Genomic DNA, 43156 nt, shown 5'->3' on the forward strand with positions numbered 1-43156 from the left:
TCCCAGGTGGCTGTGCTACTGGTGCCACTGGTGGTTAGTTTGAATGCCATCAAGTGGCCGGTAATACCGCTACCGCCTGTGACGGCATCGGAGGTGTCATCGGTCTGATAGGGGATATAGGTCAAGTCGCCGTAATTAGCGGAGCTAGTGACCGCTGGAGCCGCGAGGCTGTAGATGCCGTCGTTTGGTGTCACATCGACAGCGGCAGCCGTGTACAGGTCGGTGAACATTCCTGTGTCCTGATAGGCGTATTCTACTCCTGAGCTGTTGCCGACCTGGATGTTTGCCGCGAGTGCTTCGCCAATAAAGGCGGTTTGGGAATTTGCCTTGATCTCAAGTGTGCCATTGGCAACATAAATACCAGCGGCGATTTGCGCCTGGTCATTTATTGTCAGATCACCGTTGTGCACCCATATTTGCAGGCGTTCCGGATATTGCGTGGTATCACGGGCGCTGGCATTGCCATTCTCGCAACCGGCGATATTGATGCAGGAACCATTACCTTTGAAGGATGTACCATCATACAGGTGCAATTTTACGACCCCGCTGCCATCACCTGCTTTATCACCGTTTGTTTCTGTCATGGCAACCTTGATGGTCACTCGGTCAGTCAGGGTCATTTTATTGATATAGTAGGTGCCGGGTTCAAAGTAGACCACGTCGGTGTTAGATATATTCAGATAGCTGATACGGTAGGGAAGTTCAGGTATTGTGGGGTCAGGATCGACGTAATAGTTAAAGTACATTTCTCCTTTGCTGCCTGTTCCTCCTTCTATTTCCTGCCATTCACTGCCCAAGCGATTATCGAATGTTGCGGTGTAGGTATTGCCACTTTTCTGGATGCTGAGAAGAAAGTTGCCCAGATCGCTATCAGCAGTGTTGTAGCCAATATCGGTGGTACAAGGAGAGCTACCATTAACACAAAATAGCTTTTGACTACTATTGTAGCGATACCAGTTACTGGGATATTGAAAGGTATCGCCATCGTTTTTATATCTGAAAATGGCAGAACTGGATGTTGTTAAAAAAGTGGGCAGGGTCAGAGGATCCAGCGTTGTATCACTGGCTGTTAGCCCACAATCTGTTTTAGTCGGGTCTCCCTGGTAGAGATTACTGCTGCCTACGTTGACCGTTGAACTTCCAGAAAAGGTCACCTGACAGGTTTTTGAATCCCCGCTGCTGCCTATGCTGACGGTTCCGTCTTTCAATACAGCAAAGGCACCGGCCTCCAGCGAGGTCGAGGTGACCGGATCACAGGCACCCGCCAGGGTCTGGTGAGTAAACGCAGCCAGTACAATCAGGTGAGCAAGATATCGAAGCGGTTTCATCAATAAACCTCCTAGTGCAAAACGCTGTATACGGCTTGTAAGCGCACGCGGGTGGTGGGTTGGGAGCCGTAGCCTGCAACGGTGATGGTAAAGCGGTCGGTCTGGCGCGCTGCACCAGTGCTGCCAAGGCTGTTGGAATAGCCCTCGGCATCGGCATTGGTGTAGCACAGGCTGGATGTGTCGGTGTCGTTGTCGTAACCGATCATAAAGCGGGGTGACTTGGCTAGCTTCAGAGCCGCCAGTGCGGTTTTAGTGTCACTGTTGTAGCTGTACAGACTGACGGAGTCGTCATCGTTCCATTTGGCACTTTTTGCCAGCCAGGGAGTGGAGGTGTCGCAGTTATCAGTTCCTTGCCCGCCACCGCTGCCGTCTGAAACCGTCAGGGTTTTGTACATGCCCTTGTTGACGCCGAAGGTGTCGGCAATCTTGTTTTGTTCTACCAGGGCGAGAACGTAGGCTTTGGCTTGATCCAGCGTATATTCTGCCGCCTGGAAGGCCCGGTTACGATCTTCGTTGTTCGACGCCATACGAATTTCGAGAGTGGTTGATTGCACCGCCGAAATACCGGCAACGGTGAGTACCAGCAGGACAATAATGCTGACGATAAGCGCGGATCCGCTTTGGTGGGATGCGAGCGCTGTTGCTGTTGCTTGCTGCCGAAGGGCCACTGCCTTGTGGAATGACATGTTGCTATGCCTCTGTTGCTCTGGTCGGGTGTATTGCTTCATCTGTTACTGCAAGCGACCGCGAATCGCGACGACGAAACTGCTACTGCGGCGAATTTTTCGGTCTGTGGGGGTTATTTCTGTCAGGGTGCCGTCGGTCTCGCGCTGATAAAACTGATAAGGGGTCTTGGAGTCGGTGATGTTGTCTTCGAGGCTTTCGGCCAGCAGGCTGACGCGTACGCTAATGACCTGATCCCACTCGCCTGCCGTGATGGCGGCGGCTGTTTTGTATTCATCGGGGTATCCGTCACTATTGGTGTCTACGGCGTACTCCAGTTGCATATCGGTAATGCCTTCGACTATTTCATGGGTTTCCGCGCTGCCTGCATCGGTGTTGCGTACAAACAGGGCGCTATTGCCGTCGTCGTTGGTTCCGACGTAATAACTGGTAGTGCGTACCTTGATCACGGAGGCACCGGCAGAGTAGGCGTAAGGAAAATTCTTGGTGGCATTGCCTGGGGTGGTGCTGTTACCGGTGTTGTGTACGGTGGTGCCATTGCTCTCGGTATAGTGTGTCACTTGAAAGATAGAGGCTGTCCGGCAATCGGTGATCACAACAATATCGCTGCCCCCGAAGGGTGCTGGATCCATTACCGTGGTGCGCAGTACGGCAGAATTGTTATTCATGGTGCCTTCGAGCTTGGAGCCGGTGCCGTAGGAACCGCGAACCACCAACACATCGGTTCCTGTTTTGACGTCGGTAGAAATTTCCGTTGGCAGGCTGTTGCCATTGTCATAACCCTGCACGATGGTGCCGAACTGCTGGTCAAAACCTGTGGCATCTTTGAGCATGTTATACATTGCATCAATACTGCTGAGGCAGGAATAGCCGGAACCCGCCATGCGGATCTCTCTGGACAGGTAGTCGTAAGAAATGCGGACATTTTCTTGTAATCGGGCCATGGCATCATTGGTACGATAGACGCTCTGATTACTCTGGAATACCGAAAAAACGCCAGCAATAATCACTGCATCCAGCGCCAGAACGATCATGAGTTCGATCAGTGAGAAGCCACGGGATTGAGCGGACATTACCTTTCTATTGCTCATAAGACGGCAACCATGTTGATGCTGAGAGTGCGGTCATCTTCAATATCGCCATCGTCGTCGAGATCCTCGGTAACAGACAGATCGTACCAGCTGATGGTAACGTCGCACATGGTGACTGCGGTAATCGCATTAGTAGAACAGGAGACAACACCTTTGCCACTGGGGAGGGTGCGTGTGATTTCGCTTTGCCAGTCTTTCAGATCAGTCGCTGCTAGCCCGTCGTCCGTTGTTGTGGCTGTTGTGGCTGTTGCGGTGTTGTAGTTATTGGTCGCAGCATATTTGCTGTTAGAGCGCAGGCGTTCGAACATGTCGTAGACCAGAATGCTGGCCTGCGAGCGTAGATACGCTGCGTTATTTTCTTGCAGGGCACGGGTTTGTAAGCCCGCCAGGCCGAGCAAGCCGATCGAAACAATCACAATGGAGACCAGTACTTCAACCAGGCCAAAGCCGGACTGCCCTTGTGGTGCTTTTGCTGTTTGAGCGGAATGAGTTATTGGATACATGAAAGGTCTCCGTCAGCAGTCGCTTTTTTGGGTGGCGGTGATGCTGGTGCGCCCACCAGACGCGATGCCGACTTCGCGGGCGTTGACTGCAGCGGGTGCTTGTTCGGAGCAAATAACGACCTTGCCAGGGTTGTTAGTGATATTGCCGTCGGCCTTGTAGCGGATCGCTGCGGCAAATTCTGAATCCGGGTAGATATTGACGCTGGATGCGGCGTCTGCGTACTTGATGACTTCTTCGCTGCTATCCGCCGCCAGCGTGCCGCTGCCATCGGTGTCCTGAAAGGTGATCCAGCCATCGGCCCAGTTGCTGGAGTTGCAACTTGTCTGGTCTTTGCTGGGGCATAGCACCACATTGGTATTGCGTTTGACCGCTTCGGTGCGGGCGAAAACCAGTGCGCCCATAAAACGGTTGGCTTCCGCAGTCAGTTCGGAGCGGCTCAGAAAGCTGCTGAGGGAAGGGGCTGCGGCAAACATGATGATGCCAAATATAGCGATAGTGACCATCAGCTCGATCAGGGTAAAACCAGACAGGGGGCGGACGGGCGCCAACCGGATGGGCGGACGATATAAAGACAACAACATGGTTCAGGCTCCTTTTTAAACCATTCAGCCTGTGTGCTTGCTACACCATAAGTGAAGTGGCTGATAATGGTCGAATATGACATCTGTTTTTGTCGCTTGCAAACAGACTACTTGGTTCACTTATGAGCCGATAATGGCCTTGTTAAGTGTATTTGATGACGTATCTTGACGTTGATAGTAGACGCTTAATTCCAGCAACTGGCTCTTTTTAAGTTTGACCGATGGATCACGTAAAGATCTGATGCCAAAGTATGGGTTTGTGTGCTCTGCTGCATTGTTCGTCAATATCTGATGGTTATGTAAAAAAATAATTTCTTTGAATGAAGTGATAAGCGGTGCCGAATTTGGGATGAGTGGAGCGAATTGTTGCTGGTATCCGGCTTGTTTTATCGCGAAAGAAAGGCTGTCTGGCAAGAGGGGATACCGTTGGAATACTTGATGTAACTCATTGATTTTGTTCTGCAGAAGTAATAAATCGGCTGATCCTGATGGCGTCTTTGGGATGGTTAAAAAAGAAAGAAAATTGCAAAAAAAAAGCACCGTTACGGTGCTTTTTAAAAGAAGAGAAGTTCGGCTGTTATTATTTCAGTTTCAGCGTGCTCAGCGTGTGCTCACGAACGCGCCCAAGCAGTTCGCTGTTCTCTATCAGTGACTCGCCGTAGGATGGGATCATGGTTTTTAAACCTTGCTGCCATTCCCCCGTCATTTTTTCTGCGAAGCATTTGTCCAATACTTCCAGCATGGCATGGGCTGCGACGGATGCCCCTGGAGAGGCACCGAGCAGGGCGGCTAATGAGCCATCGGCAGCGGCGACCAGTTCGGTGCCAAATTCCAGCTTGCCCTTGCCCTTGGCGTCTTTCTTGATGACTTGAACTCGTTGCCCGGCATGGGCCAGAGTCCAGTCACTGGACTTGCAGTCAGGGAAGTAACCCCGCAGTGTTTCTACCCGGTCATCGTGGGATTGCATGACTTCACTGATCAGATATTTGGTCAGATCCATATTGTTCATGCCCACCGATATCATCGGGAACAGGTTGTCGGTGCTGACCGATTTGAGCAAATCCAACTTGGAGCCAGATTTCAGAAATTTGGTGGTAAAGCCGGCGTAGGGGCCGAACAGCAAGGCTGGTTCACCGTTGATAATACGAGTATCCAGGTGTGGAACCGACATGGGAGGTGCACCAATGGGGGCTTTGCCATATACCTTGGCATGGTGCTGCGAGACGATTTTTTCATCCTTGCATACCAGCCACTGACCGCTGACAGGGAAACCGCCATAACCTTCGGCTTCTTCTATACCGGACGCTTGCAACAGGGGCAGTGAGCCGCCGCCAGCACCGAGGAAAACAAAGCCGGTATTCACTGTTTTGGTTTTGCCAGACAGGCGATCCCGCAGCGTGACCGTCCAGCGTTTCTGCTGTTGGTGGCGCTCGAAATCAATGACTTCATGATTCAACAGCAGATCAAAATTCTCTTGCTGTTCCAAATGCCCAACCAGGTTGCGCGTTAGTGAGCCGAAATCGACATCGGAACCGTAGGAGGTACGGGTAGCAGCCACCTTTTCATTGGGGTCTCGGCCACCCATCACCAATGGCATCCACTGTTTGAGTACTTCCGGGTCTTCGCTGAATTCCATGTCTTTGAAGAGGTGGTGTGCGGACATCTTTTCCGCACGCTGGCGCAGAAAGGCAACGTTTTTCTCACCCCAGACAAAGCTCATATGAGGCGTGGCATTAATAAACTGGTCGGGTTGTGGAAGATCTCCTGTCTCGACCAGATAGCTCCAGAGTTGGAGGGATATTTCGAAATTGGCATTGATGGTTAATGCCCGGTCGATGCTGATGTTACCGCTGTCATCTTCCGCCGTGTAATTGAGTTCACAGTAGCCAGCGTGACCGGTGCCTGCGTTGTTCCATCCATCGGTGCTCTCGTGAGCAACATGATCCAAACGTTCTACCATTGTGAGTTTGAGCGCCGGATCGAGCTTGTTCAGCAGCGTACCCAGGGTCGCACTCATTACTCCTCCGCCAACCAGGAGTACATCGACCTGTTGTGTAGTCATTACGATTTCGCCTTTTGATCAGAAAGTCGTTTTATCAGGAAGCCGGGCCACACCGAATCTTCCTGTCGCGATCAACTTCCAGGCTTGTGGCCTGCCGTCCCAAATCATACAACTATGACAGTTATACAGGTGGTCGGGTAAGTTGATGCAGAGCCGGGGCTTTATACACAGACTGTGGAATCCGTACAACTGTCCTCTGGAAGACTGCTACTAATGTATATTGCTGCTGGTTTAATCCCGGTAGACCGCACGGGTTTGGGAACTCGTCGCTAACCTAGGGGGAGCATGCTGCACGGCTCGCTCTGGAACACTCCAGATGTCAGATAATTGATTTTTACAATCATACCTCTAAACGAGACAAATGTTGCAGTGCTGTGGCAGCACTGCTGCAACCGAGTGTTTCATCTGCTGGTGTTTGCAAACGCTGATTATTTTGGTTTGAACTGGCCGCTTGGCTTGTTAGAAATGGTTGCCGGAGTCGGTTGCTTGGACTGGTCGGCGACGTCTGGCTTGGATGCAGGAAGGCAATTGGAAATCCCTGCAGGTGCTCACGGCTAATCGGGCAGTTATTGCGAGTCTAATGCTTTCTGCATGAGGTATGATGTCTGCTTTTGGATGGAGTGATAGCGGCGTGTTTGGCAGCATGATTAACAAGGGCTTGACTGCCCTGATCGAGAAAAAACTGGCAGGTGCCGGAACCGTAGAACATGTTGAGCTGGACAAGCAGCAACGAAGCATCCAGGTGACGTTGTTGCTGGAAGGGGAATCGGAGCCATTGCTGGTCAGTCTGGAGGGTTATCGGCTGGAGGAGCAACATGGCCGGACGAAGATTGTGTTTGAGCGTACGACAGCGTCGCGTCGTTGGATGGCAGTGTTATTGCAGGAGTATGGGCAGGAGTTCAGCTTTCTGGTGCCGGAAAAGTATGCCAGCCTGGTCGGTTTTATCTTGCCGTGACCTGCGTAACGTAACTGGATGGATTGACGCTGTCATTCTGAATCAACAGGAAGGGCAATACGGATCCTTCGCAGTGAGGCTTCTGGCCCGTAAGTTCAGGTATTTGGGAGATCCCAAGCTTGACTTCTGTTTTCGGGTTTCTGACCACTTTGGGATGGTTTGCGGGTATTTTTGCAGATAAACCCTGCTGTAGCATTCTGGTGTGCTTTAACTTTTTGTTAGTATGCGCGCGCATCGCAGATTGAATTTACAGCGATCCATAATATAAGTGACTTGGCATTCGACTGTTTTGGTGCGTGTTACTTTGCAATTGTCATGTCTCTGTTCTATTTTGTCGTATGAGTGTGTTAAAAACTGTAAATTCAATGGCCAATTTCGAGGCAAAAAATGTTTGATTCTGGCTACTGGTAACAGTGCCTGGAAGGGTCATTCGAGGGATAAAGGGGATCGATTTGTCGGATCGTTTACGAGGATGGTTGCTGGGTGGGGTAGGCTTGCTGGCTGTCCTGCTCAGTCTGTACGTGTCCCAGTTACGTGTGGATGTAACGTCCCAGGCGATTTTGGCTTACGGTCTGGTTGGCGTTGTCATTATTCTGCGGATGTTCGAAAACAGAGTCATGCAAAATAACGGCTCCATTGAAACTCGCCGACTGCTGCGGATTCTTATTCTGATTACCGCATTCTTTGTTTCCATGCGCTATTTCGCCTGGCGTCAGCAAGAAACGATTACCTATTATGATTTGCTCAGTTTTATCTGCATGCTGATTCTTTTTATGGCTGAGATATACGGTATTATTATTTCTTTTTTGGGTAGTTTTGTAAATATCCAGGGGCGTAAGCGAGAACATATTCCGTTGCCGGACGATCCGGACAAGATACCGACCGTTGATATTTTTGTTCCCAGTTATAATGAGCCTCAGGAAATGCTGGAAATTACCTTGCTGGCTGCCTTGCAGGTTAATTACCCCCAGGACAAACTGAATGTCTGCCTGCTGGACGATGGCGGTACGTTGGGGCGTCGGAATTCGGATGACCCGGAACGGGCGCGCAGTTCGCAGGAACGTCACGATACGCTTAAAGCCATGTGTGAACGTATCGGTGCGACGTATCTGACGCGGGAAAAGAACAATCATGCCAAGGCCGGTAACGTAAATGCCGCGCTAGAAAAAACCACCGGTGAGCATGTATTGATTCTTGATGCCGACCACGTACCAACGCAGGATATTCTTGAACGCATGGTCGGTATCATGATTGATGATCCGAAAATGTTTCTGGTACAAAGCCCACACTTTTTTATTAACCCGGATCCTATTGAAAAGAACCTTCAAACCTACGGCAAGATGCCGGGTGAAAACGAAATGTTCTATGGGGTGATCCAGGAAGGGCTGGATTTCTGGGACTCGTCTTTCTTCTGCGGCTCCGCTGCACTGATTCGTCGAAAATACCTGCTGGAAGTGGGCGGTATTTCCGGGGACTCCATTACCGAGGATGCAGAAACCGCGTTTTTGCTGCATGCCAGAGGTTACCGAAGCGCCTATGTCAATCGCCCAATGATTGCCGGCCTGCAACCTGAAACCTACTCCGGCTTTGTCGTGCAGCGAATGCGCTGGGCGCAGGGCATGGTGCAGATTTTTATATTGAAAAATCCGCTTTTCTTCAAAGGCTTGAAACCCTGGCAGCGGCTTTGTTACACCAGCAGCTCGGGATTCTGGTTCTTTCCGTTTGCACGGGCCACCTTCCTTGTTGCACCGTCGGCGTACCTGTTTTTCGGTCTGAAGATCTACGACGCCAATATGACGGAATTTTTTTCCTATGCACTGCCACACTTGATGGGTGCTCTGATTGTGACTGATTTTCTGTTCGGGCGTTATCGTTGGGCGTTGGTATCCGAATTGTATGAATTGATGCAGTCGTTATATTCTTTGCCAGCGATTCTTGAGGTCATTAAAAGTCCCCGATCGCCCGAATTTGCTGTGACTCCGAAAGGGGAGTTTATGGATGAAAACTTTATTACTTCTCTGGCCGGGCCATTTTACTGGTTGCTGGCTTTTAATATTGCCTCTCTGATTGCAGGTCTTATCCGTTTGCATGTTGTGCCTCAAGATAGCGACGTGATTCTGATCACCATGTTTTGGGAGTCTTTTAACCTGTCGCTGATGGTTTGTGCCATTGGTGCATTGTATGAATTAAAACAGCGCCGTCAGGATCCCAGGGTAACGGCTGATATTGCGGCCAGAGTGATCGTGAATGGCAAGTCAGTACCTGCAACGATCGTGGATATGTCATCCGGCGGTGTGGGGGTTCGTATCAAGGGCAGTGTGTACCAAAAGCTGGATGTTGACCTGCGTGGGGTGGACATTGTGGTACGTGCCTACAGTGTGGCAATGAAAGCAGATGTTAATCTGCCTGGGCTGGTAACATCCACCGTGGACAAACCGGATGGCAGTGTGGTGCTCGGGCTCAAGATGGAACTCCACGATCTGGATCAAAAACGTCAGTTGGTGGCGCTTGTGTATGGTGATAGCGAGCTCTGGGTGAAGGAACGGGCATCGCGCATGCCGACCCTCTCGGTAAGAGAAACGCTCTGGTTTTTGTTCAGTTCTGGTGCCATCAGTTCGGCAGCGCATTTCAGGCAACTATGGATTGATTTTGTGGCGGCCATGAGGCGCAAGCTCCGGGGCGCTGAAAGTCAGTAGGCAAAAAAGTAGGTAAACGAACGTAGGTAAACGAACGTACCGATTTATCGCGCGAAACGGTTGGCAATGCTGTGTTTCGTACCATTTAAGTAACGGAAAAATGACAAAATGATGCAGTCTTTATTTCGCGCTTGGTTCATGACGCTTTTTGGCGCTGGTCTGCTGAGCTGGGCAACTCTGGCTCTGGGTGCCAGCAATGCGGCGTTACCTCCGAATACCATGACATTAGCCAAGCTGGTTGGCCAGACAAACCCTATTGACCTCCGTGGCACCCAGACCATTTATCCAGTGTATATACCCTTGTCTCAGCGGATGGTGCCTGACCAGGTGGTCTTGCACCTTGAGTACGTCAATTCCATTGCTCTGGTAGGTGCACGATCTCAATTGGTCGTCAAACTAAATGAAAATGTCGTTGCCCAGATACCTCTCAATCCGGCCCGTCCGGAAGGGGTTGCGGATATTCGTTTGCCCAGTAGTCGTTTCAAACCGGGCTATAACCGCATTTCTTTCAACATTGCCCAACACTACACTTATGATTGCGAGGATCCTGACGCCCCGGAACTCTGGTCCCAGATTGATACGCAGAATTCCTATGTGAAATTTGAAGGTGAGCTGACGCAAGTCAATCCGAAGCTGTCCGGCATTGATTCCCTGTTCGACCAGCGCTGGCTGGGCGATTATCAGTTGACGGTGGCAACACCGGTTTTCCCAACGTCAGAATATGCAACCTGGGGCGCTATGGTTTCTCAGGCCGCTGCTGTTCACCTGGAATACAAAACGCCGCAAATTTTTCATGAAGTACTGCAGTATCAGAACACCACAGATAACAAGAGACTGAAGAATTACCGCTTTCCTTATCTCGACCAGAAACCGTTGCGTGGGCGCGATGCCATCATTGTAGGAACCCAGGCTGATTTACAGCAAATGTTGGGCAGCAGCTGGGCTAATACCGTCTCTGGCCCTTATCTCGGTGTGTTCCCCATGGATGAGGATCCAAGGCACTTTATTCTGGTCGTTTCCGGCATCAAGCCTGAAGACGTCGCTACGGCGGCGCGTATTCTGGGTTACCTGAATTTCCCGTTGCCAGACCAGGCGACCGCCAATTTCTCCGGTTTGAGGATGGATCATCTGCCACGATTTGCAGCTGCGGACATGGTGTCCCAGAACTCGATCTATCGGCTATATGATTTCGGCTATGAGACAACCACCATGCGCGGTGCCGGAGGGGGCAGTGTCGATGTCGAGATTATGTTACCGCCCGACGTCTATGTTTCTGAAACCAGCCATGTTGAACTGAATCTGCACTTTGCTTACGGTGCTGGTATGCGCGGTGATTCTGTTTTTAATATTTTTATTAACGGCCGTTTTGAAAACGTGGTACGTCTCAGTGAGGTTGAGGGTGAGGCCGTGCGCCGTCACACCATCAGCATACCTACCCGGTCACTCAAGCCCGGTATAAATACGATTACCTTTGCCGCGAGCATGATTACGGACAACTCGGCAGAGTGCCAGATACGAAACGATAATAATTTGCTGTTTACCCTGTACGACGACACCACCATCGAGTTTAACGGCCTGGACAACTATGTGCAGATGCCGAACATGCGTTTGATGGCAACGACCGGCTTCCCCTACAGCTTCAATGATGATGGTGAAACGACAGTCGTGGGTCTGGGCAGTAATGACTCTGATGTCCTGGCTGCCTCCTGGACCTTGATGGGCAAGCTGGCAGAGGTGATGCGCCATGTTTCGATGGATCTGCAATATCGGATTGGCGATTTTCGTGGTGTTGATGGTGGCAATCTGATTGTCGTGGGTACGGTACAAACCCTGGATGCCGATCTGTTAAAACTGGCGCCGATCAAGTTAGGAGAAGAAAGCTTGTTGCAATACGCCCGTGCCACCGGGGTTGGCCAGCAACCTCGCTATGAAGGCTCGCGCTTGTGGATCAATGCCGATGAATATGGCACCCATGAATTCAATTATGTTAACCCGACCCTGAAAGGCAATGGTCTGGGTGACTTTGGCTTGCTGATGCAGTTCCAGGGAGGAGACTATGGCAATACCGTGACCTTGTTTACTGCCGGATCGGGTAAAAACTTGCTGGAGACGTCGCGAGAACTTATTACGCCGGAAATCTGGAGTAACGTACAGGGTGATGTCACCGCCTGGAAGGCCGGTGAAGAAGAGGTCTACGCTCGTACTCTGGGTGAACGCTATCATATTGGCAAGCCGCGATTCTCCAACTGGCTGATTTACCACTTCTCTTCCGATCCATGGGTATTTATCGGTATGTTGCTGGTGTTCTTGCTGCTACTTGCCCTGTTTATTCGCTGGTTATTAAAACGTTTCAGGGAAACTCATCACTAATGCATCCTTTGGTACAGGCGTTTTGCTATCTCTGCGTTGTAGTCATCGCTTCCTGTGGTGCCGGTAAGCCGGCGGCCATGATGGACAGTGGCTGGAAACAGTATAAACAGGCGTTTGTACAAGCTGATGGAGCTGTGGTGGATAGCGGTAACAAGGGCATCAGTCATTCGGAAGGCCAAGGTTATGCGATGCTGCTGGCATCGGCCTACGGCGATCGCAAAGGTTTCAGAAAGCTTTGGAGCTGGACCCGTACCCATTTGCAGATACGGGATGATCGGCTGTTTGCCTGGAGCTGGTCACCCGCAGACGGGGTCAAGGATAAAAACAATGCGACCGACGGCGACTTGCTGATTGCTTGGGCATTACTCCGCGCTTCAGAGCGTTGGGATAACCCGGATTATCGTGAAGCCGCCCGTCTGATTGCGCAGGATATCCTCGAAAAACTGGTCTTCAAGGTCGGAGACAACACCGTATTGTTACCGGGTGAATATGGCTTTCACCACGAAGACCGATGGCAGATTAACCTGTCGTACTGGGTTTACCCTGCATTGCAGGCGCTTGATCGTCTGGTGCCGGACAGCCGCTGGCAGGCTCTGGTGGACAGTGGTAAACAGCTCACTCGCATTATGTCCCAGGGCGACTGGAAGCTGCCGCCAGACTGGGTTGAAATAACCGCCACCACGGTACCGATTCCTGCCCCTGACCACCCGTCACGTTTTGGTTATGAGGCAGTACGGCTGCCTCTGTATCTGGTGTGGTCGGGTGAATACACGTCTGATTTGCTTCACAACAGTCGTTTGTTCTGGCAACAAACCAGCAAGCGCAGTTATATGCCAGCCTGGGTTGATGTGGTATCCGGTCAGGAAGCTGAGTATCCGGCACCTGACGGTTTTCGGGCCATCTGGCAGCTGACCGATCGGGCAATCGATAACGCCAAGAGCACCGGTTCGGTTGCCGCCCCTGATACGGCACTCACCAAAGACCTCAAAGGTCAGGATTATTATTCAGCCAGCCTGCTGTTACTCAGCCGGGTGGCTTACAAGGAGCGATTTCTGCAATGACATTGTCCACACTTCGTCCCTGGCTGCTGGGTGGCCTGATGATTTCGTCGACTCATGTGGCGTTTGGCACAGCGAAGGATGTGGCTGATCCATTTACTGCTGTTCGTGGTGATACTTTTTTACTGGCAGTCAGCACCTCAGGTCAAACCAATATTCTGGAGGATGATCTGCCAACGGCAGAAACCACCAAAATCCGGGTACCTCAGACACAGGCAGCCCCTAATCCAGCGGCTGAGGCGCTGGGGCGCGAAGAGTTACGTTTGTGGCAGTGGCTGCAAATGGAACAGTATCAGCGTATGGACAGCAAAATTACCGAACTGAAGCAGAATTACCCGGAGTGGAATCCGCCGCGCAAGATGCTGGAACTGCTGGAAGCAGGGAAAAACAAAAAGGAACTGGATCAGGCGGTAGCGACCGAAAACTGGCGCAGTATTATCTATTTGTCGCAGCGTGATCCTGGATTATTTACCTGTGGACAATACTACAACCTCTGGACGCTGGCAGACGCCTACTATGAGTCGAACGATCTGGAAAGCACGCGCCAGATCTATCTGTCGATGATGAAAGACTGCCAGGCGGATGACACCCGGCTGAATACCTTTCGTCGGGCGCAGCAGCAATTGACGCTGGCAGATATGGATGCCATCTATCAGACGGAAGCGGCGCGCAAGAGCAATCGCATGAGTAAAACCAGTCTGTCACTGATGCAACGGGCATTGTTGCGCAGCCGCGTATTGGTTGCCGCCAAAGATGGGGATGACGGTGTTGTTATTGATGCCATTCCTGATTTTGAGAAGGAAGTGATCAAGCAACGAGACAGCGGCTTTGCGCTGATTTTTGGCTGGGCACTCTATCGGGATGAACAATTGATCCAGGCCGATGAATGGTTCAAGCGTGCTCATGAGTGGGAGCCATCCGAGCAAACAATACAGGCAATGGCAACGATTCAGGGGCGTCTTGGGCGTCTGGATGAAGCCGAAGCGCTGGCTCGCAGCAACCTCAGCGATCCGCTGATGCGTGATATGTTGGGGGGTATTCTGTCGCAGCGGGCCAGTGCTGCTTTTGACGAAGAAAACTACCTCGGGACGATGGCATATCTGGACGAAGCAGCGGAATACACCCCGCGCAGTCTCGATGATGAAGCCATGTATGGCTGGGCGGCCTACCACACCGGCGACAAGCAACGTGCCGCGACAGCCTTTGAAAGGGCTTACCGCGAAGATCCTACTGAAGATCTGGCCCAGGGGTTGTATTACAGCCTGTACGACACCGATCGAGGGCAACTGGAAAAAGCCGCCGAAGCGCAACCAGGGCCGCTACAAGGGTTGCTCAGTGCCAAAAACAGTGAGGAAGCTTTTAATACCGGGCATTATCGGACCGCTTACGACGAGGCTCCAGAGCAGTACCCGGAACTGCAAGGTGTGGGGTCTCCCGCTTTACTGGGAGGAATGCTGTTCTATTTCCGTTCGGGCGACAGTGGCACTAGCCAACTGGATACCCAGCGTTTGCCGCTACTCAACGGCGAATTCAGCTATCGTCGTCATATTTTCGACTTGCAGCTTTCAGGTGTGACGTTGAATAGCGGTACTTTGCAGGATTTTGCCTTGATCGGTAGCTATCCAGGTCAGGAAGAAACGTATCAATACTCGCCAACAACCGAGATTAATAATGCCGTCGACCTGCTGCTGAATTATCGCTACGAAGGGCGTATATCACCTTACTTTGCCATCGGTCTGACGCCTAGCAATGCCCCTATTTCGCCACGTACCCAGGGATATCTGGGGCTGGATTACCAGATGCAGCGCGGCAATATCAATCTTGAGCTGTTTTCCCATCCTATAAAGGAGTCGATTCTGTCGTACGTCGGCTTGTATGACCCTTACGAGGGAGTCTCCTGGGGAGCTGTCGACAGCCAGGGATTTTCAGCGCGGGTTTTCTTGGGTCTGGGTAAGGATTTTGGCGCTTCTGCGGGTTTGAAAAGTGCCTCGTTATCGGGTACGCGAGTGGCGTCCAATGACGAAATGGAATTCAACCTGGCGGCGCAAAAGCAATGGAGCAACGACGATTGGGAACGTATCACGCTCGGGCCAACCTTCAAATTTCAGCGTTTTGACCGTAATCTGAGCAAATTTACGCTGGGGCATGGGGGCTATTTCAGTCCGCAGCAGCTGTTTAAATACGGTGGTGAACTGACAGCACTGACGCGAGAACAGCGCGATTTTGTGGTTCAGGGCAAGGTTAACTTTGGTTACCAGCAGCATCAGGAAGACTGCGCACCTTTATTGCCACTGGAAAGTAACCTGTGTTCGGAGTTTTATACCAACAACAAGGTTGGCGGTATGTATCTCGGCTTAGAATTGCTTGGCATGGTACAAACCGACCCTCATGCCCAGCTGGGCGGGGGAGTCTTCTATGGCTTGTCGCCCGAGTTTAATGAATTCGGATTTATGTTAGCGGTACGTTTGACGCTGGATCCAAGGCGTTCAGTGCTGACGGCTGATTTACCGGACTGGATCAATACCATCCGATGATCTGTCATCGGCCGTCACTGGTCATGGGCAGGTTTGATGGCATAAAACTGGTACCTGCCGATAAACAACGCAGGTGACTGATTTTCCAGAAGCTGCCACTGTTCCGGTGTCAGTTCACCAGCCGGACAGCTGTAAGTCTGTCGGGCCAACTGCTCGGCTTCTGGCTGCGCCTGCATGCCAACCCAGCGCAGTCCGGCGTTGGCCAGCCAGCTGCTGGCATCGCTGATATCAAACAACTGCTCCCGGTTGCGGCACAGCAGCTCGTAGCAACCGCTGAGGCTGTAAAAATCCGGTCGTTGCAGCAACTGCTGACACTGTTGTTCCGAGAGGCCTGCAGTGGTTGCCAGAGCGGTTTCCATCAAGGCGTAGCGTAGCTGCCGCAATCCGGTGGCGGATGTCATGGCTGTTGTGTCCAGTTGCTGGCGCAGGCGAGTGATTTCCTGTCTTGCCACCCTGCTGTGCAAGGTGATTTTGATCACGCCTCCTGGTTTCAGTACTTCGGCCAGTGCCAGCAACCCGCTCAGGGGGTTGGGCAACTGCTGGAGTACACCACCACATTCAATGGCATCGAACTGCTTTCCCAGCCAGCTGATCTGGCGCAAATCACCCTGCATCCAGTCAATCGACACATCTATATCGGTCTGGTGTGCACGGCCATAACTTAATGCCTCACGACTGAGGTCTATGGCGGTGACGTTCAAGGGAGTGAATTTTTGGGCCAGTTTGAAGGCCTCCCGACCGGTTCCGCATCCCGCTACCAAGAGTTCCGCTGTGTGCTCTGTGGGGATCGAGAGAGCAGCCAGAGCCATTGGGAACAGGCACTTTAGGTGACTAAAATAATTCCCTTGCGGATGCTGTTGCAATGGACGCCAGCGAGGATAAAACAGGCAGTTATCAGCCTGCAGGGTCTGGTTCCGAGTGGCGCTTTGGCTGGAGGTCGGCGGGGAAATCAGCGCCTGATCTGGCGTACCAAAGGTCGGAATGACTGGGCGATGCAAACGTTGACGCTGTTCGTTATTGATCTGGGTGATGAGGTAATGCCGTAGTGGCTCGGGCCAGTCATCTGGGATGGCAAACAGTTTGTCGAGCAAGCCGGTTGCTGTCAGCGGTCGGTACATCAGCAGCATGAGCAGCGCTGGCAGTATTGAATCCTGCTGGTCTGCTGCCTGCTCCAACCAATACTCCAATAATCGGGTCAGCTGTTGGAGTTGCCTGGCTTCACCATCAGTTTCGGCCCAACAACCTCCGTTTATCCCGGTTTGGCTAATCAGTGCCAGCACCAGCGGCAGGTATTGAGTGTCCAGCTCCAGAGTATGAATGCAGCCCTGCAGGAGGCTGAATCGCATTTGGGTCAGATGGCGCTCCAACAGTGGATGACTGAGGGCTATGTGGTGCAAGCTGGCGAGCAGCAGCGGTTCTTGTGTCAGTTGGTTAATGCCTAACAGGGCGTGTTGTTGAAGATCCTGAAAGCGGCATTGCAACAGCTGTGTCGCCAGCCTGGCCAGAGAGGAAACATCACCTGGCAATTGCAGATAATCGACCACCTCGGCTGCCAGTTCCGGGCAATAGCCATCAACGCTGGCACCGGCTGCGGCTTCAAGCAAGCGACTCTGCAGCAATACATCATCGCGGTGGATACGCACCAGTTGACGATAATCCTCAAAAGCCGCTGCGTATTTTCCTTGTTGCAGACGCACATGGGCGAGGTAAAAAGGCGCTCGGGTGGCCACTCTGGACAGCTGTGAGGAACGCAAAAAGTAGTCTTCAGCCACGGCTGGTCGTCGGTCTTCCAGTTCGATCAGCCCGGCGCTGTACAGCAGACTCGGGCTGGTGTGTTTGATGGCAAGGCCAACTTCTATCCAATTTCTGGCAGGTATCAACTGGCCCTGACGCATACAAATGCGGCCTAACAGATTAATAACCTGAAGATTTTCCGGCTGCAGCTGATAAGCCTGTTCGGCTTGTATCAAAGCGCGTTGCAGTGTCAAGGTATCCTGATCTTCAACAGCCTGGGCGTAAGCGAAGCTGGCGGCCATATACAACGATCGCGCCCGTATCGAAGCGGAAGCATGGGATGTTGATCCCTGGAAGGTTAATTGTGGCAACAGGTTTGCCATGAAAATGCCCTCGTAAATACCCCGGCGATGTGGATTCCGTGGCTGGTGATTCAGATCTGATGTAACGGCAAGCCGATCATTAGCAGGCTCCCCAGGTTATCAGGCGATTGACAGCAACCATCTGCTGATAGCCTAAGCAGAGCTTGTGCCATCTTTTATCATTATGATTTGTAAAGAGTTTTTTGTTTTTTGGTGGCAGGGAAGGTCACTTTTTACCGGGCTGGCGGAAGTAGTTTGCCGCCAGCGGATGCCCGGCGCATGTGCTTGATCGCTTAATTCGGCAACCTTCTTGTTAAAGAAAACGCCGGTTTGGCCGCTACAGCCAACAGAAGCTGAACAACAATGGAAGGAGCAGACCCTATGTACCCATCGGGCGCCAAGCAATACCAGCGAGTGAACACGACCTCAGAAGTACTGGATGCCGATCCTCATCGCCTGATCCAACTGCTGATGGAAGCCGCATTAACCCGTATGGCCCAAAGCAAAGGGGCCATTAAACGGGGTGATATGGTCACCAAAGCCAATCTGTTAGGGCGTGTCATGGAAATCATCAGCACCTTGCAAAGCAGTCTGGATCACAGCTCCGGCGGAGAGATTTCTGCAAATCTTGAACGGCTGTACGATTACATGAATCGTCGGCTGCTGCAGGCGACCAGAGCCAATGATACGGACATGATTGAAGAAGTCATGAGCTTGATGCTGGAAGTCAAGCGTGGCTGGGATGGTATTCGCGACGATTATTTGACTCATTCGGGGAATCGCGAGCCGCTCTCAGGCTATCAGGGTGCAAATACGCACATCTCGGCCTGACCCGTGCGATCTGACGGGCAATTACGAACGTTTGGGTGATGACGGTGTCATCTTCCAGGCGTCTGTTAGTCATTGATATTACTAATACTTATTTCAGGTATTGTAAGACAATAGGGCGATGGGGTAGTCTGCCGTCGTGCTAATGTTACGTCAGATACGTTTGTGATGAATTGCTGCGTCGATTATTTGACTTCGTCAAAAATACGCACTTAACTGAACGACATGAGTCAATTGGATGACACCAAAAATAAAAAATAACAGTTCGGTGCTCTTGTGAACAGACGGGCAGTATCCCTGGTTATCCAGTTAGCTTCCGGTCAAGCCATCAACAGACAACGAGAATTCGCTGTTTTTTAGTGGAAGTGGAATAAGGCACTGCCTGAAATAAAGGAAGATTGCGTATGTGGAGAGAAATTAAAATCCTGCTGATCGATGACGACCACCAGCGTCGTCACGATATGCAAGTGATTCTTGACTTTCTCGGAGAGGAAGTCATTGTCAGTGACAGTCAGCACTGGCAGGAAGAAGTCACTCGCCGTGCCAATAACAGCCAGGATATTTCTGCTGTGCTGGTCGGTGATGACAGTCGAGGCCTGTTCCATGGTGTTATGACAGCCGTTTACCAGTGGGACAAGTCAGCGCCGATTATCTGTCTTGGCCGAGATCACGGATTGGATCGTCTCCCGGACTCCGTACGTCGCTCGGTGATCGCCACCGTAGAATCTCCTCCCAGTTACAACAAATTGCTAGACAGCCTGCACCGCTGCCAGCTTTATCGCGAACAATATTCCCATAGTGAAGGCCGCAGTGAGCGACGTGACATCCAGCTGTTCCGCAGCCTGGTCGGCACCAGTCGCCATATTCAGCAGGTACGTGAGCTGATCATGCAGGTGGCAGATAAAGACGTCAGTGTATTGATTCTGGGAGAATCAGGCACCGGCAAGGAAGTGGTCGCCCGTAACCTCCATTATCATTCCAGTCGGCGTAACAAACCGTTTGTACCAGTTAATTGTGGTGCCATTCCGGCAGAGTTGCTGGAAAGTGAGTTGTTCGGGCATGAAAAAGGTGCCTTTACCGGTGCGATTGCCAGCCGTCCCGGACGCTTTGAGCTGGCCGAAGGCGGCACCTTGTTCCTGGATGAAATTGGCGATATGCCATTGAGTATGCAGGTCAAGATTTTGCGAGTGTTGCAGGAACATACCTACGAACGGGTTGGCAGTAACAAAACACAGCAAACGAACGTCCGCATTATTGCCGCGACCCACAAAAATCTCGAAAACATGATTGAAGACGGCGGCTTCCGTGAAGATCTTTATTACCGTCTGAATGTCTTCCCTATCGAAATGCCGTCATTACGGGAGCGGGTTGAAGACTTGCCGCTGTTGTTGAATGAACTGATCGCTCGTCTGGAGAACGAAAAACGAGGCTCAATTCGCTTCAACTCCGCTGCGATCATGTCGTTGTGTCGTCACGAATGGCACGGCAACGTTCGTGAGCTGGCTAACCTGGTCGAACGACTGGCGATCCTTTTCCCGTACGGTGTGGTGGGGGTCAACGAATTGCCGAAAAAATTCCGCCACTTTGAAGACGATGAAGAAGAAGCGTTGGCCGCAGCGAGTGAGCCTGGTGATGACCTCGCTCAGGAAATGATGCCGCCAGCCAATCTGGAGAGCGCCGCGTTATTACCCGTGAACGGACTGGATCTGCGTGAATATTTGTCCGACCTGGAATCATCATTGATACAGCAGGCGCTGGATGATGCCAATGGTGTTGTTGCTCGTGCTGCTGAAAAACTCAATATTCGCCGTACTACCCTGGTCGAAAAAATGCGCAAGTACAACTTGCAACGTAAGGAAAAAGACTTTGCCTGACCCTTCGGTGAGTTGGTATTGCAGTGATAGAAAACCGGCGTAGAGCCGGTTTTTTTATGCCTGTATCTTGGCGGATAAAAAATTACCCTGCAAAAAATCAATAAATATCAATGAGTTATATTTATTTTTGAAGTGGGCACAGCCTTTGCTTTATCTGACTGAGCGCTGATTTATTGGCGACAGAAATGCAGAATGGTGAGGTGTTTATGACGATGTCCACAGCCAGTATCGATTCGGTTCAAACCCATGTCGCCCCAACCGTCGAAGACACCGCCGCAGTTATGGCGATGACGGCTGGCGGTCGCAATCAGGAACGCCAAGGGCTGCAGCACACGTTACAAATGTTCAGTCGCATGTCACAGCAGCTGACGGACTCCTGCGAGCAACTTGAAAGCCAGGTTGAACAGCTGAGCGGCGAACTGGCTCAGGTATCTGCCGAGCGAATGCGAGAACTGGCAGAAAAAGAGCGTCTGGCCAATCAACTGGAACAGCTGCTGACCCTGCTACCTGCTGGTGTACTGTTGCTGGATCAGAATGGCTGTGTTGCCAAAGCCAACCCGGTCGCTGAGCAGCTGCTGGCACGGTTGGCCGACGTTGGCAGTCTGGTTGGCCAACGCTGGCGCCGGGTTGTCCAGCGCTGTTTTGCACCGCGTCATGATGATGGCCACGAAGTCTCGCTGGTGAATGGCCGTAGGGTACTGATTCGTACCACCCCCATGACCCAGCAACCCGGTCAGCTGGTGTTGCTTACTGATATGACCGAAACCCGCGCCTTACAAGGCAAGCTGGCCCAGCATCAGCGACTGTCGTCGATGGGACGCATGGTGGCGTCACTGGCGCACCAAGTACGCACTCCGCTGGCCGCAGCGACACTCTATGCCGGACACCTGGCCGATGCCGACCTGAACGATGCTTCCCGTGAGCGTTTTGCTAGCAAGCTGCTGGAACGATTACGCCACCTTGAGCACCAGGTACGCGACATGCTGATTTTTGCCCGTGGAGAATTACCCTTACACGACGAAATATCCATTGCGGAGCTGATTGAGGATCTTCAGGCCGCCATGGAAGTGCCACTGGCGCAACACCAGGGGCATTGTGAAATTCAGAACAACTGCCCAGCCAGCCGTATTCGCTGTAACCGCGATGCGCTGGTCAGCTGCCTGATGAACCTGGTGAACAATGCCCTGGAAGTCGGTCGTGATGGCGGTATACCCAGAGTTCAGCTGATTCTGTCCGCCCGTCAAACCGGCGATCAGCAAGAGCCCGGCATTTCGGTAGTGATTGCCGATAACGGCCCTGGCCTGACCTGCGAGCAAAAGCAACGGGTACTGCAACCCTTTAACAGCACCAAAGCCAACGGTACCGGCTTGGGTCTGGCGGTGGTACAAGCCGTTGCCCGTGCCCACGGGGGCATCCTGACATTGGAAGATTCCGATCTGGGTGGTCTGGCCGCTGCAGTTCGTTTGCCGTCGATAACCACGCTGGCCAGTTAACTGACTCCGATACTCCTTGAGGAAACCTTATGATTATTCTGGTCGTGGAAGATGATCCGCAACTGCGTGAAGCCGTGGTCGACAGTCTCGAACTGAAAGGGCATCAGGTGATTGCCGCTGCCGATGGCAAGCAAGCCATACTGGCACTGCAACAGCAGCAGCCGGATCTGATTCTGTCCGATATCAATATGCCGGAAATGGACGGACTTGCCTTGCTGAGTCATGTACGCGAGGAACACCCCTGGCTACCGATGGTACTGATGACTGCCTATGGCGATGTCAATCAGGCGGTGCTGGCGATGCAACGGGGTGCAAACGACTACTTGATGAAACCCTTTGAGCCAAGTGAACTGGATGCGTTACTGCAGCCCTTTGATGTACGCCCACAGGGAACAACCAAATCCCGGCAAGAAGAGGCACCAGTGTGCGCTGCCACCGCCACCCGGCAACTGTTCCAGATGGCAGAACGTGTTGCACAGACCGACTCAACGGTATTGATCAGTGGTGAAAGCGGTACTGGTAAAGAAGTCCTGGCGCGCTATGTCCATCAGCATTCCCTGCGCCATAAGCAGCCGTTTGTCGCCATTAACTGTGCAGCGATACCGGAAAATATGCTGGAAGCCATCCTGTTTGGTTACGAAAAAGGTGCCTATACCGGCGCTTATCAATCCTCGGCCGGTAAATTTGAACAGGCCCAGGGTGGCACGCTGTTACTGGACGAAGTTTCTGAAATGGACGCTGGACTGCAAGCCAAGTTACTGCGAGTTTTGCAAGAGCGGCAGGTTGAGCGTTTGGGTGGCAAAAAAGTCATTAACCTGGATGTACGGATGATCGCCACCACCAACCGCGACCTGGCCGATCATGTGGCTGAAGGCAAATTCCGCGAAGACCTGTATTACCGGCTCAGTGTATTCCCGTTGCAGTGGTTGCCATTACGCCAACGGGTTGACGACATCTTGCCGCTGGCTCAACGCTTGCTGGCGCACCACGCCCAGAAAATGAAACGCCGGGTACCACAGTTGATGAAAGAAGCCGAGCACAAACTGCTGCAGCATAGCTGGCCAGGCAACGTCCGCGAGCTGGACAACACCATGCAACGGGCACTGATTTTACAGACCGGCCCGCAACTGTTTGTCAACGACCTGCTGTTAACGCCAGTGCCCGGCAATAAACACCCCCAGCTAGAGCAACCGCTGGAAGCGGTGCAAGTCGATATCGTTCAGGATGAGGGTCGTCTGGGTCAGGATCTCAAACATCGTGAGGTTGAGCTGATCTTGCAGGCCATCAAGGAAGAACCAAGCCGCAAGGACGCCGCCGAACGACTGGGCATCAGCCCGCGTACGCTGCGTTACAAAATGGCCCGGCTACGGGAAGAGGGCTTCGACGTCGAAGCCATGATTTAGCGGCGATTGCCGGACTCAAGCGGCAGGTCGCAGCAGCCGTTGCCGCAGGTAGCCATAAACAAACAAATACAGCAACGAGGCCACCAGGCAGACGACGGTGCCCCAGTGCAATCCCAGCACGGGGTAGGTATAGCTGACACACAGGGCATACACCACCAAAGCCCCGAGGCCATCCGGGTAATGGCGAATGGTGCGGGCCACCACACTGGCACCCTGGCCCAGGTGCAAAATCAGCAGTAGTGGAAAAAAACTCACCGGGAAGGCAGCCAGTAATCCAGCGCGTTGTGGGCCAAGTACATCCGCCAGCCCGGTAATCAGCAAAATGGTAAACGTTGCCATGGCAGCGCGAAACAACAGGCGTACCAGCGGTTTGTGGAACCAGTCTGCGCCAATATAAGGATCGCTGCTCAGCGGGGCCGTCTCGTCAATGGCGCGAAACAGCGTGTGGAAGCACACAATAGCCCCGACCACCACCAACAAACCCAAGCCACGATGGGGCGGTAACTGCTGTAATAGCCAACTGCTGGCAAAAAAACACAGCAGACCGGAAATCATCGCGACCGGCACCCAGTGCAAACCGGTATGCCGACGAATCACCTGCCAATAACCCCAAGCCAGGCAAACCGCTGACGTTAATCCCGACAACGTAAACACCGCACTGGTCGCGGCAAAGTCTGTACCCTGTTGCCAACCAAAAAAATACAGCGCAATACCGGTTCCCAGCGGAAATCCGGCCAATAACCCCGCATGCCGAGGACTCATTTGCTCAGCAACACGGGCCAGCAAAACAACCGTCAAAAATGTAATCAGGATTTTGGCCAGAATCAGCACCAGGATAACCTCGGCAAAAGATAAGTGGGCAAGGGCTGTGACCGGACGAGAACTAGTTTTGCAGACACACCGCGCTGGAGTCTGGCAGCAAACCATCGTTCAGCGCCTGTTTTAACGACAGTCGACCGGCAAACCACAAGGGATAGCGCTTGCCTGGAATACTGGCGTCGGCAACATCATCGCCGCTGCGCAAGGCAACCACCAGATCTTCCAGATTGACCCAGATCCAGTCCTTACGCTCGCGTGGCGTACCGCATTGGGAGGCGGCAATCGACGCCGGATCAACGTAGGTCACTTCCGCCACATAAGTATAGAAAGGGCCAACCGTTGAACGCTTGCGACCTTCAAGATCAGCTGGCAAGGGGGTGGCAAACATACAACCGGTTTCTTCTCGGAACTCACGGGCTGCGGTATCAACAATGCGCTCGCCGTCTTCGCCATGACCGCCAAAGGCCGCCCAGCCATTACGATTCTTGCCGTTGTCGTAGGCCAGCAGCACCTGAGCTTGTGGGCCGACGCAAGTGTAGGCGATCACCCCGGCGGGAGGCTCGGCAACCACCATAATGGACGTTGTGACCAATAAAGGCAGCAACACAAAACCGATCAGAATTGACGTCAGCATGGTACGGCTCCATAAACCGGATGGCGACAGGGCAGGGCCAGGGTGGGTAATAATTGACCTGTCAGAGAACTATTTGTCAGAGAACTATCTGTTAGAAATACCAATCAAAGAATAGCCGAACATCAAGGCATCCAGCGATACAGCCGCAGACTGACACGCCCATCGGCCGACACCAGCACGCCTTCTGCCCGCAGGCGCTCAGCCTGTTCCCGGCCACCTTCAAGAATCGGCAAACTGATTTTGCCCTGGGCATTAATAACACGATGCCAGGGCAGACTGCTGTCTTTCGGTAATTGTCTGAGTAGCTGGCCTACCCAGCGCGCCCGTCGCGGCGCACCGATAAAATCGGCCAACTGACCATAGGTAACCACCCGGCCAGGTGGAACGCTGGCGAGCAGGGTAAACAAACGAATATCGTTAGGCGTGACCGGAGCCACCGAGCGGGGCGCAATAACCATAGTTGCGGCCTGTCCTGGTCGTATTTGGGCCGACAGTGTAACCACAATGCCAGGGGGCTGGACACCCCGGTATGCAACTGGGATCAATGTTGCCTGAGCCCGAATCAGATACGCAAGCCGCCATCCACTTCGACGACCCGGCCCGACATATAATCATTCTCCATCAGAAAAGCCACGGTATGGGCGATTTCATCCGCTTGTCCGGTGCGACGGGCTGGAATTCCGGCGGTCATTTTATCCAGTACTTCCGGCTTCATACTCTGGGTCATTTCGGTCGCAATAAACCCCGGCGCAATGGCATTGGCGCGAATACCGTAACGGGCCAGTTCTTTTGCCCAGACTGTCGCCAGACTGGCAACACCGGCCTTGGCGGCAGAATAATTACTCTGGCCAATATTACCGGCACGGGAAATACTGGAAATATTAACGATACAACCCTGACAATCGTGCTGGATCATCTGCACCGCCGCCTCTCGGCCACAAAGAAACACCCCGGTCAGGTTAACGTCGATGACCGCCTGCCAGTGCGCTAACGACAGCTTGCTGACGTCACCTTCTTTCACTTTCACCATCAGGCCATCACGCAAAATCCCGGCGTTATTCACCAGACCATGCAAGCCGTTGAAGTCACTGGCAAGCGCCGCAAAGGTGGCTTCTACCTCATCTTCCAACGCCACATTACAGCGATAACTGCGGCCACTGCTGCCCGCCGCCTCGATCAGACCCAGCGTCTCAGCCATATGCTCCTGATTGATATCAATCACCGCAATACGTGCTCCGCGAGCGGCCAGATAAACAGCCATTGCCCGGCCAAGGCCCTGGCCGGCACCCGTAATAGCGATCACTTTGTCTTGCAAATTCATAGCGTACTCCGTTGTAAACAGGGACAGGCAACCATCTACCCTGCATAAAAAAGTTCAGTGTTGCCATCAATAGCCGCTGGCGGTTCTGCTCAACACAACCGGACAGCCGTGAAAAATCGGCCCAGTATAAGCAATGGCTGTTTCCTCCCAACCCTGCTTTTGGTGTAGACCAGCGCCGAAGGCCCAAAGGATTGTTATATGCCGCTGTTCTGCCCTTGCTTTTTGCCCAATGCGCCCCGATTAAGAACAACATGAAGCGCTCTGGTTGCTTCCAGCGCATCACATCGATTGGAATTTTCGGGCGTTGGAGTATCCAACCCTACAGAATACCAAGCACAGACCTGGAGGTAATCGTGCCATTTTTAGTCTTGTTTATTGTTGTGCCGCTGTTAGAGCTGGCTGTTTTAATCAAAATAGGCGGCTATATCGGTGTGACTTGGACGCTGGTGATCATCTTTGTGACCGCCATTATTGGCGTCAATATTCTTAAAAAGCAGGGCATGGGCGTACTCATGCGTGCCAGCCAGAAAATGCAGGAAGGGACACTGCCCGCGCGCGAGCTGGCAGAAGGCTTCTTGCTGGCCTTGTCTGGCGCCTTGCTGCTGACCCCCGGATTTCTGACAGATGCGGTCGGATTTGCCTTGTTGGCTCCCGTCGTCCGACTGGCGCTGGTTGGCCATGTACTGAAACTGATCAAACCCCGAGTCGTGGTCGCCGGAGGCGGTTTTGCCACTCGGTCTGCTGCCGAACAGTCATCTCCCTTTGCCGACCGGCCTGAACCTGGTAGCCATCGCCCGGAAGTGATTGAAGGCGAATATCGTCGCGAAGACTGAGCCGCACGGCATATTGCAGATGCCACCAAATACAATTTTTTTTACGCTGGGGTGTTGAAAACCATCGCGGCGTCCCAATTATCGAAACACACAGATTTGGGGCGGATGTATGACACCCTCTGCCCCGCATACCGCAAACATTGCTTTACACATTGGAGACAACCTCAAATGAAAATCCGTCCTTTACACGATCGTGTTGTTGTTCGTCGCAAGGAAGAAGAGCAAACCACTGCTGGCGGTATCTTGCTGCCAGGATCTGTCGCTGAAAAACCAAACCAGGGCGAAGTGGTAGCTGTCGGTACCGGTCGCGTTTTGACCAATGGTGATGTACAGGCTCTGGCTGTTGCAGTGGGCGACACCGTGGTCTTTGGCAAATACTCCGGTTCCAACACCATCAACATCGATGGTGAAGAATTGCTGATTCTGAACGAAAGCGACATCTACGGCGTATTGGAAGCTTGATTCACGCTTCCTGTTGATTCCCGTTTGTAATCGAATAATTTTGAGGAAAGAACATTATGTCCGCTAAAGAAGTTAAATTTGGCAACGATGCCCGTCAAAAAATGCTGGCTGGCGTCAACGTACTGGCAAACGCCGTTAAAGTGACACTTGGCCCTAAAGGCCGCAATGTCGTACTGGAAAAGTCTTTCGGCGGCCCAACCATCACCAAAGACGGTGTTTCTGTTGCACGTGAAATCGAACTGGAAGACAAGTTCGAAAACATGGGCGCACAAATGGTCAAGGAAGTCGCTTCCCAGACCAACGACAAAGCTGGTGACGGCACCACAACAGCCACCGTACTGGCACAAGCCATCGTCAACGAAGGCCTGAAAGCCGTTGCCGCCGGCATGAACCCAATGGATCTGAAGCGCGGTATCGACAAGGCAACCACCGCCGTTGTCGAACAACTGAAAGCCCAGTCCCAGCCATGTGCCGACAGCAAAGCCATTGCCCAGGTGGGTACTATCTCTGCCAACTCCGATGCAACCGTAGGCGCTCTGATTGCAGAAGCCATGGAAAAAGTCGGCAAAGAAGGCGTCATCACCGTTGAAGAAGGCAAAGGCTTCGAAGACGAACTGGAAGTGGTTGAAGGCATGCAGTTTGACCGTGGTTACCTGTCACCTTACTTCGTCAACAACCAAGAAAAAATGACCGCCGAGCTGGAAAACCCATTGATCCTGCTGGTTGACAAAAAAGTCGACAACCTGCAAGAACTGATTCCAGTACTGGAAAACGTCGCCAAATCTGGCCGTCCACTGCTGATTGTGGCAGAAGACGTAGAAGGACAAGCACTGGCAACACTGGTTGTAAACAACCTGCGTGGCACATTCAAAGTGGCTGCGGTTAAAGCCCCAGGCTTCGGCGACCGTCGCAAAGCCATGTTGCAAGACATCGCGATACTGACCGGTGGTCAGGTCATCAGCGAAGAAGTCGGCATGTCACTGGAAACCGCAGGCCTCGAAATGCTGGGTACGGCCAAAAAAGTCGTTATCAGCAAAGAAAATACCGTGATTGTTGATGGCGCAGGCTCCGGTGCAGAAGTTTCTGCCCGTGTTGAACAGATTCGTGCAGAAATGGCTTCATCTACCTCTGACTACGACAAAGAAAAACTGCAAGAACGTGTCGCCAAACTGGCTGGCGGTGTTGCCGTTATCAAAGTAGGCGCCGGTTCTGAAGTTGAAATGAAAGAGAAAAAAGACCGCGTAGACGATGCCCTGAACGCTACCCGTGCTGCGGTAGAAGAAGGCGTGGTTGCTGGTGGTGGTGTTGCCCTGATCCGTGCTCTGAGCAGCGTAGCGGTTGAAGGCGACAACGAAGACCAGAACGTCGGTATTGCACTGGCCCTGCGTGCGATGGAAGCGCCCATCCGTCAGATCGCCGCCAACGCCGGTGCCGAAGGCTCCGTGGTTGTCGACAAAGTTAAAGCAGGCGAAGGCGCCTTCGGCTTTAACGCTGCCACTGGCGAGTACGGCGACATGATTGAACTGGGTATTCTCGACCCAGCAAAAGTGACTCGTTCTTCCCTGCAGGCCGCAGCCTCCATTGCTGGCCTGATGATCACCACTGAAGCCATGGTTGCCGAGATTCCTAAAGAATCCGGCAGCATGCCAGACATGGGTGGTATGGGCGGAATGGGTGGCATGGGCGGCATGATGTGAGGTAAATAACCTCCATCATCCTCCGGCTACCAAGCCAAATAAAAACCCGCGCTGAGTAATCAGCGCGGGTTTTTATTTGCGCTGCCCAACACCCAACACCGGAACAGCCACACCAGCTGACCCAGTCAGAGGAAGAGGCCATTCATTGTGGACACCTGCAACCTGCAGGAATATCAGAGCCTGCCGCCCTCACAGATCGTACCGCGTCTGGCTGACAAGGGCATCTACCTCGCATCGGAGTCCACGTTCTATCGTGTGCTGAAAAAGCATCAGCAGCATCAACTTCGTTACGCCTGGTGCACGTCATCGAGGCGAAGACCATGCACTTCTGGCTCACCGGAAAGTGGTGTACGAGCACGCTAAGCAACAAAATCCCAGACGCTGGTCTGGCGATACCCGAAACTGCAACGTTGCAGGAGCGGTATCACTCAATCCTGCAAAACTGCAGGAGATTGAACGGAATAAATGTGCTGCTTAAACGCAGTATTTTGGACAACTGAGTAGCGCGGCATAGCAATCCTTTTGACCCACTCTGAGATGAATTTAGGCGAAAACGCCTACTGGACAACTAGGGTGACAGAGCGCCAAACTGACAAACTCAGTGCACAAGCACCTTGCCGCCCTACAGCAGCAATACCAGCCCCGCATTGATCGCCTGACCCAAGAGCGTAAACACCTTGCAAAGCAGCACCAAACCGAACGCGCAGAGCAAAAACAACGCCAGCAACAACGCTGGGAACAAGACAGCCAGCGCAGACAGCAACGCTTCGCCAAAGGCATGAAAGGCTTATGGCATCGTTTCACTGGTAAATATCGAGACACGATCCAGCGTAATGAACAGGAAGCCTTGGCAGCCTTACAGCGTGACCAACAAGAACGCGATGAGCTGATCTTTACTCAGATGAAAGAACGCCAAGCCCTACAGCGCGAAATCACCCAGATCGACCAGCAGCAACAGGCTGACACTCAGCAATTCAAAGAACAGCTCTACCGCCAGATCAACGAGACCCAACAGCACTCTGTCAAAGATGCTTTTGATCAAGTGGATCAACGCCATCAAGAGCGCCAGCAGACGCAAGATAGAGGCTTCGGCTTGGAGCGATAACACAGTCAGACTGATATTGCATTTTGCAATATCAATTTGACAAAACCAATATCAATATGAAATAGTAAAATGATGGAAGTACGCTACGTGAAGTCTGCACAAAAGGTGCTACGGCGAATGCAGCCCAAAAAGGCTGAGGCTATTTTTCTAAAAATGGAAGATGTCGCCCAAGACCCGTACAAGCCCGACCCAATGATCACCCCACTAGAGGGCATTGATCAGGGTTACCGTCGTCGCTTTGGTGACTGGCGCGTGCTGTACACCGTGGGTGATGACATCCAGATATTAGAGGTTTTTAAAATCGGATCGAGAGGAGACGTGTATAAATGACAACATCTTACGAACACCCATCTCTGGTTCAGGAATTTATCAACCTAGGCAAAAAATACGACAAGGTTGTCAGTGAGCTGGAAACAGAAAACGCCCGCTTGCAAGAAGAACTGCTGGACTTGCGCACCTATTACCGCACCCGCGAGGAAGAATCCTTCCCCTCTGATGTGACCCGCCGCTTGGTGATCGATCAGGAACACCCGGTCAAAGTCTTCCGCGACTATCGCGGCCTATCGCAAAGCGCACTGGCGCAGCAAACCGGATTGTCTCAGGCAGTGATTTCCTCTATCGAAAACGGCAAACGCCGTGGCACCGTCGATAACTTCAAGGCATTGGCCGACGCGCTCAACGTGGATGTGGACGATCTGATTTAAGCGTTTCACACGCCATCTTTACGGTTTCTTAATCTCTTCTTGATACCCTATGAGTGAGCCAGTGGGCTTAACGAAGCAGGAACAGATGAGCATGGATAGCCGTAATACAGACAATCAGCAGCAGGTCGGCTTGGTCGTAGAGCAAGACGACCCAAGGGCATATGCCCTTGCGGAAACACTGGTTCAAGAACAGCGCGAAAATGGTCAGCTATGCACCGGTTACTCAGCGTGAGGGCATTGGAACTCTCCCAACTGCTCTTTAAAAGTTGAGAAAGATAGATAAAAATATAGTCTCTGCGTAGAGGCAAGGCGCTCGGTTTGCTTCCCTGTTCGCCGGGTGCCTTGCTGACGCATTGATAACACTCATTGATAACACCAGAGGAATGGAATCGTGTTTACTTTCAAAGATACGTTAAAGAACTGTTTGATCGATCAGGCGTGTTTTTTGTCATCAAGCCCCGCTTCCCCGCACCGACAAAGCGTCCGCAGCTTTATCTCCAAAACGCTATTTTATTTTTCCGTCTTATTTCAAAGATATGGTAATCGCAAATCAACAATACATATAAAAAATATTTGAACAGAGCCAGAGGGTGCAAAGAGGTTACGATGTCTTTGCAATTAAATGACCTTAAAACCAATTTTTTGGATAAAGTAAAAGTAGCGGCTATTGCCTTGCCGCTGACATTAGGCAGTGCATTTCAAGCGCAGGCAGATGGGGCATACCCAGAGGCAGCGACTATAGAAAAATTAAAAGAACATTCATGCACAGTAGATCAGCCAGTTTATTGGATGAGTGAAAAGTTAGCAAATTCTAGAATAGTAAAAAAACGACTTAATCCTGATCAAATTGTAACGGGTAAAGGTGATCATAAGACTATATTAATCGCATTTCTCGGTGGTGTTCATCAGCAAGAGTTCTCGCCTGGAGAGACACTTGATATTGCTCGTGCGGGGAAGAATTTGGAGGAATCTTATAGTCATTATAAATCTGGTGGAAGTCGCTATCTTAGTCAAGATTCCCATGCTAGGAGTATAGAAAATAAGATTAAGGGAGATTATTCCCTTGATGATGCTTGCGATACTGGTGATTAGCATGCTCATTTAAACTCTCAGTACTAGTATTGTATCCAATCGCAATTAATCTGAATCGAGGGCTGTGCACTTGCTTCTGAGCTGGCGAGTGCTTGGTTATCAAGTATCGCAATACCTTCTGGATCACTGTCGATTTTGTGTATTGAGTCAGGCTGCCCTTTTGCAACATCGTCGCGGTAAGCCTGAATCAACTCAGCGATTTCGGTGTCAGGCTTACCTTCCTATTGATAGCCAAACGCTTGTGTAACCCGCCCCTGATGAGTACCACTCTTTACTGGAGGTTCTCCGGGGAGGTTGCTTGTGCACGGTACTCGGTTGGTGTCCGATTGCCGAATGATTGTAACCCTCGCTGAGGCCCCTGCGGTTCTGGCGCTACCACGCAGAGGGTTACTTCGTGTACACACTTGGCTGATCTGGCTGTGGCGTTTGGCGGCCAGAGGCCGTTATTGCAGGTACGGCGTTTTCCCGGCCGCGAGCCACTCATCTCGCCACGCCTGTTCGGTTTTGGCGACCCGGGCGCCGGGAATGCTCATCAGAATTTCAAAAAAGTCCTCGTTGAATTGATCCTGCAGGGCGACATCGCGATTGTTGACCCGGACGACCTGGACCGACTGCACATTCTGGTGGTCGAAGGCACGCCATTCCTGCGGATCTTTTAGCATGGAATACTGATGTCCTTCCAACGCCCGGATCACCGCTTCGGAATCAAAGCTCTGTGCCCGCTCAACCGCCGCCTTGTACTGGAACAACACGCTGTACGTGGAAGCCGCAGAGCTGGAGGGATAGGCCTGATAGCGTTCGGCAAAGCGCTCAACGAATTCGATGCCACCTTGATACCCATACTGATAGGGCAAGCGGGAAACCCGTTCAACTGGTTCAGACTCAGGTTGACACACAGGGCGGTCAATTTTTATTCAGGAGCAGTGCCCACGGGCGCTTCTTTTGAAGTGAGGATGGAGCTTGACGGTCAGATTTACGCCAAGCGCTACCGGCTCAATGCCACGCAAGGCAACCGTGGTCAGGATGCTGTATCCGTGCTCACCACTGGGAGCACATCCAAGTACACGATGCGCATTGATCCGCGCACCATTGCCAGCCCTTGAGCCAGAGCGAGGCTTTGATCATTTTTGAGATCACTTTTAAGACCGCTTTACTGACACAGCAATATTCTACAGGAGAAATGGCTTGTATCGTGTATCGATACAGGCTACATTTATGATTGCATCATTCAAGGATCAGTGGCTAGAGGATTATTACTTCCAAGGCAAGAAATCGTCCACTATTCAGTCCTCGTTAGAAAGTGCGCTCAAGCGGAAGCTCGATATTATGCATGTCGCTGTTGAGGAAAAGGACTTGCGAATACCGCCAGGCAATCGCTTTGAGCACTTGACGGGTAAGCTGGATGGATGGTGTTCCATTCGGGTGAATAAACAATATCGGCTGATCTTTCAGTGGGGCAATGGCGAAGCAACCCAGGTTTACTTAGATCCACACACTTATCGATAAAACGACCGATAACAAAGGGCACACACAATGGCTGACAAGTTACAGATTCCCGCTCATCAACCGACCAGTGTCGGAGCCATGCTTAAAGAGGAGTTTTTGTCCCCCATGGGTATCTCTCAAGGTGAGCTGGCTAAAGCAATGGGGGTGGGGCGCAAAACCGTCAATGAATTATGCGGCAATCGACGTGGTGTTACCGCTGAAACCGCGTTCTTACTGGCCAAAGTGCTCGGTACATCCCCGGAATTTTGGCTAAACCTCCAGTTGTTGAACGATCTTTGGATCGCCCAGCACAGCGAAGTCCTCAAAGAAAAATTAGCCAAAGCACAGCCTCTGGCCGCTTAAGCGGCCTCAGCTTTCCTATCTTGCTTCAATCCTGATTTTACTCCCGCCCTCTGTCATTCCTTCTGTTTGTGCCTTGGCTCTGTTCCCCAAAGCTTTGGCTTAGCCGCTGCTGCTTGTTCTGTTCGACCTGATCAAAGGGATCGGGTCGGTGTTTTTCGACTTCCTGATCCCAGCGTTGGTTAAAGAGCTGGCGTTTAACGACCTCTGCCCCATGAGGGGCAGGTTCTGGGTGGGGAGCGGAGTCTTTTATCATGTCTGGCGCTGTCACAGCTTCCGCTTCATGACCGTGCGCTGCGTGTGCAAAGGCATCATTGGCCTTACCCTTATGCTCATCCATTGTGATTACCTCAATGAATTCAATCGGTTGTGGATTTTCTTTGCTTGCTTTAGGTTGGCTGCGAGATAATGGAGTATGCGCTCTGTTCGTGAATTTCGCTTATTGTGCCAAGACAGTTTTCAAGTCCGTGCCTTATCCTGCCCGGACGGGCTGGTGCGCTTGGTGGCGCTGCACCGTAAGGGCTGGGAGGCACTGGACGCGCTATTGACCAGTGTGCCCAGCGTGGATGATCAGATCATTCTTGATGACATCTTTCAGACCCTGTTGCCGAGCTGTTACCAAGCCGAAGCCCAAGGCTGGCCGTTGGATGATGCTTTCCGAGAACATTTCTATTACTACGTCCTGTTTAACTACAACGACTTGATCCGCCGCCGTGATGGACTGACCAACGACAATGACTTGTTGTACAAGCCTCGCTAACCCTTCAGCATACAAAGCCAGCACTCACAGAGTGGGAAACGCTTTTCCGCCTCAGGTCACCTCTCAAGATCACCGTTTAATGCACTTCTCACCATGTTTTATAGCCCTGCACATAGGCGATTTCGCCATTGATATGATTAGGCCAGTGCGCCAGTTTTGGCGGTACGGCTTTGCGGATAAAACGCTTGGTTTGTTTGCCCCAGACTCTGTGCTGTATCTGGATTCTGTCCAGTGGCGGGAACAATGGGTCGGGGGCGTATTTCCCCGCCAGAGCCGGGTTTAAAAAATATTTCGGCAGTTTTTCCGCCAAGATCGGTGGGATGCCTGCGCCCGGTGAGAAGATCAGCACCTGGTTGCTCAGTCGCATCAATTCTGCGGGATCAAGAACGGATCGACCTATGCGCCTGCGCCGCTGGCTTTGACTGGCCTCATGCTGATATTGGCGTTCGGACTCTAATATATGCCCGCCCTGCATCAAGGCTTCCAGCCGGGCAGTTTCGGCCTTAAAACGCCGGTCTGCCTGTATCAGCTTGTCGTCATATTCAACCGTGGTTCTGCCGATCATCTCGGCGTAGCGCTGCGCGCTGTGAATATCTCTGATGCCCCCGCCAAGAATGATCTGAGTGCCACAGCTTTCAATGATCTCTTGCGATCCTGCTCTGCCAAACAGATGGTTGAGCTGCCCTTGGGACTGATAGACCAGCACGGTATCAATGTATTTACGGCACTCACTGACCAGACGCTTGATGAAATTAGCACCGCCGCACGTAGCGGCTTCTTCCAGATAGAACAAAGGACGTTTGCTTTGGTGAAATCGGGTGCAGTGGAGCATGGCAATCCCGACCACCATACGGGTGAGGCTTTCCATCAGCTTGCCACTGCCACTATTGAGCACGTAGTAAACAGCGATTTTGCGGTTTGGGTCGGGCAAATAGGCCAGATAATCGCTATCCCCACTGACCGATGCCGCAACAGGTTCAGAGGCCAGCCAGTCAAAGTCGTCTTTGAGCTTGCCCATGATCGCGCCGTATTCTCGCTCAGAGCCGTGCTTCTTGCTGAAGATTTCCAAAAAGGTGGAATACAAATCGTGTGAGATCTGCTCAAAAGGCCGGCTCCAATCCTTGAAATACTCATCATCACTGTCGAGCCTAAGCAAGTGTTCCCAGAAGCGAGCGGGTGTCACTCGGCCTTCTGCGATCACCAGCCCCATTAGCAGTCGAGCACACCAACGCCGAGCGCCTTTACCGACCCAGGCATTATCGCCTTCGCTCTCGCCGCCGCTTTCCTCACGAACGCCCATCCCTGCAATGCGCCGCGCATTATCCAGTAGCAAGGGATCGTCGGGCTTTAGGATCGACCAGAGATCCAAGCGATGGTTGATATCGGGATAAGCACCCACACCTTCCACATTGAGCGCATAGGCTTCACGCTGTTGAGCCAAGTTATAGTGCCAGGTGGTGCTGAAATACTGTCCGCCCATATCCAGTACAAAGAAGCTGTGAATGCTGGGATGCACTAATTGATACAGTCCCACACACGCACCTTTGCCCGATCCAGCCCCGCCCATGATCAAGGAGGGTTCTTCAACTCGCCGCCTCAGAATCGTTTGACCCAGCACGCCAATGGGCGCGCCGCGCTTGGATAAGGCCACAGCATCCGCTTCTGTGCCCAGCCGTGATGAGCCATAGAGATACTGGCGGTGGAAGTCCTCTTCAATCATCAGAATGGACTCCGGTGGATTTTGACAGTGCGACGAAACAGCAACTGCACCAACAGCTGAAGCACGGCGGAGCTGCCAAAATAGCTACTCGCCGCCAGCAATATGACCACTGCCCACGATCCCCAATACGCCGTTTGATAATCCAGCTCTGAGCTTAGAAAGCCCTGCACTGGCACGCGCACGTGACGGGCAATAAGCGGAGACAGCAAAATAGCCCCTGTGGCCGCCAGCGCCCCTGAAAAGCCGGTAATGGCCTTTCCCATGCTCCCTTGTGAATTCTCCTGCATACCATCGTCCCCATTCAGTGAGAGTGAGGTGACAGCTTGCCGCTGACCTATCCGAAAGGTGGGAAACCGCGCTCAGGCTGGATCACGAGAATTATGTCCAATTAAGCGAAATCGGACTGAAGGATATTTTCCGTAAAAAAGACCGATCTTTCCCGAATTCCGACCATCGCCCCTTTAAGTTGCCGTTCATTGTTCAACTCAACTTGAAAGGGAAATTCATCATGGACGATATATTTCAGGGTATTAGCACGCCCCACAGGTCAATTCTGTTGGCTTCAAATCAGCAACTTCAGGATCGGGCGTATTACCGCAGGCTTTGGCAAGCTATTCGCGGGGTTAATCTCTCTCGGCGGGTATGGCGCGACACGCTTGCGGATATGCTGCGGGATTACAGGGGCGATATTCTATACGCCCCCGGTGTGCCGTATCAGATCCCGCTAGTGGATCATGTCTTTGGCGACGACGAGGATATGCGCTGGATGGGGTATTACCTGAAAGCGGATAAAAGCGGCGATAATCCACTGATGCACTCACGACAATTTGAGCGCTTGCGTTTATTGGACTTATACGCCCGTATTCACCAGCTTATCGCGTTCTAACCAGCGCCATATCCATCACTAATCACAGACATATCGCCTAGATAACGCTGTGATATCGAAAGCCCATAGTGCATCCCTACCAAGGGCACTATGGGCTTTTTAATGGCGGCCTGTCTCATTTAAATATACAGACCACCAAAAGGCAGATCTTTCCCGAAACGGAGCATAACGGCTTGTACAGCTGGGTTATTCAACCGTTAACAGAAAGCAGGACACCATGAATGCACAAGACGAACAAAATGTTATCAATCAGGCCATCGAGATTTTAGAAGCGCGCCTTCAAAAACCCGAGCAAGCTTTATGCAGCCCACAGGACACGTTCAACTATCTGAAGCTCAAGCTCTCAGAGCTGGAGCACGAGGTTTTTTCAATCTTGTTTCTGGATAACCAAAACCGCCTCCTGAAAAGTAAGGAGCTATTCCGGGGCACGATAGACGGCGCAGCCGTCTACCCCAGAGAAGTGGTTAAAGCCGCGCTGGCTTTTAACGCCGCAGCGGTGATCTTTGCGCATAACCACCCTTCTGGCGTCTCTGAACCCAGTACAGCAGACAGGCACATCACCGAGCGCTTGAAGTCCGCTCTGGAGTTAGTCGACATACGCACGCTGGATCACGTCATTGTCGGACAAGGCGCACCCTATTCCTTTGCTGAACGAGGGCTGTTGTAGTAAGAGAAAGCGGGTCATTGTGGTCACGCTGAACCGCCATCAAAACTCGCAGCGATTAAGCCGCTTAACAGTGGATGCAAGATGTGTATGGCATTGCCACTTTTGACTTTTTTCTCGGTAGCTACGCACCCGGAGAAGGTCAAAAGCGGCTCGCCATACATCTTGCAAAGGGGGATAGCTGCGCCCCCCGTTTGATCCCCCATGCGGTGGCAACTTTCAGGCATTGAGCCTTGTCGTTGCCAATCAGCGTATCGCCGCTGAAGCACTCGTCAGACTTGGAGAAGTGACCTCTCCACCGACACCGAACCATGCATCAACGTCTGGGCGTTGAATCCCCAGTCAGGGAGCGTTCCTGCTCCCCAACACCCCATGAGCAAAGGGTAGTTCCTGGCCCTTGCAACCCTCGACCAAGCAACGCTGCTTGGATGGCGGTTTGTCTTTTTGGGAAGGCAATTCGTGCTAAACCTAGGGATGAGTCAATTATTTTTGTTGCACGTAACAATGAGCATAGTTATCTTGAATATCGTAATGAATGGAATATCGGCTGTTGTCGACCCTTAGCAGACGCTACGTTTTGCTCTGATTCAACCCTACAAGGAGTCACACTAGCGAATGAGAGAGTAGCAGTTGCAGTGTGATTTAGTTAAGGAGGTTTATGTCTGCGAACCCGATAATTTATTGCCTTGAGAATTTGACTGACTATCGACAGTTCGAGCGACTGAGCTCCGATCTGATGTCTGGCTGCGGCTTTCTAAATGTTGAGCCGATTGGTGGCAGCAATGATAGGGGGCGGGATGCAATTTACACGACTAAAACAAACGATGTATTTACAATATTTGCTTATACGGTACGTTCTGACTGGTCTGTAAAACTCAATCAGGATTGTAAACGGATAAAAGAGGAGCATCACAATCCCGACCAAGTGGTATTCGTTTGTACAAGCGACCTTTCAGGAAATGAGAAAGATAAGGCTAAAAAGAAAATTAAAGATGTTTTTAACTGGGATCTCGAAATATACGATATAGAGAGAATTCGCGTTCTGCTGGCGGGAGAGTTGCGCCACCTTATTGCACAACATCCCGCTATATTCTGCCCTCCATGGTTTCCAGTTAAAGGTGGTCTTTCTATAGCAGAGTGTAGAGACACAATTATTATCGACCATTTACAACCAGATCATTCGTTAGCAACTTGGCTTTCCAGAAAACTATCTATAGCAGGCTACAAAACATGGTGTTATGGCCTTTCTCCTTTAGCTGGTGAGGATAAAGATGAATCCATTTCGTCCTTAATTGACCAGCGAGCAGTTCAGTATCTCCCGATCCTATCCTATGATTTTTTCTCCGATTCTGAATTTGTCGCACGTCTAAGTATGGCGGCTAAGGCAGATGGTTTCGTTATTCCGTGTTGGTCTGATGATTTGAGTGAGGCGGCCTCGAACGCCAAAATACTTAAATTGGAGCCAGCTAAGTTTGATGAAATGTGGTCAGGCGGACTTTCTCAAATCATAGAACAGTTAAATGCAAGAGCTATAAAACCTGACTTTGACGAAGCTAGAGGTAAATCTATAGCTTTAAAAGCTTATATGCCAGAGCCTGTGACTAGACCCATTAGTGAGAAGGTGTATTCGAATGTATTTGCTGTTGACGTTCCCAAATCAATTTTAGTGTGTGAATTAGATAAGAAGCTTCATGATGTAGAGTTGGAGCAACTAAGATCTGAGTGGGCATTTGCAAAAGTATCGCCGCAAAAGCTGTTGTCTTTTGACGTGCCTCCTGCCAGTGTACCGCTAATTAAAGCCCCTAGGATTGCCGAATATGCTTGGGAAAGCTATCGCGAAAAGGAAGGAAGAAATTCGGTATCTGTTGTTAAAGAATTAATTCGAAGAAGTTTGTTTCTGGCATGTTCTAAGGCTGGATTGGAATATTGTGAAGATCGAAAGCTCTATTATTTTAAGGAGCTAGAAAGTAAGAATAACAATATTTCTTTTATTCATGTTGATGGTAGAAAAACGCACGTTGCAGGCACAGGCATTAAGCAGGATGGTTGGGGCGATAGAGCAACAAAATTCCGATACCAACTTAGCCCAAGTTTTCGAGTAGATCGTGATGAAGAAGGAAGGTTTTGGGTTATGACTCGTATTTACATACGGGTTACTGATCTGAACGGTAAGCCTTATGAAGGCAAAGAAATTCTTCGCAAACGAAAGAAAGTTACTAAGAGCTGGTGGAATAAAGAGTGGCTGGCAAGAACTCTTGGTGTGATGCAGGCGCTATCAAAGACTGAAGATAAAACTCTAATTAATATTGGATCAGAAAAAAAAAGAACAGTGTCGGTTTCTACCCGACCCTTGGATTGGGATTGTCCTGTCTCTATAGATGTTGAAGCAGTTGATCGTATTGGGGACTTCCAAGAAGAAATGGCCTCTTCAAGGTATTTTGAGGAAAGCGATATCGAAGACGCAGGTAAAGAGAAGGAGGCCAGTAATGAGTGATAAGTTTTATTTTCTCGATGAGCCCTTGCTCTCCTTTGGTGGCGACCAAGTTGCTGAAGATCCCAAGGATGGATTAGCACTATTTGGGCCAAATGAAGCTCGCAGTTCCTTGCCAGACAATATTGTTATTGGAACAATTGAAGGACTAAATCTTTGGGGAGGGTGGTGCAAAGCTTTGAATGCACCTTCTTCATGTGTTGATATTAATAGGCAAAGACCATGGCCTCCTTACCCCGGATATGATGTGGCTTTTGGTTCGTCTTGGCCTAGTCCTCTAAAAGCGTATTCACTTGATGCAAATGAACTTCAAAATGCGGCGACCAAATCTGATAAACATGAGCGTGCGTTTGCAGTGGCAAATCAGTATTTATCAAATATTGAAAAGGTTAAAAAGCTTGATAATAAGCCCGCTTTAGCAATATGTGTTGTCCCAGATTTTGTTTATGACCACTGCCGTCCCCAATCTTACGTGCAAGAAAAAAGTGATGAACCCAAGACAAACGAACAGAAAAAGTATTTAAAGAATGTCCTTAAAGATCATGATATGGGGCAATCACGATTGTTTGAAGACGAGGCACTGTTCGATAAAAATACTAATTTGGAACAATATGGCCTATCACCAGACTTCAGGCGTCAGCTAAAGGCTCGTGTGATGGAATATGACTTGCCGATTCAGATTATACGAGAATCCACTTTACGGATAACTAAGCAAATACGGGATGGTGAGCCGGGTGTTAATCCGTTGTCTGATAGGTTATGGAATTTTGGTACTGCCTTATATTACAAATGCGGTTTAAAACCATGGAAAACGCCATGGGCAAGAGAAGGTGTTTGTTATATTGGGTTGGCTTATAAACTGGCAAATCAGAAAAGTGGAACAGCATGTTGTGCTGCTCAAATGTTTTTAGATAGTGGTGATGGTGTTGTTTTCGTTGGTGAGTTTGGGCCTTGGTACTCACCAGAAAAGAAGGAGTTTCACTTGTCTAAAGAAGCGGCAGAAAAAATGCTCAAAGGAGCAATTGAAACCTATCAGGATCAGGAAGGAAAGCCACTAAAGGAAGTTTTTCTGCATGCAAGGTCTGGCATTAACAAGGAAGAATTTGAGGGCTTTCAAAAAGCTTGTCCTGAAGGAGTGAAATTGAATGCCATAAAGGTAAGAAAGGATAATTCGTGCCCTAGGCTGTTTCGATATGGTGATCACCCTAAAGTCGGACTTCGTGGAAAACACCCCATTTTGAGAGGGACATTTTGGCAGCGAAACAAATACAGAGGGTATTTGTTTACCACAGGGTTTAAACCACGCGTTGGTTCCTATGATGGCTGGGAAGTTCCTGTTCCATTGCTCATCCAAATTCAGCACGGTGATGCTGACCTGGTTCAAGTAGCTCAAGATGTTCTAGGCTTGACCAAGCTGAATTATAACGCCTGTCAATTGGGTGAAAGCGAGCCTATTACTGTAAAAAACTCAGATAGGATTGGTGAGATTTTGCTATCTAATCCAGAGTTCAAGCATGATAAATGGAAGCATAATTTCAAATATTATATATAACTAAAATTGATCTTCTTTTGAGAGTTACATGAGGGGAATGAAATGGATGTCAATGAACATAGAGATATTCTCATTCAGTATCATGGTCTTAAAAATACTGATGATGTCTATACATTTTATTATGATGAAACGAATAACATCCGAAAACTATATCTGAAAGATACGGGCCTTAATGTTGGCAAGACAGATAACTTTGTTCTCGCGGGAATACTACATAAAGGGTTAAGTACCGATAGTGATTATTCAGCTCTCTTTAAGAATTTGAATCTTCAAAAAATTGCCCGTGAGTTAAAGCTCAAGCATATTGCTAAAGGTGATTTTTTTGGATATGCTTAAATCTGATAAGCTTTTCATTATTCTAAGCTGGCTCATCGAAAACAAATTCTACATTCATTATTTTAATCTCAATATCATATACTGGTCTGTCATTGATATTATTGATTCAATTGTAGGAGAGCTGCATTATCCCTTTTACATTATGAATCACATGTCACTTAAAAGTGATTTTTATGAGATTGCAAATAGCAATTCTGGCGTCTTTCTAAATGCTCTGCACGAATTTAACTATCCAGATATTCCAGAAGAAAAAGCTCATGTATTTTGCCTATGGCTTATCGATTTTACACGCATACACGGTTGCATATTGCCTGATTTTCGAGCGAATGTACTCGAAAATCTGATTAAAGAGTCTCTGAAAATTGAAGACTTATCGTTCATATCAGGATTTCATGGTCGAGAATTGATCTCCAGCTTTATGGTTTTTTATTTGAGAAATCTGTATCTATATAAAAACTCCAAACATATCTTTGATGAAGAAAAGAGTATTCAGGAAGACGTTAATGGATTTCCATTAACCGAAAATGGGGTGCCTATTCAGAATCACGCTTTTGTTACCCTGTATGTCAACCTAAGCCTGAGCCAGTGGCTTTTGAGATAACATCTAAATCAGGGCGCTCAGGAGAATCACCATGCCAAAACCTGCTACCACTGCTAATCCCAAAGTTGAACCCAGTC

The 43156-nt window shown here is 50.9% G+C and carries 41 protein-coding genes and 1 pseudogene (1 of these 42 only partly in view); 27 read left to right on the plus strand and 15 right to left on the minus strand.

Translation table 11 applies throughout. The features are described 5' to 3' along the window. The 6 genes from WG929_RS01385 to mqo all read right to left on the minus strand — a co-directional run. Positions 1-1328, minus strand: the 5' end (the start) of a protein-coding gene (locus tag WG929_RS01385) for a pilus assembly protein (RefSeq protein WP_416204565.1). Its footprint begins 1465 nt before the window's first position; only the first 1328 of its 2793 coding nucleotides appear in the window; it begins with the start codon at positions 1326-1328; the stop codon falls past the left edge of the window. 11 nt (positions 1329-1339) lie between these two features. Next, positions 1340-2014, minus strand: coding sequence for a pilus assembly PilX family protein (locus WG929_RS01390; protein ID WP_416204566.1), 675 nt, complete (start codon positions 2012-2014; stop codon positions 1340-1342). Positions 2015-2059: 45 nt separating this feature from the next. After that, a complete protein-coding gene (locus WG929_RS01395; RefSeq protein WP_416204567.1) occupies positions 2060-3085 on the minus strand; it encodes a PilW family protein in 1026 nt (341 codons plus the stop codon). Positions 3086-3099: 14 nt separating this feature from the next. Further along, a complete protein-coding gene (gene pilV, locus WG929_RS01400) occupies positions 3100-3606 on the minus strand; it encodes a type IV pilus modification protein PilV (RefSeq protein ID WP_416204568.1) in 507 nt (168 codons plus the stop codon). A gap of 12 nt (positions 3607-3618) precedes the next feature. Next, a complete protein-coding gene (locus WG929_RS01405; RefSeq protein WP_416204569.1) occupies positions 3619-4188 on the minus strand; it encodes a GspH/FimT family pseudopilin in 570 nt (189 codons plus the stop codon). 580 nt (positions 4189-4768) lie between these two features. Next, positions 4769-6250 carry a malate dehydrogenase (quinone) gene (mqo, locus tag WG929_RS01410; protein ID WP_416204570.1) on the minus strand — a complete coding sequence of 494 codons (1482 nt, stop codon included), beginning with the start codon at positions 6248-6250 and terminating at the stop codon, positions 4769-4771. Between the two features lie 598 nt (positions 6251-6848). Here mqo and WG929_RS01415 point away from each other — a divergent pair. From WG929_RS01415 to WG929_RS01435, 5 genes are all read left to right on the plus strand, one after another. Next, on the plus strand, positions 6849-7205 hold the full coding sequence (locus WG929_RS01415) for a hypothetical protein (RefSeq protein WP_416204571.1): 357 nt from the start codon (positions 6849-6851) through the stop codon (positions 7203-7205). A gap of 452 nt (positions 7206-7657) precedes the next feature. Then, a complete protein-coding gene (gene bcsA, locus WG929_RS01420; protein WP_416204572.1) occupies positions 7658-9901 on the plus strand; it encodes a UDP-forming cellulose synthase catalytic subunit in 2244 nt (747 codons plus the stop codon). 108 nt (positions 9902-10009) lie between these two features. Beyond that, positions 10010-12271, plus strand: a complete 2262-nt coding sequence (locus tag WG929_RS01425) for a cellulose biosynthesis cyclic di-GMP-binding regulatory protein BcsB (protein WP_416204573.1) — start codon at positions 10010-10012, stop codon at positions 12269-12271. Continuing rightward, on the plus strand, positions 12271-13332 hold the full coding sequence (locus WG929_RS01430) for a family 8 glycosyl hydrolase (protein ID WP_416204574.1): 1062 nt from the start codon (positions 12271-12273) through the stop codon (positions 13330-13332). Before WG929_RS01425 ends, WG929_RS01430 begins: the two co-directional genes overlap by 1 nt. Then, positions 13329-15863, plus strand: a complete 2535-nt coding sequence (locus WG929_RS01435) for a cellulose synthase subunit BcsC-related outer membrane protein (protein WP_416204575.1) — start codon at positions 13329-13331, stop codon at positions 15861-15863. Before WG929_RS01430 ends, WG929_RS01435 begins: the two co-directional genes overlap by 4 nt. Positions 15864-15877: 14 nt before the next feature. Here the strand turns inward: WG929_RS01435 and WG929_RS01440 are convergent, their stop codons facing one another. Next, entirely contained in the window at positions 15878-17980 is a 2103-nt protein-coding gene (locus WG929_RS01440) for a methyltransferase domain-containing protein (protein ID WP_416204576.1), read from the minus strand. A gap of 360 nt (positions 17981-18340) precedes the next feature. Here WG929_RS01440 and fliS point away from each other — a divergent pair, with 360 nt between their 5' ends. From fliS to WG929_RS01460, 4 genes are all read left to right on the plus strand, one after another. Continuing rightward, on the plus strand, positions 18341-18790 hold the full coding sequence (fliS, locus tag WG929_RS01445) for a flagellar export chaperone FliS (RefSeq protein WP_416204577.1): 450 nt from the start codon (positions 18341-18343) through the stop codon (positions 18788-18790). Between the two features lie 401 nt (positions 18791-19191). Then, positions 19192-20661 carry a sigma-54 dependent transcriptional regulator gene (locus WG929_RS01450; RefSeq protein WP_416204578.1) on the plus strand — a complete coding sequence of 490 codons (1470 nt, stop codon included), beginning with the start codon at positions 19192-19194 and terminating at the stop codon, positions 20659-20661. Between the two features lie 206 nt (positions 20662-20867). Further along, the gene (locus WG929_RS01455) at positions 20868-22154 is read left to right on the plus strand and encodes a sensor histidine kinase (protein ID WP_416204579.1); all 1287 of its coding nucleotides are present in this window, start codon (positions 20868-20870) and stop codon (positions 22152-22154) included. Between the two features lie 29 nt (positions 22155-22183). After that, entirely contained in the window at positions 22184-23557 is a 1374-nt protein-coding gene (locus WG929_RS01460) for a sigma-54-dependent transcriptional regulator (RefSeq protein ID WP_416204580.1), read from the plus strand. Between the two features lie 15 nt (positions 23558-23572). On the opposite strand, the gene WG929_RS01465 is transcribed toward WG929_RS01460, so the two are convergent. The 4 genes from WG929_RS01465 to WG929_RS01480 all read right to left on the minus strand — a co-directional run bounded on the left by WG929_RS01465 (position 23573) and on the right by WG929_RS01480 (position 26331). Further along, positions 23573-24388, minus strand: coding sequence for a hypothetical protein (locus WG929_RS01465; protein ID WP_416204581.1), 816 nt, complete (start codon positions 24386-24388; stop codon positions 23573-23575). A gap of 52 nt (positions 24389-24440) precedes the next feature. After that, the gene (locus WG929_RS01470) at positions 24441-25010 is read right to left on the minus strand and encodes an NUDIX hydrolase (RefSeq protein WP_369857277.1); all 570 of its coding nucleotides are present in this window, start codon (positions 25008-25010) and stop codon (positions 24441-24443) included. A gap of 122 nt (positions 25011-25132) precedes the next feature. Next, positions 25133-25468, minus strand: coding sequence for an MGMT family protein (locus tag WG929_RS01475; protein WP_416204582.1), 336 nt, complete (start codon positions 25466-25468; stop codon positions 25133-25135). Positions 25469-25572: 104 nt separating this feature from the next. Next, positions 25573-26331 (minus strand): SDR family oxidoreductase, encoded by a 759-nt coding sequence (locus WG929_RS01480; RefSeq protein WP_416204583.1) that lies wholly within the window; start codon positions 26329-26331, stop codon positions 25573-25575. A gap of 353 nt (positions 26332-26684) precedes the next feature. On the opposite strand from WG929_RS01480, the gene WG929_RS01485 reads away from it, so the two are divergent. From WG929_RS01485 to WG929_RS01525, 9 genes and pseudogenes are all read left to right on the plus strand, one after another. After that, the gene (locus WG929_RS01485) at positions 26685-27164 is read left to right on the plus strand and encodes an FxsA family protein (protein WP_416204584.1); all 480 of its coding nucleotides are present in this window, start codon (positions 26685-26687) and stop codon (positions 27162-27164) included. A gap of 168 nt (positions 27165-27332) precedes the next feature. Then, positions 27333-27626, plus strand: a complete 294-nt coding sequence (locus WG929_RS01490) for a co-chaperone GroES (RefSeq protein WP_369857281.1) — start codon at positions 27333-27335, stop codon at positions 27624-27626. A 56-nt stretch (positions 27627-27682) separates the two neighbouring features. Beyond that, entirely contained in the window at positions 27683-29323 is a 1641-nt protein-coding gene (gene groL, locus WG929_RS01495) for a chaperonin GroEL (RefSeq protein ID WP_416204585.1), read from the plus strand. A gap of 156 nt (positions 29324-29479) precedes the next feature. Continuing rightward, positions 29480-29599, plus strand: a pseudogene (locus WG929_RS01500) (helix-turn-helix domain-containing protein); the annotation flags it as partial. A 325-nt stretch (positions 29600-29924) separates the two neighbouring features. After that, on the plus strand, positions 29925-30428 hold the full coding sequence (locus tag WG929_RS01505) for a hypothetical protein (protein ID WP_416204586.1): 504 nt from the start codon (positions 29925-29927) through the stop codon (positions 30426-30428). A gap of 69 nt (positions 30429-30497) precedes the next feature. Further along, on the plus strand, positions 30498-30758 hold the full coding sequence (locus WG929_RS01510) for a type II toxin-antitoxin system RelE family toxin (protein ID WP_416204587.1): 261 nt from the start codon (positions 30498-30500) through the stop codon (positions 30756-30758). Continuing rightward, positions 30755-31132, plus strand: coding sequence for a helix-turn-helix domain-containing protein (locus WG929_RS01515; protein WP_416204588.1), 378 nt, complete (start codon positions 30755-30757; stop codon positions 31130-31132). Before WG929_RS01510 ends, WG929_RS01515 begins: the two co-directional genes overlap by 4 nt. 91 nt (positions 31133-31223) lie before the next feature. Further along, positions 31224-31364 (plus strand): hypothetical protein, encoded by a 141-nt coding sequence (locus WG929_RS01520; RefSeq protein WP_416204589.1) that lies wholly within the window; start codon positions 31224-31226, stop codon positions 31362-31364. Between the two features lie 374 nt (positions 31365-31738). Then, positions 31739-32224, plus strand: coding sequence for a hypothetical protein (locus WG929_RS01525; protein WP_416204590.1), 486 nt, complete (start codon positions 31739-31741; stop codon positions 32222-32224). A gap of 443 nt (positions 32225-32667) precedes the next feature. Here the strand turns inward: WG929_RS01525 and WG929_RS01530 are convergent, their stop codons facing one another. After that, positions 32668-33078 (minus strand): ABC transporter substrate-binding protein, encoded by a 411-nt coding sequence (locus tag WG929_RS01530; RefSeq protein WP_416204591.1) that lies wholly within the window; start codon positions 33076-33078, stop codon positions 32668-32670. A gap of 361 nt (positions 33079-33439) precedes the next feature. Here WG929_RS01530 and WG929_RS01535 point away from each other — a divergent pair, with 361 nt between their 5' ends. Next, the gene (locus WG929_RS01535) at positions 33440-33730 is read left to right on the plus strand and encodes a type II toxin-antitoxin system RelE/ParE family toxin (protein WP_416204592.1); all 291 of its coding nucleotides are present in this window, start codon (positions 33440-33442) and stop codon (positions 33728-33730) included. A gap of 27 nt (positions 33731-33757) precedes the next feature. Beyond that, positions 33758-34072 (plus strand): HigA family addiction module antitoxin, encoded by a 315-nt coding sequence (locus WG929_RS01540; RefSeq protein ID WP_416204593.1) that lies wholly within the window; start codon positions 33758-33760, stop codon positions 34070-34072. A 37-nt stretch (positions 34073-34109) separates the two neighbouring features. On the opposite strand, the gene WG929_RS01545 is transcribed toward WG929_RS01540, so the two are convergent. Then, positions 34110-34409, minus strand: coding sequence for a hypothetical protein (locus WG929_RS01545; protein ID WP_416204594.1), 300 nt, complete (start codon positions 34407-34409; stop codon positions 34110-34112). Positions 34410-34484: 75 nt separating this feature from the next. Between WG929_RS01545 and WG929_RS01550 the strand changes: the two genes are divergently transcribed. After that, the gene (locus tag WG929_RS01550) at positions 34485-34829 is read left to right on the plus strand and encodes a hypothetical protein (RefSeq protein WP_416204595.1); all 345 of its coding nucleotides are present in this window, start codon (positions 34485-34487) and stop codon (positions 34827-34829) included. Positions 34830-34917: 88 nt separating this feature from the next. On the opposite strand, the gene WG929_RS01555 is transcribed toward WG929_RS01550, so the two are convergent. Both WG929_RS01555 and WG929_RS01560 read right to left on the minus strand, forming a co-directional pair. Then, entirely contained in the window at positions 34918-36549 is a 1632-nt protein-coding gene (locus WG929_RS01555; RefSeq protein ID WP_416204596.1) for a type IV secretory system conjugative DNA transfer family protein, read from the minus strand. Next, positions 36549-36836, minus strand: coding sequence for a hypothetical protein (locus WG929_RS01560; protein WP_416204597.1), 288 nt, complete (start codon positions 36834-36836; stop codon positions 36549-36551). Before WG929_RS01560 ends, WG929_RS01555 begins: the two co-directional genes overlap by 1 nt. 221 nt (positions 36837-37057) lie before the next feature. Here WG929_RS01560 and WG929_RS01565 point away from each other — a divergent pair, with 221 nt between their 5' ends. From WG929_RS01565 to WG929_RS01590, 6 genes are all read left to right on the plus strand, one after another. Further along, positions 37058-37435 carry a hypothetical protein gene (locus WG929_RS01565; RefSeq protein WP_416204598.1) on the plus strand — a complete coding sequence of 126 codons (378 nt, stop codon included), beginning with the start codon at positions 37058-37060 and terminating at the stop codon, positions 37433-37435. A 217-nt stretch (positions 37436-37652) separates the two neighbouring features. Next, positions 37653-38102 (plus strand): RadC family protein, encoded by a 450-nt coding sequence (radC, locus tag WG929_RS01570; protein WP_416204599.1) that lies wholly within the window; start codon positions 37653-37655, stop codon positions 38100-38102. Between the two features lie 655 nt (positions 38103-38757). Beyond that, the gene (locus WG929_RS01575) at positions 38758-40593 is read left to right on the plus strand and encodes a hypothetical protein (protein WP_416204600.1); all 1836 of its coding nucleotides are present in this window, start codon (positions 38758-38760) and stop codon (positions 40591-40593) included. Further along, complete coding sequence (locus tag WG929_RS01580) at positions 40586-42142, plus strand: argonaute/piwi family protein (RefSeq protein WP_416204601.1); 1557 nt, start codon at positions 40586-40588, stop codon at positions 42140-42142. Before WG929_RS01575 ends, WG929_RS01580 begins: the two co-directional genes overlap by 8 nt. Before the next feature lie 42 nt (positions 42143-42184). Next, the gene (locus tag WG929_RS01585; RefSeq protein ID WP_416204602.1) at positions 42185-42478 is read left to right on the plus strand and encodes a hypothetical protein; all 294 of its coding nucleotides are present in this window, start codon (positions 42185-42187) and stop codon (positions 42476-42478) included. Next, complete coding sequence (locus WG929_RS01590; RefSeq protein WP_416204603.1) at positions 42465-43079, plus strand: hypothetical protein; 615 nt, start codon at positions 42465-42467, stop codon at positions 43077-43079. The genes WG929_RS01585 and WG929_RS01590 overlap by 14 nt, the downstream gene beginning before the upstream one ends. Positions 43080-43156: the final 77 nt, after the last annotated feature.

The sequence above is a fragment of the Oceanobacter antarcticus genome (assembly GCF_044962685.1).
Lineage (GTDB): Bacteria > Pseudomonadota > Gammaproteobacteria > Pseudomonadales > Oceanobacteraceae > Oceanobacter > Oceanobacter antarcticus.

What these genes read in the sequence shown, in the direction of transcription:
- WG929_RS01390 (WP_416204566.1), bottom strand. Translation starts at nt 2,014, where the DNA reads ATGTCATTCCACAAGGCAGTGGCCCTTCGGCAGCAAGCAACAGCAACA.
- WG929_RS01395 (WP_416204567.1), bottom strand. Translation starts at nt 3,085, where the DNA reads ATGTCCGCTCAATCCCGTGGCTTCTCACTGATCGAACTCATGATCGTT.
- pilV (WP_416204568.1), bottom strand. Translation starts at nt 3,606, where the DNA reads ATGTATCCAATAACTCATTCCGCTCAAACAGCAAAAGCACCACAAGGG.
- WG929_RS01405 (WP_416204569.1), bottom strand. Translation starts at nt 4,188, where the DNA reads ATGTTGTTGTCTTTATATCGTCCGCCCATCCGGTTGGCGCCCGTCCGC.
- mqo (WP_416204570.1), bottom strand. Translation starts at nt 6,250, where the DNA reads ATGACTACACAACAGGTCGATGTACTCCTGGTTGGCGGAGGAGTAATG.
- WG929_RS01415 (WP_416204571.1), top strand. Translation starts at nt 6,849, where the DNA reads ATGATGTCTGCTTTTGGATGGAGTGATAGCGGCGTGTTTGGCAGCATG.
- WG929_RS01425 (WP_416204573.1), top strand. Translation starts at nt 10,010, where the DNA reads ATGATGCAGTCTTTATTTCGCGCTTGGTTCATGACGCTTTTTGGCGCT.
- WG929_RS01430 (WP_416204574.1), top strand. Translation starts at nt 12,271, where the DNA reads ATGCATCCTTTGGTACAGGCGTTTTGCTATCTCTGCGTTGTAGTCATC.
- WG929_RS01435 (WP_416204575.1), top strand. Translation starts at nt 13,329, where the DNA reads ATGACATTGTCCACACTTCGTCCCTGGCTGCTGGGTGGCCTGATGATT.
- WG929_RS01440 (WP_416204576.1), bottom strand. Translation starts at nt 17,980, where the DNA reads ATGGCAAACCTGTTGCCACAATTAACCTTCCAGGGATCAACATCCCAT.
- fliS (WP_416204577.1), top strand. Translation starts at nt 18,341, where the DNA reads ATGTACCCATCGGGCGCCAAGCAATACCAGCGAGTGAACACGACCTCA.
- WG929_RS01450 (WP_416204578.1), top strand. Translation starts at nt 19,192, where the DNA reads ATGTGGAGAGAAATTAAAATCCTGCTGATCGATGACGACCACCAGCGT.
- WG929_RS01455 (WP_416204579.1), top strand. Translation starts at nt 20,868, where the DNA reads ATGACGATGTCCACAGCCAGTATCGATTCGGTTCAAACCCATGTCGCC.
- WG929_RS01460 (WP_416204580.1), top strand. Translation starts at nt 22,184, where the DNA reads ATGATTATTCTGGTCGTGGAAGATGATCCGCAACTGCGTGAAGCCGTG.
- WG929_RS01470 (WP_369857277.1), bottom strand. Translation starts at nt 25,010, where the DNA reads ATGCTGACGTCAATTCTGATCGGTTTTGTGTTGCTGCCTTTATTGGTC.
- WG929_RS01475 (WP_416204582.1), bottom strand. Translation starts at nt 25,468, where the DNA reads ATGGTTATTGCGCCCCGCTCGGTGGCTCCGGTCACGCCTAACGATATT.
- WG929_RS01480 (WP_416204583.1), bottom strand. Translation starts at nt 26,331, where the DNA reads ATGAATTTGCAAGACAAAGTGATCGCTATTACGGGTGCCGGCCAGGGC.
- WG929_RS01490 (WP_369857281.1), top strand. Translation starts at nt 27,333, where the DNA reads ATGAAAATCCGTCCTTTACACGATCGTGTTGTTGTTCGTCGCAAGGAA.
- groL (WP_416204585.1), top strand. Translation starts at nt 27,683, where the DNA reads ATGTCCGCTAAAGAAGTTAAATTTGGCAACGATGCCCGTCAAAAAATG.
- WG929_RS01510 (WP_416204587.1), top strand. Translation starts at nt 30,498, where the DNA reads ATGATGGAAGTACGCTACGTGAAGTCTGCACAAAAGGTGCTACGGCGA.
- WG929_RS01515 (WP_416204588.1), top strand. Translation starts at nt 30,755, where the DNA reads ATGACAACATCTTACGAACACCCATCTCTGGTTCAGGAATTTATCAAC.
- WG929_RS01520 (WP_416204589.1), top strand. Translation starts at nt 31,224, where the DNA reads ATGGATAGCCGTAATACAGACAATCAGCAGCAGGTCGGCTTGGTCGTA.
- WG929_RS01525 (WP_416204590.1), top strand. Translation starts at nt 31,739, where the DNA reads ATGTCTTTGCAATTAAATGACCTTAAAACCAATTTTTTGGATAAAGTA.
- WG929_RS01535 (WP_416204592.1), top strand. Translation starts at nt 33,440, where the DNA reads ATGATTGCATCATTCAAGGATCAGTGGCTAGAGGATTATTACTTCCAA.
- WG929_RS01540 (WP_416204593.1), top strand. Translation starts at nt 33,758, where the DNA reads ATGGCTGACAAGTTACAGATTCCCGCTCATCAACCGACCAGTGTCGGA.
- WG929_RS01545 (WP_416204594.1), bottom strand. Translation starts at nt 34,409, where the DNA reads ATGGATGAGCATAAGGGTAAGGCCAATGATGCCTTTGCACACGCAGCG.
- WG929_RS01550 (WP_416204595.1), top strand. Translation starts at nt 34,485, where the DNA reads ATGCGCTCTGTTCGTGAATTTCGCTTATTGTGCCAAGACAGTTTTCAA.
- WG929_RS01555 (WP_416204596.1), bottom strand. Translation starts at nt 36,549, where the DNA reads ATGATTGAAGAGGACTTCCACCGCCAGTATCTCTATGGCTCATCACGG.
- WG929_RS01560 (WP_416204597.1), bottom strand. Translation starts at nt 36,836, where the DNA reads ATGCAGGAGAATTCACAAGGGAGCATGGGAAAGGCCATTACCGGCTTT.
- WG929_RS01565 (WP_416204598.1), top strand. Translation starts at nt 37,058, where the DNA reads ATGGACGATATATTTCAGGGTATTAGCACGCCCCACAGGTCAATTCTG.
- radC (WP_416204599.1), top strand. Translation starts at nt 37,653, where the DNA reads ATGAATGCACAAGACGAACAAAATGTTATCAATCAGGCCATCGAGATT.
- WG929_RS01575 (WP_416204600.1), top strand. Translation starts at nt 38,758, where the DNA reads ATGTCTGCGAACCCGATAATTTATTGCCTTGAGAATTTGACTGACTAT.
- WG929_RS01580 (WP_416204601.1), top strand. Translation starts at nt 40,586, where the DNA reads ATGAGTGATAAGTTTTATTTTCTCGATGAGCCCTTGCTCTCCTTTGGT.
- WG929_RS01585 (WP_416204602.1), top strand. Translation starts at nt 42,185, where the DNA reads ATGGATGTCAATGAACATAGAGATATTCTCATTCAGTATCATGGTCTT.